49 protein-coding genes (2 of these 49 cut by a window edge) are annotated in these 56,474 nt (G+C 69.4%); 32 read left to right on the top strand and 17 right to left on the bottom strand.

Annotated features, from left to right (window positions below):
* On the bottom strand, window positions 1-606 hold the 5' portion of the coding sequence (locus tag AC07PR_RS13455; RefSeq protein ID WP_495135582.1) for an FAD-dependent oxidoreductase. 600 nt of this gene lie to the left of the window's left edge; only the first 606 of its 1,206 coding nucleotides appear in the window; it begins with the start codon at window positions 604-606; its stop codon lies beyond the left edge, outside the window.
* A gap of 1 nt (window position 607) precedes the next feature.
* Window positions 608-1,963, bottom strand: a complete 1,356-nt coding sequence (locus tag AC07PR_RS13460; RefSeq protein WP_495135583.1) for an amidase — start codon at window positions 1,961-1,963, stop codon at window positions 608-610.
* A 214-nt stretch (window positions 1,964-2,177) separates the two neighbouring features.
* On the opposite strand from AC07PR_RS13460, the gene rpsB reads away from it, so the two are divergent.
* The 16 genes from rpsB to AC07PR_RS13540 all read left to right on the top strand — a co-directional run bounded on the left by rpsB (window position 2,178) and on the right by AC07PR_RS13540 (window position 17,429).
* Window positions 2,178-2,924, top strand: coding sequence for a 30S ribosomal protein S2 (gene rpsB / locus AC07PR_RS13465; protein ID WP_377152676.1), 747 nt, complete (start codon window positions 2,178-2,180; stop codon window positions 2,922-2,924).
* Between the two features lie 118 nt (window positions 2,925-3,042).
* Window positions 3,043-3,939 carry a translation elongation factor Ts gene (gene tsf, locus AC07PR_RS13470; RefSeq protein WP_331614127.1) on the top strand — a complete coding sequence of 299 codons (897 nt, stop codon included), beginning with the start codon at window positions 3,043-3,045 and terminating at the stop codon, window positions 3,937-3,939.
* Between the two features lie 107 nt (window positions 3,940-4,046).
* Window positions 4,047-4,757, top strand: a complete 711-nt coding sequence (pyrH, locus tag AC07PR_RS13475; protein WP_377152678.1) for a UMP kinase — start codon at window positions 4,047-4,049, stop codon at window positions 4,755-4,757.
* Between the two features lie 51 nt (window positions 4,758-4,808).
* Window positions 4,809-5,369 (top strand): ribosome recycling factor, encoded by a 561-nt coding sequence (gene frr / locus AC07PR_RS13480; RefSeq protein WP_421037958.1) that lies wholly within the window; start codon window positions 4,809-4,811, stop codon window positions 5,367-5,369.
* Window positions 5,370-5,382: 13 nt separating this feature from the next.
* Complete coding sequence (uppS, locus tag AC07PR_RS13485) at window positions 5,383-6,114, top strand: polyprenyl diphosphate synthase (RefSeq protein WP_377152680.1); 732 nt, start codon at window positions 5,383-5,385, stop codon at window positions 6,112-6,114.
* 1 nt (window position 6,115) lies between these two features.
* Window positions 6,116-6,949: a phosphatidate cytidylyltransferase gene (locus tag AC07PR_RS13490; RefSeq protein ID WP_483107285.1), complete on the top strand. Its 834-nt coding sequence runs from the start codon at window positions 6,116-6,118 to the stop codon at window positions 6,947-6,949.
* 31 nt (window positions 6,950-6,980) lie between these two features.
* Window positions 6,981-8,189: a 1-deoxy-D-xylulose-5-phosphate reductoisomerase gene (gene ispC / locus AC07PR_RS13495; RefSeq protein WP_495135584.1), complete on the top strand. Its 1,209-nt coding sequence runs from the start codon at window positions 6,981-6,983 to the stop codon at window positions 8,187-8,189.
* Between the two features lie 54 nt (window positions 8,190-8,243).
* Entirely contained in the window at window positions 8,244-9,614 is a 1,371-nt protein-coding gene (gene rseP, locus AC07PR_RS13500; protein ID WP_377152686.1) for an RIP metalloprotease RseP, read from the top strand.
* A 9-nt stretch (window positions 9,615-9,623) separates the two neighbouring features.
* Complete coding sequence (gene bamA / locus AC07PR_RS13505) at window positions 9,624-11,927, top strand: outer membrane protein assembly factor BamA (protein ID WP_483107283.1); 2,304 nt, start codon at window positions 9,624-9,626, stop codon at window positions 11,925-11,927.
* On the top strand, window positions 11,927-12,436 hold the full coding sequence (locus AC07PR_RS13510; RefSeq protein ID WP_377152688.1) for an OmpH/Skp family outer membrane protein: 510 nt from the start codon (window positions 11,927-11,929) through the stop codon (window positions 12,434-12,436). The genes bamA and AC07PR_RS13510 overlap by 1 nt, the downstream gene beginning before the upstream one ends.
* Window positions 12,433-13,533 (top strand): UDP-3-O-(3-hydroxymyristoyl)glucosamine N-acyltransferase, encoded by a 1,101-nt coding sequence (gene lpxD, locus AC07PR_RS13515; protein ID WP_495135585.1) that lies wholly within the window; start codon window positions 12,433-12,435, stop codon window positions 13,531-13,533. The genes AC07PR_RS13510 and lpxD overlap by 4 nt, the downstream gene beginning before the upstream one ends.
* Window positions 13,530-13,985, top strand: a complete 456-nt coding sequence (gene fabZ / locus AC07PR_RS13520) for a 3-hydroxyacyl-ACP dehydratase FabZ (protein ID WP_377152692.1) — start codon at window positions 13,530-13,532, stop codon at window positions 13,983-13,985. Before lpxD ends, fabZ begins: the two co-directional genes overlap by 4 nt.
* 45 nt (window positions 13,986-14,030) lie before the next feature.
* Window positions 14,031-14,822, top strand: a complete 792-nt coding sequence (gene lpxA, locus AC07PR_RS13525; protein WP_377152695.1) for an acyl-ACP--UDP-N-acetylglucosamine O-acyltransferase — start codon at window positions 14,031-14,033, stop codon at window positions 14,820-14,822.
* Window positions 14,823-14,840: 18 nt separating this feature from the next.
* Complete coding sequence (lpxB, locus tag AC07PR_RS13530; RefSeq protein WP_377152697.1) at window positions 14,841-15,986, top strand: lipid-A-disaccharide synthase; 1,146 nt, start codon at window positions 14,841-14,843, stop codon at window positions 15,984-15,986.
* Complete coding sequence (gene rnhB, locus AC07PR_RS13535) at window positions 15,958-16,659, top strand: ribonuclease HII (protein ID WP_377152700.1); 702 nt, start codon at window positions 15,958-15,960, stop codon at window positions 16,657-16,659. The genes lpxB and rnhB overlap by 29 nt, the downstream gene beginning before the upstream one ends.
* Window positions 16,656-17,429, top strand: a complete 774-nt coding sequence (locus AC07PR_RS13540) for a TrmH family RNA methyltransferase (RefSeq protein ID WP_483107280.1) — start codon at window positions 16,656-16,658, stop codon at window positions 17,427-17,429. Before rnhB ends, AC07PR_RS13540 begins: the two co-directional genes overlap by 4 nt.
* A gap of 34 nt (window positions 17,430-17,463) precedes the next feature.
* Here the strand turns inward: AC07PR_RS13540 and AC07PR_RS13545 are convergent, their stop codons facing one another.
* Window positions 17,464-18,354, bottom strand: a complete 891-nt coding sequence (locus AC07PR_RS13545) for an EamA family transporter (RefSeq protein WP_495135586.1) — start codon at window positions 18,352-18,354, stop codon at window positions 17,464-17,466.
* A gap of 15 nt (window positions 18,355-18,369) precedes the next feature.
* The gene (gene ppsR / locus AC07PR_RS13550; protein ID WP_377152706.1) at window positions 18,370-19,191 is read right to left on the bottom strand and encodes a posphoenolpyruvate synthetase regulatory kinase/phosphorylase PpsR; all 822 of its coding nucleotides are present in this window, start codon (window positions 19,189-19,191) and stop codon (window positions 18,370-18,372) included.
* A 343-nt stretch (window positions 19,192-19,534) separates the two neighbouring features.
* On the opposite strand from ppsR, the gene ppsA reads away from it, so the two are divergent.
* The 9 genes from ppsA (at window position 19,535) to AC07PR_RS13595 (ending at window position 29,963) form a co-directional block, all read left to right on the top strand.
* On the top strand, window positions 19,535-21,946 hold the full coding sequence (gene ppsA / locus AC07PR_RS13555) for a phosphoenolpyruvate synthase (protein ID WP_495135587.1): 2,412 nt from the start codon (window positions 19,535-19,537) through the stop codon (window positions 21,944-21,946).
* Window positions 21,947-22,186: 240 nt separating this feature from the next.
* Window positions 22,187-24,265 (top strand): sodium:solute symporter family protein, encoded by a 2,079-nt coding sequence (locus tag AC07PR_RS13560; protein WP_495135588.1) that lies wholly within the window; start codon window positions 22,187-22,189, stop codon window positions 24,263-24,265.
* Window positions 24,266-24,502: 237 nt separating this feature from the next.
* Window positions 24,503-24,865: a 30S ribosomal protein S6 gene (rpsF, locus tag AC07PR_RS13565; protein ID WP_067062529.1), complete on the top strand. Its 363-nt coding sequence runs from the start codon at window positions 24,503-24,505 to the stop codon at window positions 24,863-24,865.
* Between the two features lie 60 nt (window positions 24,866-24,925).
* Entirely contained in the window at window positions 24,926-25,210 is a 285-nt protein-coding gene (gene priB, locus AC07PR_RS13570) for a primosomal replication protein N (RefSeq protein ID WP_377152712.1), read from the top strand.
* A gap of 57 nt (window positions 25,211-25,267) precedes the next feature.
* On the top strand, window positions 25,268-25,558 hold the full coding sequence (gene rpsR / locus AC07PR_RS13575; protein WP_067275431.1) for a 30S ribosomal protein S18: 291 nt from the start codon (window positions 25,268-25,270) through the stop codon (window positions 25,556-25,558).
* Between the two features lie 12 nt (window positions 25,559-25,570).
* Window positions 25,571-26,023: a 50S ribosomal protein L9 gene (gene rplI, locus AC07PR_RS13580; RefSeq protein WP_377152714.1), complete on the top strand. Its 453-nt coding sequence runs from the start codon at window positions 25,571-25,573 to the stop codon at window positions 26,021-26,023.
* Between the two features lie 200 nt (window positions 26,024-26,223).
* The gene (gene dnaB / locus AC07PR_RS13585) at window positions 26,224-27,645 is read left to right on the top strand and encodes a replicative DNA helicase (RefSeq protein WP_377152716.1); all 1,422 of its coding nucleotides are present in this window, start codon (window positions 26,224-26,226) and stop codon (window positions 27,643-27,645) included.
* 34 nt (window positions 27,646-27,679) lie between these two features.
* Entirely contained in the window at window positions 27,680-29,119 is a 1,440-nt protein-coding gene (locus AC07PR_RS13590; RefSeq protein WP_495135589.1) for a pyridoxal phosphate-dependent decarboxylase family protein, read from the top strand.
* A gap of 262 nt (window positions 29,120-29,381) precedes the next feature.
* A complete protein-coding gene (locus AC07PR_RS13595) occupies window positions 29,382-29,963 on the top strand; it encodes a DUF308 domain-containing protein (RefSeq protein ID WP_377152720.1) in 582 nt (193 codons plus the stop codon).
* A 67-nt stretch (window positions 29,964-30,030) separates the two neighbouring features.
* Here AC07PR_RS13595 and AC07PR_RS13600 read toward each other — a convergent pair whose 3' ends face one another.
* Genes AC07PR_RS13600 through AC07PR_RS13610 form a run of 3 tightly spaced genes read right to left on the bottom strand, consistent with a single transcriptional unit; the run spans window position 30,031 to window position 33,710 of the window.
* Window positions 30,031-31,032, bottom strand: a complete 1,002-nt coding sequence (locus AC07PR_RS13600) for an oxidoreductase (protein WP_495135590.1) — start codon at window positions 31,030-31,032, stop codon at window positions 30,031-30,033.
* Window positions 31,033-31,075: 43 nt separating this feature from the next.
* A complete protein-coding gene (locus tag AC07PR_RS13605) occupies window positions 31,076-32,761 on the bottom strand; it encodes an O-linked N-acetylglucosamine transferase, SPINDLY family protein (RefSeq protein ID WP_495135591.1) in 1,686 nt (561 codons plus the stop codon).
* A gap of 19 nt (window positions 32,762-32,780) precedes the next feature.
* Window positions 32,781-33,710, bottom strand: coding sequence for a LysR family transcriptional regulator (locus AC07PR_RS13610; protein ID WP_495135592.1), 930 nt, complete (start codon window positions 33,708-33,710; stop codon window positions 32,781-32,783).
* Window positions 33,711-33,858: 148 nt separating this feature from the next.
* Here AC07PR_RS13610 and AC07PR_RS13615 point away from each other — a divergent pair, with 148 nt between their 5' ends.
* The 5 genes from AC07PR_RS13615 to AC07PR_RS13635 all read left to right on the top strand — a co-directional run bounded on the left by AC07PR_RS13615 (window position 33,859) and on the right by AC07PR_RS13635 (window position 40,724).
* Window positions 33,859-35,184 (top strand): amidohydrolase family protein, encoded by a 1,326-nt coding sequence (locus tag AC07PR_RS13615; protein WP_495135593.1) that lies wholly within the window; start codon window positions 33,859-33,861, stop codon window positions 35,182-35,184.
* Window positions 35,181-36,392, top strand: coding sequence for an arabinose transporter (locus tag AC07PR_RS13620; protein ID WP_495135594.1), 1,212 nt, complete (start codon window positions 35,181-35,183; stop codon window positions 36,390-36,392). Before AC07PR_RS13615 ends, AC07PR_RS13620 begins: the two co-directional genes overlap by 4 nt.
* Before the next feature lie 78 nt (window positions 36,393-36,470).
* Window positions 36,471-37,589 (top strand): PA0069 family radical SAM protein, encoded by a 1,119-nt coding sequence (locus tag AC07PR_RS13625; protein ID WP_377152732.1) that lies wholly within the window; start codon window positions 36,471-36,473, stop codon window positions 37,587-37,589.
* 223 nt (window positions 37,590-37,812) lie between these two features.
* Complete coding sequence (locus tag AC07PR_RS13630) at window positions 37,813-38,310, top strand: hypothetical protein (protein WP_495135595.1); 498 nt, start codon at window positions 37,813-37,815, stop codon at window positions 38,308-38,310.
* Between the two features lie 704 nt (window positions 38,311-39,014).
* On the top strand, window positions 39,015-40,724 hold the full coding sequence (locus AC07PR_RS13635) for a B12-binding domain-containing radical SAM protein (protein WP_495135596.1): 1,710 nt from the start codon (window positions 39,015-39,017) through the stop codon (window positions 40,722-40,724).
* Here the strand turns inward: AC07PR_RS13635 and AC07PR_RS13640 are convergent.
* The gene (locus tag AC07PR_RS13640; protein WP_495135597.1) at window positions 40,650-41,672 is read right to left on the bottom strand and encodes a hypothetical protein; all 1,023 of its coding nucleotides are present in this window, start codon (window positions 41,670-41,672) and stop codon (window positions 40,650-40,652) included. The genes AC07PR_RS13635 and AC07PR_RS13640 overlap by 75 nt on opposite strands.
* Before the next feature lie 40 nt (window positions 41,673-41,712).
* On the opposite strand from AC07PR_RS13640, the gene AC07PR_RS13645 reads away from it, so the two are divergent.
* Window positions 41,713-43,029 (top strand): nucleotidyltransferase family protein, encoded by a 1,317-nt coding sequence (locus AC07PR_RS13645; protein ID WP_495135598.1) that lies wholly within the window; start codon window positions 41,713-41,715, stop codon window positions 43,027-43,029.
* A 14-nt stretch (window positions 43,030-43,043) separates the two neighbouring features.
* Here the strand turns inward: AC07PR_RS13645 and AC07PR_RS13650 are convergent, their stop codons facing one another.
* Entirely contained in the window at window positions 43,044-44,174 is a 1,131-nt protein-coding gene (locus AC07PR_RS13650) for a glycosyltransferase family 4 protein (RefSeq protein WP_495135599.1), read from the bottom strand.
* 110 nt (window positions 44,175-44,284) lie between these two features.
* Between AC07PR_RS13650 and AC07PR_RS13655 the strand changes: the two genes are divergently transcribed.
* Window positions 44,285-45,166: a class I SAM-dependent methyltransferase gene (locus AC07PR_RS13655; protein WP_495135600.1), complete on the top strand. Its 882-nt coding sequence runs from the start codon at window positions 44,285-44,287 to the stop codon at window positions 45,164-45,166.
* Here AC07PR_RS13655 and AC07PR_RS13660 read toward each other — a convergent pair.
* The 8 genes from AC07PR_RS13660 to grpE form a co-directional block, all read right to left on the bottom strand.
* The gene (locus tag AC07PR_RS13660; protein ID WP_495135601.1) at window positions 45,133-46,602 is read right to left on the bottom strand and encodes an oligosaccharide flippase family protein; all 1,470 of its coding nucleotides are present in this window, start codon (window positions 46,600-46,602) and stop codon (window positions 45,133-45,135) included. The two genes, AC07PR_RS13655 and AC07PR_RS13660, sit on opposite strands and share 34 nt — an antisense overlap.
* On the bottom strand, window positions 46,602-47,744 hold the full coding sequence (locus tag AC07PR_RS13665) for a glycosyltransferase family 4 protein (protein WP_495135602.1): 1,143 nt from the start codon (window positions 47,742-47,744) through the stop codon (window positions 46,602-46,604). The genes AC07PR_RS13660 and AC07PR_RS13665 overlap by 1 nt, the downstream gene beginning before the upstream one ends.
* Before the next feature lie 18 nt (window positions 47,745-47,762).
* On the bottom strand, window positions 47,763-48,971 hold the full coding sequence (locus AC07PR_RS13670; RefSeq protein ID WP_495135603.1) for an amidohydrolase family protein: 1,209 nt from the start codon (window positions 48,969-48,971) through the stop codon (window positions 47,763-47,765).
* A gap of 82 nt (window positions 48,972-49,053) precedes the next feature.
* Window positions 49,054-50,745, bottom strand: a complete 1,692-nt coding sequence (locus tag AC07PR_RS13675; RefSeq protein WP_495135604.1) for a phosphoethanolamine transferase — start codon at window positions 50,743-50,745, stop codon at window positions 49,054-49,056.
* A 119-nt stretch (window positions 50,746-50,864) separates the two neighbouring features.
* Window positions 50,865-52,478, bottom strand: coding sequence for a response regulator (locus AC07PR_RS13680; protein ID WP_377152756.1), 1,614 nt, complete (start codon window positions 52,476-52,478; stop codon window positions 50,865-50,867).
* Between the two features lie 225 nt (window positions 52,479-52,703).
* Window positions 52,704-53,855 carry a molecular chaperone DnaJ gene (dnaJ, locus tag AC07PR_RS13685; protein ID WP_377152758.1) on the bottom strand — a complete coding sequence of 384 codons (1,152 nt, stop codon included), beginning with the start codon at window positions 53,853-53,855 and terminating at the stop codon, window positions 52,704-52,706.
* A 120-nt stretch (window positions 53,856-53,975) separates the two neighbouring features.
* Window positions 53,976-55,955: a molecular chaperone DnaK gene (gene dnaK / locus AC07PR_RS13690; protein WP_377152760.1), complete on the bottom strand. Its 1,980-nt coding sequence runs from the start codon at window positions 55,953-55,955 to the stop codon at window positions 53,976-53,978.
* A gap of 174 nt (window positions 55,956-56,129) precedes the next feature.
* On the bottom strand, window positions 56,130-56,474 hold the 3' portion of the coding sequence (grpE, locus tag AC07PR_RS13695) for a nucleotide exchange factor GrpE (RefSeq protein WP_431104664.1). Its footprint extends 198 nt past the window's final position; 345 of the gene's 543 nt are visible here — the last part of the coding sequence; the start codon falls outside the window, past its right edge; its stop codon occupies window positions 56,130-56,132.

A 56,474-nucleotide genomic window follows, 5' to 3' on the forward strand; every position in this document is an offset into this window, starting at 1 on the left:
GTTGAAGTTCCACTGCACGCCGAGCCGCTGCGCCTCCAGCTTCAGCGCCTGGCTGAACTGGCGGGCATTGGCCGCCTCGTCCTGCGTCAGCAGGATGCCGCCGTGCAGCGCGGTCTCGGCGTTGAGGCCGGGTTCCTGCGCGCGGCAACCGTCGGCGTCGAGCTCGCGATGCGGCACCTGCCGCTCCTGCAGCCGGGCCAGCAGCGGTGCTGCGCTCTTGTAGTCCTTGGCGGTGCGCCACAGCAGCAGCACGCCGGCTTCACGCTCGACGTCCATCTTCAATTCGCGCCGCCACACCGCCATCACGGCCTGGCCGCGCAGCGCCAGCGCATGCAGCGCTTCCGGCATCGCCTGCACGCCGCGCGCGCGGCCGGCGCGCCAATGCGCGAACTTCCAGCCGAGCTGGCCCGGCTTGCCGCGCCACGCCAGCGGCGTGTCGGGCCGCGCGGCCATCAGGCCCGGCGCGATCAGCCCCGGCGGCGCGAAGCTCGCGCCGGTGGCGACGCTGGTGTCGCGTTCGAAGACATGGACCTCATGGCCCTGCAGCGCGAGTTCGTAGGCACTGGTGACGCCGGCCAGACCGGCTCCGATGATGGCGATCCGCATTTCAGCGGATCTCCGCGGCGAGGGCCGCCTCGACGCTCGACGCAGCGCTCAGCACCGCGTGATCGCGCAGCGCGGGTGCCCACAGCATCAGGCCGACCGGCAGTTCGCCGGGGTGCTCGCACGGGATCGAGATCGCGCAGCCGTCGAGCAGGTTCACGACGGCGGTGTTGCGCAGCAGGCGCGCATTGGTGGCAAGGAACAGGTCGTCGCTGTGCAGCAAGGGGGCGATCTCCGGGGCTTGGAGGGGAACGGTGGGGCTGAGGAAGGCGTCGATGCCGCCCATGGCGGCCGTCATGTCGTGGATCCAGCGGCGGCGGGCGTCGAGCAGCGCCTGGTAGGCGGCGGGAAGGATGGCCTCGCCGCGGCGGATGCGCATCGCGACGCGCGGGTCATAGCGGTCGCCGCGTTCGGCGAGGCGCGCATGGTGCCATGCCCAGGCCTCGGCCGCGGTGATGCCGCCTTGCGTTTGCAGTTCCGCCACACGGGGCAGGGCGGGCAGCGCGCGTTCCTCGATGCGGGCGCCGGCAGCGCTCAGCGTCGCGAGCGCGCGTTCGAATGCGGCGGCCACCGCGGGCTCGAGCTCGTCCTGCATGAAGTCCGGCGTGATCGCGAAACGCCATGCCGACAAGGGGCGTTCATCGAGGTCGGCCGGTGCGCCGCTCAGCACCGCGTGCAGCAGCGCGGCGTCCCTCACCGAGCGCGTGATCGCGCCAGCCGTGTCCAGCGAAGGCGACAGCGGGACACACCCGTCAAGCGGCACCAGCCGCGCCGTGCTCTTGAAGCCGACCAGTCCCTGCAGCGCGGCCGGGATGCGCAGCGACCCGCCGGTGTCCGAACCGAGTGCCGCCCACGCGGCGCCGGTGGCGACGCTGACCGCACCGCCGGAGGTCGATCCGCCGGGAATGCGCGCCAGGCCGTCGATCGCGTGTGTCACCGGATTCCGGGGCGTGCCGTGATGCGGATTGATCCCGACGCCGGAGAAGGCGAACTCACTCAGGTTGGTGTGGCCGGTCAGCGCGGCGCCTGCGGCGCGCAGCCGGGCGACGACCGGGGCATCGCGTTCGGCGGGGGCCGCATCGTCCATCGCGGCGGAGGCGGCGGTCGTCGGCTGCCCGGCGACGTCGAACAGGTCCTTGACGGACACCGCCAGACCGCCAAGCGTCGGGCGGGGACCGCCGCGAGCCACTGCGGCATCCGAGGCGTCGGCCGCCGCGCGGGCCTCCTCATCGAAGCGGCGCAGGAAGACATGCTCGCACGCGGCGGCGTCGGCAAGCGCCAGGCTCTCGTCCAGCAGGCTGCGCGCGGCGTGGCGGCCCAAACGCAGGGAGGCGAGCGCCTCGGTCAGGTCGATCGGCATGCAAAAACGGGTTATACTCGTCGGGTTTTTCCCGGATAAGCCAGCCGTTGGGGCTGGAGTCCGGTGGAGAACGCGGCAGGTGGTTGGGGCCCAGACTTGTTCAAGGCCTGTCCATCGATCGCAAATTCGCGAGTCCGGCGAATCAAGGTGTTGCAACGTACAAGCAGACGTCGCAATTCGTGCCGGATTCTAGAACCAACCTTCGGAGTTACTTATGTCCGTCACGATGCGTGAGATGCTGGAAGCCGGCGTCCATTTCGGCCACCAGACCCGCTTCTGGAATCCCAAGATGGCCCCGTATATCTACGGCCATCGCAACAAGATCCACATCATCAACCTCGAGAAGACGCTGCCCGCGTTCGAGGAAGCCCTGAAGTTCGTGCGCCAGCTGGCCTCCAAGCGCGGCACGATCCTGATGGTCGGCACCAAGCGCCAGGCCCGCGACATCGTCGCCGCCGAAGCTGAGCGCGCCGGCGTCCCGAGCGTCAACCAGCGTTGGCTGGGCGGCACGCTGACCAACTTCAAGACGGTCAAGACCTCGCTGAAGCGCCTCAAGGACATGCAGGCCCAGATCGACGCCGGCACCCAGCCCGCGATCAAGAAGGAAGCCCTGATGTTCACGCGCGACATCAACAAGCTCGAGAAGAACATCGGCGGCATCCAGGACATGGTCGCGCTGCCGGACGCCCTGTTCGTCATCGACGTCGGCTATCACAAGATCGCCGTCCTGGAAGCCAAGAAGCTGGGCATCCCGGTCATCGGCGTCGTGGACACCAACCACTCGCCCGAAGGCATCGACTACGTCATCCCGGGCAACGACGACTCGGCCAAGGCTGTCGCCCTGTACGCCAAGGCTGTCGCCGACGCCGTGCTGGAAGGCCGCGCCAACTCGTCGAACGAAGTCGTCACGGCCGTCGCCGCTGAAGGCGACGAGTTCGTCGAAGTGAACGAAGGCGCCTGATCCAGGCCCTGACCCTCGACGGGTTCTGACAAGGGGGCTGATTCAGCCCCCTTCGTCCAAGCAGATTCAGATTTCAGCGGTGCCGGGTCGTTCCGGGCCGCGACATACGGAGATTGAAATGGCAGCAATTACCGCAAGCATGGTCGCCGAGCTGCGCGCCCGCACCGACTCCCCGATGATGGAGTGCAAGAAGGCGCTGACCGAAGCCGACGGCGACATGACCCGCGCTGAAGAGATCCTGCGCGTCAAGCTGGGCAGCAAGGCCGGCAAGGCCGCCTCGCGCGTGACCGCCGAAGGCGTCGTCGCCGCGGCCGTGAAGGGCAACGCCGGCGCGCTGATCGAAGTCAACTGCGAAACCGACTTCGTGTCGAAGAACGACGCCTTCCTGGCGTTCGTGAACGCGCTGGCCGGTCTGATCGTCGACAGCAACCCCGCCGACATCGCCGCCCTGTCCGCCCTGCCGCTGTCGCAGGAAGGCTTCGGCCCGACGGTCGAGGACGTGCGCGCCGGCCTGATCGGCAAGATCGGCGAGAACATGACGATCCGCCGCTTCAAGCGCTACGAAGGCGCCAAGCTGGCCTCCTACCTGCACGGCACCCGCATCGGCGTGATGGTCGAGTTCGACGGTGACGAAGTCGCCGCCAAGGACGTCGCGATGCACGTCGCCGCGATGAAGCCGGCCGCGTTGTCGTCCGCCGAAGTCCCGGCCGAGCTGGTCGAGAAGGAACGCAAGATCGCCGCCGAGAAGGCCGCCGAGTCCGGCAAGCCGGCCGAGATCGTCGCCAAGATGGTCGAAGGCTCGGTGCAGAAGTTCCTGAAGGAAGTCTCGCTGCAGGACCAGGTCTTCGTGAAGGCCGCCGACGGCAAGCAGACCGTCGCGCAGATGCTCAAGGACAAGGCCACGACGGTGAAGTCGTTCACCCTGTACGTCGTGGGCGAAGGCATCGAGAAGAAGGTCGACGACTTCGCTGCCGAAGTGGCTGCCCAGGTGGCGGCTGCAAGCAAGCAGCAATAAGCGTCGCGACTCAAAAAGGGCGCCTCTGGCGCCCTTTACACTTGTGCGCTTGCGCCAGCAGGCCTACGCACGACACTCCCTCCATCGGCCGTACTGACGAGGTAACAATGCCCGCCCACAAACGCATCCTGCTCAAGCTTTCCGGAGAAGCCCTGATGGGCGACGACGCCTACGGCATCAACCGCGCGACCATCGTGCGCATGGTCCAGGAAATCCAGGAAGTGACGAAGCTCGGCGTCGAGGTGGCGGTCGTCATCGGCGGCGGGAACATCTTCCGCGGCGTGGCGGGCGGCGCGGTCGGCATGGACCGCGCGACGGCCGACTACATGGGCATGTTGGCGACGGTGATGAACTCGCTGGCCCTGGCCGACACGATGCGCCAGGAAGGCATGACCGCGCGCGTCATGTCGGCGATCGCGATCGAGCAGGTCGTCGAACCCTATGTGCGTCCCAAGGCGCTGCAGTACCTGGAAGAAGGCAAGGTCGTCGTCTTCGCGGCCGGCACCGGCAACCCCTTCTTCACGACCGACACGGCCGCCGCGCTGCGCGGCGCCGAGATCGGCGCCGAGATCGTGCTGAAGGCGACCAAGGTCGACGGCGTCTACACCGCCGACCCGAAGAAGGACCCGACGGCCACGCGCTACTCGCGCATCAGCTTCGACGAGGCCATCGGCAAGAACCTGCAAGTGCTGGACGCGACCGCCTTCGCGCTGTGCCGCGACCAGAAGCTGCCCATCCGGGTGTTCTCGATCTTCAAGCCGGGCGCGCTGAAGCGCGTCGTGATGGGTGAGGACGAGGGCACGCTGGTGCACGTCTGACCGGGCTGGCGCGTTAGAGACCACGCCGCCCCCCTGATCGAGGAAAAGAACATGAGCATCGCCGACATCAAGAAGAACGTCGAAGCCAAGATGGCCAAGTCCGTCGAGGCGTTCAAGAACGAACTGCAGAAGATCCGCACCGGCCGCGCCCACCCGGGCCTGCTGGACCAGGTGCATGTGGACTACTACGGCTCGATGGTCCCCATCTCGCAGGTGGCCAACGTCACGCTGCTGGACGCCCGCACGGTCAGCGTGCAGCCCTGGGAAAAGGGCATGAGCCAGAAGATCGAGAAGGCCATCCGCGAATCGGACCTGGGCCTGAACCCGTCGTCGATGGGCGACCTGATCCGCGTGCCGATGCCGCCGCTGTCGGAAGAACGCCGCCGCGACCTGGTGAAGGTCTCCAAGGGCGCCGCCGAGGATGCGAAGGTGGCCGTGCGCAACCTGCGTCGCGACGCCAACGAGCAGGCGAAGAAGATGGCCAAGGACAAGGTCATCACCGAGGACGACGAGCGCCGCAGCCAGGACGAAGTCCAGAAGCTGACGGACCGCGTCGTCTCGGACATCGACAAGCTGCTCTCGGCCAAGGAAGCCGAGATCATGGCCGTCTGATCGTCGCATCCTCGTGAGCGCCGACAGCAAGGCGGGAGTGCCCCGCCATGTGGCCATCGTCATGGATGGCAACGGTCGTTGGGCGAAGAAGCGCTTCCTCCCGCGTTTCTTCGGCCACAAGCAGGGCGTGGACGCCCTGGTGCGGGTGGTCCAGGCCTGCATCGATCGAGAGATCGAGTACCTCACCGTCTTCGCCTTCTCCAGCGAGAACTGGAAGCGTCCCAGCGACGAGGTGTCCGGCCTGATGGGCCTGGTGCTGGCGGCGGTGTCGCGCTACCTGGCCCGCATGGGCGCGATGGGCGTGCGCATCCGCATCGTCGGCGACCGCGAGGCGGTGTCCGACAAGCTGCGTGCCGCCTGGGCCGAGGCCGAGGGCTCCACCGCCCACAATTCCAAGCTGACGCTGAACGTCGCGTTCAACTACGGCGGTCGCTGGGACATCGTCCAGGCCTGTCGCAAGGCGATCGCGGCGGGCATCCCGGCGCACGAGCTGACCGAAGCCCGACTGTCCGAATTCATGGCGATGAGCTATGCGCCGGACCCGGACCTCTTCATCCGCACCGGCGGCGAACTGCGCATCAGCAACTTCATGCTGTGGCAGACCGCGTACACCGAGTTCGTGTTCTCCGACTGCCTGTGGCCCGAGTTCGGCGAGGCGCAGCTGGACGAGGCGATCGCCGCGTTCCGGGCGCGCGACCGCCGCTTCGGCGGGGTGAACGTTCCGGGCGTCGCCCAGGAGGCTTGAGATGCTGCTTCAGCGCGTGATCACGGCCCTGGTGCTGTTGGCGATCCTGCTGCCGGCGCTGTTCGCGTCGAATCCGATGTGGTTCGCGCTGCTGACGCTGGTGATGATCGCGGCGGCCGGGTGGGAGTGGTCGCGGCTGAACGGCAAGCCCGGCGCGACGGCGCTCGCATTCGGCGCCGTGCTCGCGGCGGCCTGTGCGGCGACCTTCTACGCCGTCGGTTTCAACGTGCCGGCCTGGTGCTGGTGGCTGGCCGGCGGGATCTGGGTGCTCGGCGGCGTGCGTGCGCTGGCGGCCGGCGTCGCCGGATGGCCGAAGCTGTCGCCCGTGCTCAGACTCGTGCTCGGCGCGGTGCTGCTGTGGGCCGCCTGGCTGGCGCTGATCGTCGCGCGGCAGCGCGGCATCAACTTCCTGCTGTCGGCGATGTGCCTGGTCTGGATGGCCGACATCGCCGCGTACTTCGCCGGCAAGGCCTTCGGCAAGCGCAAGCTCGCGCCGGCGATCAGCCCGGGCAAGAGCTGGGAAGGCGCGATCGGCGGCCTCGTCGGCGTGATTGTGCTGGGCTTCGTCTGGGTCCATGTGATCGACGTGCGTGTCCCCGTGGATTCGGCCTCGCTGTACACGGTGCTGGTCAAGCGCATCGGCATCGTGTCGCTGCTGGCGCTGGTCTTCCTGTCGGCGATGAGCGTCGTCGGCGATCTGTTCGAATCCCTGGTCAAGCGGGCCGCCGGCGCCAAGGACAGCAGCCAGCTGCTGCCCGGCCACGGCGGCGTCCTGGACCGTGTCGACGCGCTGCTGCCGGTGCTGCCCCTGGCCTTGGCGCTGACCTCCCTCTGATCCTCCGGATCCCTCCGCGAGACCTTCTGCGATGACCGACCACTTCCACCGCCCGCAGCAGGTCTGCGTGCTGGGTTCCACCGGATCCATCGGCACCAGCACGCTGGACGTGATCGCGCGTCATCCGGACCGTTATCGCGTCTTCGCCCTGTCGGCGATGAGCCGCGTCGACGAGCTCGCCGCGCAGTGCGTGCAATTCCAGCCGCGCTTCGCTGTCCTGCCCGATGCGGCGCTCGCCGCACAACTGCGCACGATGCTGCGCGAATCGGGCTCCCGCACCGAAGTGCTCGACAGCATGGCCGCGCTGAGCGAGGTCGCCGCGCATCCCGACGTCGACGCGGTGATGGCCGCGATCGTCGGCGCCGCCGGCCTGCCGCCGGCGATGGCCGCGGCGCGTGCGGGCAAGCGCCTGCTGCTCGCCAACAAGGAAGCGATCGTGCTCGGCGGTGCGCTGTTCATGCGTGCGGTCGCCGAGGGCGGCGCGACGCTGCTGCCGGTGGATTCGGAGCATTCTGCGATCTTCCAGTGCCTGCCCGAGGACCGCTCGACCTGGCCGCAGCGCATCGACCACATCGTGCTGACCGCGTCCGGCGGGCCGTTCCGCCAGCGCGATCCGGCCTCGCTGGCCGATGTCACGCCCGAGCAGGCCTGCGCCCACCCGAACTGGGTGATGGGCCGCAAGATCTCGGTCGACTCGGCGACGATGATGAACAAGGCGCTCGAGGTCATCGAGGCGCGCTGGCTCTTCGACCTGAAGCCCGAACAGATCAAGGTGCTGATCCACCCGCAGAGCATCGTGCATTCGATGGTGGTCTGCCGTGACCACTCGGTGCTGGCCCAGCTGGGCACGCCCGACATGCGCGTGCCCATCGCCTACGCGCTGGCCTTCCCCGAACGCATCGTCTCCGGCGCGGGTGTGCTGGACCTGCTCAAGACACCGAGCCTCGCCTTCGAAGAGGCTGACGAGCGCCGCTTCCCCGGCCTGCATCTGTCGTGGCAGGCACTGCGCGCGGCCGAAGGCAGCACCGCGGTGCTCAACGCCGCGAACGAGGAGGCGGTCGCCGCCTTCCTCGATCACCAGCTTCGCTTCGATCACATCTGCCGCGTCAACCGCGAGGTGCTTGAAACCGTGAATCCCCAGGCGGGCGAGGTCGACAGCGTCGAGGGGCTGCTGGCCCTCGACGGACGCGCCCGCCGACAGGCGAGACAGCAGATCGCGGCGCTCGCCGCGGCGGTCTGATCCTCCGGTCGACGACCGCCGCCCAGCCCCAGACCTCGATCCAGGACGCCCGCGATGCTTTCCCAAGTCCTCTATTTCCTCGTCACGCTGGGCATCCTCATCGTGATCCACGAGTGGGGCCACTACCGCGTGGCGCGCGCCTGCGGCGTCAAGGTGCTGCGTTTCTCGGTGGGCTTCGGCCGCGTGCTGCTGCGTCGGCGCAAGTCGCCGGACAGCACCGAGTTCACGCTGAGCGCGATCCCGCTCGGCGGCTACGTCCGCATGCTCGACGAGAGCGACGGCCCGGTGGCGCCCGACCAGCAATCGCAGGCCTTCAACCGCAAGACGCTGTGGCAGCGCGCGGCGATCGTCGCGGCGGGCCCGGCGGCCAACCTGATCCTGGCGGTGCTGCTGTTCGCGGTCGTCGGCTGGATCGGACGGGAAGAGCCGAAGGCGCTGCTCGGGTCCCCGACGGCGGGCGGACTGGCCGAACGCGCCGGCCTGCGTGCCGGTGACTGGGTGCAGGCCTGGTCCAACGACGGGCAGGATTGGGAAGACGTCCGATCGATGCCGGACTTCGGCTGGCAACTGGCGCAGTCCGTCGCGGACCGGCAGCCGCTGCTGCTCAGCGTCAGCGATGCGGCGGGCCACGGTCGCCGCACCGTGCGCCTCGAGACCGACACCCTGGAGAGCCGCGACTTCGACGAGAAGACGATCGGGCGCATCGGCTTGGGTGGCGTGTTCATCGAACCGGTACTGGGTCGCATGGTCGACGGCGAACCCGCGCAGGCCGCGGGCCTGCTGTCCGGCGATCGCGTGCTGCGCGTCAACGACGAGGTCGTGCCCGACGTCGCCTGGTTCATCCAGCGTGTGCGCCGCGCCATCGTCGATGGCCAGCCGGAACCGCTGCGCGTGCTCGTGCGCCGCGACGGCCAGCAGCTGGAACGCGTGGTCACGCCGCGCGTCGAGATCGTCGGCGACCAGCGCGTGGCCCGCATCGGCGCGGGCTTCGACGCCCGGCCGGCGAGCGTCAAGGTGCACTACGGTCCCATCGAATCGGTACGGCAAGGCCTGACCCGCACCTGGGAGCTCAGCGCGCTGACGGTGAAGACCTTGGGTCGGATGTTGGTCGGTGAAGCTTCGGTAAAGAACCTCAGCGGACCCATCACGATCGCCAAGGCGGCGGACCAGTCGGCGAGCCTCGGATTGACTGCTTTCCTGAGCTTCCTCGCCGCCGTCAGCGTGAGCCTCGGCGTGCTGAACCTGCTGCCGCTGCCGATGCTCGATGGCGGACACCTGATGTATTATCTTTTCGAGGGTTTGAGCGGCCGCCCTGTCTCTGAGTGGTGGCACAAGCAGCTGCAACGCGCAGGCATTGCCGTCGTGCTGCTGATGATGAGCCTGGCCCTTTTCAACGATCTGACCCGCACGCTGGGTCTGCACTGAAGCTTCCGCATGCCCCGATTCCTGCCCGACGCCTTGCGCCCCCACGTGATCCAACTGGCGGTGCTGGCCACCGCGCTGCAAGCCGGTTCCGCCTGGGCCGCCGAACCGTTCGTCCTCAAGGACATCCGTGTCGAAGGTCTGCAGCGGACTGACCCGGGCACGGTGTTCGCGGCGCTGCCGTTCCGCATCGGTGACACCTACAACGACGAGAAGGGCGCCGCCGCGCTGCGCGCGCTGTTCGCGACCGGCCTGTTCAAGGACGTCCGCATCAACCTCGACACCGATGCCGTCGTCATCGTGATCGAGGAACGTCCGATCATCGCCAACGTCGGTTTCGTCGGCCTCAAGGAGTTCGACACCGAGGCGCTGACCAAGTCGCTGAAGGACGTCGGCATCGGCGAAGGCAAGCCTTTCGACAAGGCGCTGGCCGACCGCGCCGAGCAGGAACTGAAGCGTCAATACCTGACCCGCTCGCTGTACGGCGCCGAGGTCACGACGACGATCACCCCGATCGAGCGCAACCGCGTCAACGTCAGCTTCTCGGTGACGGAAGGCGAGCCTGCCAAGATCGCCGAGATCCGCATCCTGGGCAACAAGGTCTTCAGCGAAGGCACGCTGACGGGACTGCTCGAGCAGACCACGTCGGGCTGGCTGACCTGGTACACGAAGACCGACCGCTACTCCCGCGCGAAGCTGAACGCGGACCTGGAAACGATCCGCTCGTACTACCTGAACCGCGGCTACCTCGAGTTCAACGTCGAGTCGACGCAGGTCACGATCTCGCCCGACAAGCAGAGCATCAGCATCGCGATCACGATCAACGAAGGCCAGCCGTACACGGTCAACGGGATCAAGCTCGAAGGCGACTTCATGGGTCGCGACGAGGAGTTCAAGCGCCTGATCGCGCTCAAGCCCGGCCAGCCGTACAACGGCGAGGCGGTGGCGCAGACGACGCGCAACTTCCAGGATCTCTACGGCACCTTCGGCTACGCCTTCGCGCGCGTCGAGAGCCGCCCGGAGATCGACCGCGCGACCGGCCAGGTGACGGTGACGCTGGTCGGCGAGCCGCAGCGCCGCGTCTATGTGCGTCGCGTGCTGATCTCGGGCAACACCCGCACGCGGGACGAAGTGATCCGCCGCGAGTTCCGCCAGTTCGAATCGTCCTGGTACGACGGCGCCCGCATCAAGGCCTCGCGTGACCGCGTCGAACGCCTGGGCTACTTCAAGGACGTCACGATCGACACGACCGAGGTCCCGGGTTCGCCCGACCAGGTCGACGTCACGCTGACCGTGACCGAGCGCCCGACCGGCAACATCCAGATCGGCGCCGGCTACTCCAGCGCGAGCAAGCTGTCGCTGTCGGGCTCGATCTCGCAGGAGAACGTGTTCGGCTCCGGCAACTACCTGGGCATCCAGGTGAACACCGCCAGCACCGGCCGCTCGCTGGGCGTGACGACGGTGGACCCGTACTTCACCGTCGACGGCGTGTCCCGCGCGATCGACGTGTTCTACCGGACCGTCAAGCCGATCAACAACCTCGGCGAGGAATACGAGTTCGCCTCGTACGGCGGCTCGGTCAAGTTCGGCGTGCCGTTCTCCGAGGACGACACCGTGTTCTTCGGCATCGGCTACGAAACGACGCGCATCACGACCCGCACCGGCCTGCCCAACAGCTACTGGCTGTTCCGCGAGCAGTTCGGTTCGTCGGCGATGTCGATCCCGCTGACGATCGGCTGGAAGAAGGACAACCGCGACTCCGTGATCACGCCGACCGCCGGCGCGATGAAGCGGGTGAACCTGGAGCTGAGCCCGGTCGGCGATTCGCGCTACACGATCGCCAACCTGCAGTACCAGGAGTTCTTCCCGCTGGGACGCAAGTTCTCGCTGATGGTCAACGGCGAATTCGCCTACGGCAAGGGCCTGAGCGGCCGGCCGTATCCGATCTTCAAGAACTTCTACGGCGGCGGCCTGGGTTCGGTGCGGGTGTTCGAGCCCGGCACGCTGGGCCCGGTCGACGTGACCGGCTCCTACACCGGCGGCAACCGCAAGTTCAACCTGAACACCGAGTTCTACGTGCCGGTGCCGGGTTCGGGCAACGACAAGAGCTTCCGTCTGTTCGCGTTCCTGGACGCGGGCAACGTGTGGGGCCAGGACGAGAAGCTCAAGTTCGGTGATGTGCGTGCCTCGGCTGGCGCGGGTATCAGCTGGCTGTCGCCGATGGGCCCGCTGCGGCTCAGCTACGGCTCGCCGATCCGCAAGAAGCCCACGGATAGAATCGAGCGATTCCAATTCCAGATCGGGACTGCATTCTGATGAAGAGCAAGCTGTCGCAGATCGTCGCCACCGTCCTCCTGACGGGCGCGGCGACCCTGGGCGCGCAAGCCCAGGAAGTCAAGATCGGCTACGTCAACAGCGAGCGGATCCTGCGCGAAACCAATTTGGCCAAGGCGGCGGAAACGAAGCTGCAAGCCGAGTTCAGCCGTCGCGAAAAGGCGCTGGTCGACCTGGAGACCAAGTTGCGCGCCGCGGCCGAGAAGCTCGACAAGGACAGCCCCGCGCTGGGCGAGGCCGAGCGCGGCCGCCGCCAGCGCGAGCTGATCGAACAGGACCGCGACCTGCAGCGCAAGCGCCGGGAGTTCAACGAGGACGTCTCCCAGCGCAAGAACGAAGAACTCTCCGCCGTGGTCGAGAAGGCCAACAAGGTCATCAAGCAGATCTTCGAGCAGGAAAAGTACGATCTGATCGTTCAGGACGCGATTCATGCCAGCCCCCGCGTGGACATCACGAAGAAGGTGATCGACGCGCTCAACAGTCAGAAATGACACCCGCCGTGACGCCGGAAGTGACCAAGAAGCAGGTTCTGGTCTCCGATCTGATCGCCGCCTTGGGCGGCGATCTTGTTGGTGCCTCCACCACGGCGATCCGCGCGATCGCGCCGCTGGAGGATGCGGGCGCGGACGCGATCTCCTTCCTCTCGAATCCGAAGTACGAGGCGCAGCTCGCGACCACGCAGGCCGCCTGCGTGATCGTGTCGCCGAAGCTGGCGGAAGCCGCCGCAGCCCGTCAGGGCGCCGGCACGACCGCGTGCTGCATCGTGGCGCCGGATCCCTACCTCTACTTCGCGCGCCTGACCCAGTGGTGGGCCGCGAACATGCGCAAGCCGCGCGCCATGCCGGCCATCCATCCGACCGCGACCGTCGCGGCGGACGCGGTGATCGGCCAGGACGTGGAAGTCGGCCCGCATGCGGTGATCGAGTCCGGCGCGGTGCTGGGCGACGGCGTGCGCATCGGCGCGCATACGATCGTCGAGCAGGACGCCCGCGTCGGCGCGCACACGCGGTTCGCGCCGCACGTGGTGTTCGGCCATGACTGCGTGATCGGCGAACGCTCGATGCTGCACAGCGGCGTGGTCATCGGGGCGGACGGCTTCGGCTTCGCGCCGACCAAGCGCTCGGACGGCGAGCCCGGCGTCGAGTGGGTCAAGATCGAACAGCTCGGCGCGGTGCGCATCGGCGACGGCGTCGAGATCGGCGCCAACACCTGCGTCGACCGCGGCGCGCTGGGCGACACGCTGATCGCCGACGGCGTCATCATCGACAACCTGGTCCAGATCGCGCACAACGTGAAGATCGGCAAGGGGACGGCGATCGCCGGCGCGACGGCGATCGCCGGCAGCGCGGAGATCGGCGCCAACTGCATCGTGGCCGGCGCGGCGCGCATCAACGGCCACATCCGCATCACTGACGGCGTGCAGATCGGCCCGACGGCCAACATCAGCAACAGCATCGACAAGCCCGGCGCCTACGCCGGCATGTGGCCCTTCGAGGACGCCGCATCGTGGCAGAAGAACGCCGCCGCCCTGCGCGGGCTCTATGAGCTGCGCCAGCGCGTGCGTGCCCTGGAAAAGAAGACGACATGACTGAGACCCGCATCGACATCCACGGCATCCTCGAGAAGCTGCCGCACCGTTATCCCATCCTGCTCGTGGACCGCGTCCTGGAAGTGGAGAAGGGCGTGCGCATCCGGGCGATCAAGAACGTCAGCATCAACGAGCCGTTCTTCAACGGCCACTTCCCGCACCGTCCGGTGATGCCGGGCGTGCTGATCCTGGAAGCGCTGGCGCAGGCCGCCACGCTGCTGGCGGTCGAGAGCTACAACTTCACGCTGGACGAGAACCACGTCGTCTACTTCGCCGGCATCGACAACGCGCGCTTCAAGCGGCCCGTCGAGCCGGGCGACCAACTGATCCTCGAGGTCACGCTGGACCGCGCGAAGGCCGGCATCTACAAGTTCGGCGCCAAGGCGCTGGTCGGCACCGACATCGTGGCCGAGGCTGGTCTGATGTGCACGATGCGCAAGCTCGACTGCTGAGTCGTCGTTGAACACCCGCTGAACAGCCGCTGAATCCGGACGCCCATGGCCCGCATCCATCCCACCGCGATCATCGACCCGCAGGCGCAGCTCGACGAGACCGTCCAGGTCGGCCCGTACGCGGTCATCGGCCCCGAGGTGCGCATCGGCGCGGGGACCCGCGTCGGTCCGCACACCGTGATCGAAGGCAAGACCACGATCGGCCGCGACAACGTCATCTACCAGTTCGCGTCGATCGGCGCGATGCCGCAGGACATGAGCCATGGCGGCGAGGTGACCGAGCTCGTCATCGGCGACCGCAACACGATCCGCGAGTTCTGCACCTTCAACACCGGCACGTTCAAGGAGCAGGGCGTCACGCGCGTCGGTTCCGACAACTGGATCATGGCCTACGTGCACCTGGCGCATGACGTGGTGGTCGGCGACCACTGCGTGCTGGCCAACAACGCCACGCTGGCCGGCCACGTGCATGTGGGCGACTGGGCCACGATCGGCGGCCTGACCGGCGTCCACCAGTTCGTGCACGTCGGCGCGCACGCGATGATCGGTTTCCAGGGCCATGTGGCGCAGGACGTCGCCCCGTACATGACGGTCGACGGCAATCCGCTGGGCGTGCGCGCGGTCAACCTGACCGGCCTGCGCCGCCGCGGCTTCAGCAACGACCGCATCGGCGTGATCCGCCAGATCCACAAGCTGCTGTTCCGCGACGGCACGACGCTGGAGCAATCCGTCGCGAACATCGAGGCGCTCAAGCAGGGCCAGGACGCCGAGTCGATCCGCGACATCCAGGCGATGCTGGACTTCCTGGCGGGCGCCAAGCGCGGCCTCGTCCGCTGAACGACCCGGACGATTGACATGAGCGCCACGGATCCTCGACTGGGCCTGGTGGCCGGCGAGGCCTCCGGCGATCTGCTCGCCAGCCTGCTGCTGCAAGGCCTGAAGGCGCGCTGGCCGGACTTGAGCTCGGCCGGCATCGGCGGCCCCAGGATGCAGACGCAAGGCTTCGACGCCTGGTGGCCCAGCCACAAGCTGTCGATCTTCGGCTACTGGGACGCGATCAAGAACATCCGCGAGCTGCTCGCGATCCGCCGCCAGCTCGGCGATCGCCTGATTGCCGAGCGGCCGTCGGTCTTCGTCGGGGTCGACGCGCCCGACTTCAACTTCGGCCTGGAGCAGCGCCTGCGCGAGGCCGGCATCAAGACGGTCCACTTCGTCTGCCCGTCCATCTGGGCCTGGCGCGCGGAGCGCGTGCAGACGATCAAGCGCAGTGCGGATCACGTGCTGTGCCTGTTCCCGTTCGAACCTGCGATCCTGGAGAAGGCGGGCATCCCGTCGACCTACGTCGGGCACCCGCTGGCCGACCAGATCCCGTTCGAACCGCCACGCGAGGACGCGCGCCGCGACCTGGGCCTTGCGGAGAGCGACACCATCGTCGCCATCCTGCCCGGCAGCCGTCGCAGCGAACTGGACTACATCGGCCCGCCGCTGCTGGACGCCGCGCGGCGCATGCACCAGGCGCGCCCCGCGTTGCGCTTCGTCATCCCGATCGCGCCGGGCCTGCGTCCGATGGTCGAGGCGCTGATGGCGCAGCATGGCCAGGGCCTGCCGATGACGCTGGTCGACGGTCGCGCCCAGGAGGCGCTGGCCGCCTGCGACCTGACGCTGGTCGCGAGCGGCACCGCGACGCTGGAAGCGGCGCTGCTGAAGCGGCCGATGGTGATTGCCTACAAGCTGCACTGGTTCAACGCGTGGCGGATGAAGGGCAAGGCGCTGCTGCCGTGGGTGGGGCTGCCGAACGTGCTCGCGCGCGAGACGCTGGTGCCCGAGTGCCTGCAGGACGAATGCACCGGCGAGCGCATCGCCCGCGAGGGCCTGGCCTGGCTGGACGACGCGCCGCGTCGGGAGCGGCTGCGCGAGCGTTTCCTCGAGATCCACCAACAGCTGCGCTGCAACACCGCGCAAAAGGCCGGCGATGCGATCGCGAAAATCCTCGGCGCTTGAGCCTCCGACGCAACTGGGCCTGGAATGGGTCCGCGAGGGTCTGCTGTGCGGCGTGGACGAAGCGGGCCGCGGTCCGCTGGCGGGCCCGGTGGTCGCCGCGGCGGTGATCCTGGACGATCAGAACCCGATCAAGGGGCTGAACGATTCGAAGGTGCTCAGCGAGAAGAAGCGCGAGCAGCTGTTCGACGAGATCCGCGCCAAGGCGCTGTGCTTCTGCATCGCGGAGGCGACGGTCGAGGAGATCGACCGCATCAACATCCTGCAGGCGACGATGCTGGCGATGCGCCGCGCGGTCGAGGGCCTGCGGCTCAAGCCTGCGCACGTGCAGGTCGACGGCAACCGGCTGCCGGTGCTGCGCATCCCCGCCGAGGCCATCGTCAAGGGCGATGCGCTGGTGCCGGCGATCTCGGCCGCGTCGATCCTGGCCAAGGTGCACCGCGACCGTTTCTGCCTGCAGATGCACGCGCAGCATCCGGAGTACGGCTTCGACAACCACAAGGGCTACGGCACGCGCGAGCACCTGGACGCGCTGCGCGTGCACGGCGCGAGCGTGTGGCATCGGCAGAGCTTCGCGCCGGTGCGTTCGCTGGACCTGGGTGATCCGGGCCTGGCGAACATCGCGCCCCCACGGAACGTCGATCCCGCGCTGAACGAGGAAATGAGACCCGGATGAGCTGGCAGTCGATCACCGCGCGCGACAACCCGAACCTGCAGCGACTGCGCAAGCTGGCGCAGGACGGCGGCGCCTACCGCAAGCTGGGCGGTGTCTGGCTGGAAGGCGACCACCTCGTGCGCGCGGCGGTGCAACGCGGCGTCAAACCGTCGCTCGCGCTGATCACGGACGTGGCCGCGGCGGACGAGGCGCTGCATGCGCTCGCCGACGTGGCACCGAAAGTGCTGGTCGTGTCGCCGGAGCTCTTCAAGACGGTGTCGGGCCTGGAGTCGCCGGCGCAGATCGGCTTCGAGCTGGCCCTGCCGACGCAGCCGCGCATCGAGGCGAAGGCCGATTCCGTCGTGCTGGACCGCCTGCAGGATGCGGGCAATGTCGGCACGATCCTGCGCAGCGCGGGTGCGCTGGGCTTCCGGCAGGTGCTGGCGCTCAAGGGCACTGCGGCGCTGTGGTCACCGAAGGTGCTGCGCGCCGGCATGGGCGCGCACTTCGGCCTGCATCTCGTGGAAGGTCTGAGCATCGAGGACCTCGATGCGCTGAAGGTCCCGCTGCTGGCGACCAGTTCGCATGCGGATGCCATGCTCCATCAAGCCGATCTCCCCAACCCTTGCGCCTGGGTCATGGGCCACGAAGGGCAGGGCGTCGCCGAGGCGCTGATGCAGCGCTGCGCGTTGCGCGTCGGCATTCCGCAGCCGGGCGGCGAAGAGTCCCTGAACGTGGCGAGCGCCGCGTCGATCTGCCTCTACGAATCGGCTCGTCGCAGGCTGATCTGAGCGACCGTCCCACACGCTTTGCGCGGCGATCCATTCATCGCGCCATCGCGAGCGCGGCGACTCCCAACGCAATGAACACCGCGCCCGCGATGCGCCACCCGCGCTCGCCTTCGCCGAGCAACTGTCCGCCGATCAGCGCGGCGAACAGCATCGACAGCTCCCGCGCCGGCGCGACGCGCGACAGCGGCGCGAGCTTCATCGCATAGAGCACCAGGATGTAGGCCGATGGCGCGCCGACGGCCACGACCAGCGCATGCTTCCACTGCTTGCGCAGTGCGGGCATGAAGCCGGCACGGTCGCGCAGCACGGCGGGCAGGCTCACCGGCACGCGCAGCAGGTTGCAGATGTAGTCGTAGAGGATCGGCGACAGCGCCAGCACCTTCACCGCGTAGCCGTCGATGACGCTGTAGGCGGCGATCGTCGCGCCGGTGAGCGCGCCCCAGGCGATGCCCAGCTTGCGCTTGCGGTGCAGTTCCGGATCGCGATTCGCGCCTTTCGAGAAGAACGTCGGTCCCGCCGCCATCAGCAGGATGCCGCCGACGACGCCCGCAAGTCCAAGCCCGCCTCCCACGCCAAGATGCTCGCCCAGCAGCACCACCGCGATCAGCGACGACAGCAGCGGCCCGCTGCCGCGCGCGACGGGATAGACGACCGTCATGTCGGCGGCGCGGTAGCCGGCGAGCAGCGCGTTGAAGTAGGCCAGATGGACGACCGCGCTGGCGAGCGTGGCCGTCCACGCCTGCCAGCCCCAGGCGGGCAGGTCGTCGAGTCCGACGACCACGACCACGGGCAGCCAGAGCACCGTGACGCCGACGGCGGTCATGCAGGCGAAATGATGATTGCCCTGCGCCTTCTTGGCGGCGAAGTTCCACAGCGCGTGGATCAGCGCGGCCGCGACGACCAGGGCGAGCGCGCTCGCTGGCATCGGTCGCGGGGGTCCTCAATACATCAGGCGATCGGGACGGATGTCGCGCAGGATCGTCGTGGCGATTTCCTCGATCGACTTGTGCGTCGACGACAGCCAGTTGATGCCGGCCTTCTTCATCATCGTCTCGGCCTCGCGGACCTCGTAGTGGCAGTTCATGAGGTCGGCGTACTTGCTGCCCGGGCGGCGCTCGTTGCGGACCTGCGCCAGCCGCTCCGGATCGATCGTCAGGCCGAAGCACTTCTTCTTGTGCGGGATCAGCAGCGAGGGCAGGTGGCCGCGATCGAAGTCCTCGGGGATCAGCGGGTAGTTGGCCGCCTTGATGCCGTGCTGCATCGCCAGGTACAGCGAGGTCGGCGTCTTGCCGCAACGACTGACCCCCACCAGGATCACGTCCGCCGAGTCGAGGTTGCGCGCCGACTGTCCGTCGTCGTGCGCCAGCGAGAAATTGATCGCCTCGATCCGGTCGTGGTACTCCTGGCTCTTCGCGACATCGGAGAAGCGGCCGACGCGATGGCTGGACTTGATCCGGAACTCGTCTTCCAAGGGCGCGATGAAGGTGCCGAACATGTCCATCACGAGGCCTTGACACTCCTGGCGCACCACGTTCAGCACCTCGCGATTCACCAGCGTCGCGAAGACGATGGGTCGCACGCCTTCGCGCTCGCCGGTCTCGTTGATCTCCTGGACCAGCTGGCGGGCCTTCTCGCCGCTGTCGATGAACGGGCGGCGCACGTGACGGGCCTTCACCGGGAACTGCGCCAGGATGGAGTTACCGAAGGTTTCGGCGGTGATGCCGGTGCCATCCGAGACGAAGTAGACGGTGTGCTGGGTCATGAGGGGCCTTTGAATCATGCCGGGACCGAACCGCGAGCGGCCCGGGAGCCTTCGCCGGATCGGGCATGCCGCATGCCGAAGCGGGAAGAACGGCCGTTGTCCTGCCTCGGCCCGGCCCCGAACGGGGGCTTACATCATAGATCGGCGACCCACTAGAATCGTCCGCAACTTGCCCCTGCCCATCGCATGAACGCCGCATGAACGCCGCCTCGCGCCGCCCACAAGAATCGACAACACCTGTCGTGCGCCGCGTCATGCCTGTCTCCCTCGAAGCCGCCGATGCGATCGGCCTGCTCGGGAGTGCGCGGGGAGCCCCGGTTTCTCAACATCACGGAGTTTTCCCATGTCTGATGCACGCTTCGAGGCGACCGCCCTGGTCGTACCCTTCGAGAAACTGAGGATGACCGACGTCGAGTCGGTGGGCGGCAAGAACGCCTCGCTCGGCGAAATGATCTCGCAGCTGGCCGAAACCGGCGTGCGCGTGCCCGGCGGCTTCGCCACCACGGCCCACGCCTTCCGCCAGTTCCTCAAGCATGAAGGCCTGGATGTCCGCATCCAGAATCGCCTGGCCGGCCTCAACACCGATGACGTCCGCGCGCTGGCCGTGGCCGGCGCCGAGATCCGCGGCTGGCTGGAAGCGCAGCCGTTCCCGGCCGACCTCGAAGCGGCGATCCGCGCCTCCTTCGCCGGCCTGACCGCGGACAACCCGGACGCCTCCTTCGCCGTGCGCTCGTCCGCGACGGCGGAAGACCTGCCCGACGCCTCCTTCGCCGGCCAGCAGGAGACCTTCCTGAACGTCGTCGGCATCGAGGACGTGCTGCACAAGATGAAGGAAGTCTTCGCGTCGCTCTACAACGACCGCGCGATCAGCTACCGCGTGCACAAGGGCTTCGCGCACAGCGAGGTGGCCCTGTCGGCGGGCGTGCAACGCATGGTGCGCTCCGACCTGGGCGCCGCCGGCGTGATGTTCACCATCGACACCGAGTCCGGCTTCAAGGACGTCGTCTTCATCACCTCCAGCTACGGCCTGGGCGAGACGGTGGTGCAGGGCGCCGTCAACCCCGACGAGTTCTACGTCCACAAGCCGGCGCTGCAGCGCGGCAAGTTCGCGCTGATCCGCCGCAACCTGGGGTCCAAGCTGATCCAGATGACCTTCTCCACGCCCGAGGAGAAGGCCGCCAGCGGCAAGCTGGTCAAGACCGTCGACGTCGAGGTCGAGCAGCGCAACCGCTACTCGCTGACCGACGAGGACGTCGTGCAACTGGCCAAGTACGCGGTGATCATCGAGCAGCATTACGGCCGCCCGATGGACATCGAGTGGGGCAAGGACGGCAACGACGGCCAGCTCTACATCCTGCAGGCGCGCCCGGAGACGGTGAAGAGCCAGGCCGAGGGCCAGGTCGAGCAGCGCTTCAAGCTCAAGGGCTCGGGCACGGTGGTGGCCGAAGGTCGCGCGATCGGCCAGAAGATCGGCACGGGCCCGGTGCGCCTGGTCGACAGCGTGGCCGAGATGGAACGCGTGCAGCCCGGCGACGTGCTGGTCACCGACATGACCGATCCGAACTGGGAGCCGGTCATGAAGCGCGCCAGCGCGATCGTGACCAACCGCGGCGGCCGTACCTGCCACGCGGCGATCATCGCGCGTGAGCTGGGCATCCCGGCGGTCGTCGGCTGCGGCGACGCGACGGACAAGCTCAAGGACGGTCAACTGGTGACGGTGGTCTGCTCCGAGGGCGACACCGGCTTCATCTACGACGGCCTGCTCGAGACCGAGGTCAGCGAAGTCCACCGCGGCGAGATGCCCTACAGCCCGGTGAAGATCATGATGAACGTCGGCAATCCGCAGCTGGCGTTCAACTTCGCGCAGATGCCCAACAGCGGCGTCGGTCTGGCGCGGCTCGAGTTCATCATCAACAACAACATCGGCGTCCACCCGAAGGCGATCCTGGACTATCCGAACATCGACAACGACCTGAAGAAGGCCGTCGAGTCGGTGGCGCGGGGCCATGCCTCGCCGCGCGCGTTCTACGTCGACAAGCTGGCCGAAGGCATCGCCACGATTGCCGCGGCGTTCTGGCCGCAACCGGTCATCGTGCGTCTGTCCGACTTCAAGAGCAACGAGTACCGCAAGCTGATCGGCGGCTCGCGCTACGAGCCGGACGAAGAGAACCCGATGCTGGGCTTCCGTGGCGCGTCGCGCTACATCTCGGGCGAGTTCCAGGACGCGTTCGCGATGGAATGCGAGGCGCTCAAGCGCGTGCGCAACGACATGGGCCTGACCAACGTCGAGATCATGGTGCCCTTCGTGCGCACGGTGAAGCAGGCGCAGAAGGTCGTCGAGATGCTGGGTGAGCGCGGCCTCAAGCGCGCGGCCAACGGCGGCCAGGACGGCCTGCGCGTCATCATGATGTGCGAGGTCCCGAGCAACGCCATCCTGGCCGAGCAGTTCCTGGAGCATTTCGACGGCATGTCGATCGGCTCCAACGACCTGACGCAGCTGACGCTGGGCCTGGACCGCGACTCCGGCCTGGAGCTGCTGTCGGGCGACTTCGACGAACGCGATCCGGCGGTGAAGGCCCTGATCTCGCGCGCGATCGCTGCCTGCCGCGCCACGGGCAAGTACATCGGCATCTGCGGCCAGGGCCCCAGCGACCATGCGGACTTCGCCGAATGGCTCGCTGCGGAAGGCATTGCCTCGCTGTCGCTGAACCCGGACACGGTGGTCGAGACCTGGCAGCGCCTCGCGAAGCGCTGAGCCCTCGCACCGCACCACGCAACGGCCCTTCGGGGCCGTTTCCCATTGCAGTCCTCGGCCGCAAAACCGAGGAAGGACGACAGTGGTAGGGGACGGCATGGCGTGGGGTTTCGGAGCTTGCCTCCGGGGCCCCACGCCATGGCGGCCAACGCCCAAGCCTCAGCAGGCAGGCGGTCCCCGAATGTCCCCGGGGGAAGTTGTGGATGCGCCCGCACGGCAAGAGGGTGATGATCCGCCCCCATGTCGACTCCCCCGCCAGACGCCGCGTTCCGCCGCCGGCTCCATCGCATCTACGGTGCCTACACGATCGGCTTCGTCTTGCTGGTGGGGCTGCTGGGCGTGCTGGAGCGGATGGGGATGCCCAAGCAATGGCTGGGGTTCTCGTTCCTGCTGCTGACGGTGCTGATCTACGCCGGCATCGGCGTGTTCAGCCGCACCACCGACCCGGTCGAGTACTACGTTGCCGGTCGCCGCGTCCCGGCGTTCTACAACGGCATGGCCGCGGGTGCCGACTGGATGAGCGCGGCGAGTTTCCTCGGCATGGCGGGGAGCTTGTACCTCGCGGGCTACGGCGGGTTGGCCTTCGTGCTCGGCTGGACCGGCGGCTTCTGTCTCGTGGCCTTGCTGCTCGCCCCGTACCTGCGCCGCTTCGGCGGCTTCACGGTGCCGGACTTCCTCGGCGCCCGCTTCGAGAGCCGCGGCCTGCGCGTGATGGGCGCCGCGGCGGCGGTGCTGGTGTCCTTCATCTACCTCGTCGCGCAGATCTACGCGATCGGCCTGATCACGACGCGGCTGACGGGGCTGACCTTCGAGATCGGCCTGTTCGTCGGACTCGGCGGCGTGCTGGTGTGCTCCTTCCTCGGCGGCATGCGGGCCGTGACCTGGACCCAGGTGGCGCAGTACATCATCATGATCGTGGCCTACGTGGTGCCGGTGATGTGGCTGTCGACGCTGCAGACCGGTTCGCCGCTGCCGCAGTTCACCGCGGGCACCGAGATCCGCGAGATCACCGCCCGCGAGCAGCAGCTGCTGCACGATCCGAAGGAACTGCAGGTCCGTGGCCTCTATGAGCAGCGCGCCAAGGATTTCGAGCACCTGCTCGCCGGCCTGCCGCACTCGCTCGACGCGGAGCGCCAGCGCGTCTCGCAGGTGATCGCGCAGTTGAAGTTCGAGGATGCGCCGCTCGCGCAGATCCAGGCGGCGGAGAAGGTCCGCGCCGCGCTGCCGCGCACCGAGGCGGAGGCCCGCGAGCTCTGGTTGCGCGCCGTCGCCGCCAATCGACAGCGCGCCGAACCGCTCGCCGGGATGCCGCTGCACGCGCAGCCCTTCGCCGGCGATCCCGAGGGCACCCCGGCCGAGCAGGAGGCCTACACGCTGGCGCGCCGCAACTTCCTGGCGCTGGTGCTTGTGCTGATGGTGGGCACCGCCGGGCTGCCGCACATCCTGACCCGCTATTACACGGTGCCGACGGCGGCGGAGGCGCGCACCTCGGTCGCGTGGACGCTGTTCTTCATCGCGCTGCTCTACCTGTTCGCGCCGGCGCTGGCGGTGATGCTCAAGCATGAGGTGCTGCATCACCTGGTCGGCTCGCCGATCGCGGAGCTGCCCGGGTGGATGAAGCAGTGGATGCGCGTCGATCCCAGCCTGCTGAACATCCAGGACATCAACCAGGACGGCATCCTGCAGCTCGGCGAACTGCGCCTGGGCGGCGACATCGTCATGCTGATGACGCCCGAGCTCGCCGGTCTGCCGTACGTGCTCTCCGCGATGGTGGCCGCCGGTGCGTTGGCGGCGGCGCTGTCGACGGCGGACGGGCTGCTGCTGACGATCTCCAGCGCGCTCTCGCACGACGTCTACTACCGCGTCATGAACCCACGCGCCTCGATGACGCAGCGGGTGACGATCTCCAAGGCGCTGCTGCTGGCGACCGCGCTCACCGCCGCCGCCGTGGCCGCGCAGAAACCGGCGGACATCCTGCTGCTGGTGTCGGCGGCGTTCTCGCTGTCGGGATCCACGCTGGTGCCGGCGCTGGTCGCGGGCATCTTCTGGAAACGCGCCAACAAGCAGGGCGCCGCCGCCGGCATGCTCGCGGGGCTGGGCATGACGCTGTACTACATGGTCGGCGCCCACGCCGGCCTGCGCCAGGCGCTCGGGATCGGCGGCGCCCCGCAGCTGTGGTGGGGCATCCAGCCGATGGCGGCGGCGCTGTTCGGACTGCCGGCGGGCATCGCCGCGCTGGTCGTGGTGAGCCTGCTGACGCCGCCGCCGTCGCCGGCGGCGCGCGCGCTGCAGGCTCGGGTCACGGGCGCCGCCCCCTGAGCGCCTTGAACGCCTTGAGCGCCTTGAGCGCCTTGAGCCCCTGGGAATGGGGCGGCTCTTCGCGCCTCTCGGCCGGCCAGTGGACGGCAAGGGCCAAAGTCGTCTAGAATCCGCGATTCCCCTTGCCGGGCCCAGGAGTAGACGCTGGGGTCCGGCTTTCAGGCCAAGGGCAGAACATCACCCGATGTTGATGTTGATGTTGGTGCCGGCGGTCGTTGAAACCCACAAGGAGTACACATGCGTCACTATGAGATCGTTCTGCTGATCCATCCGGATCAAAGCGAACAAGTTCCGGCGATGCTGGAGCGCTACAAGGGCCTGGTCACCAACGGTGGTGGCAAGGTGCATCGCGTGGAAGACTGGGGCCGCCGTCAGCTGGCCTACATGATCCAGAAGCTGGCCAAGGCGCATTACCTGTGCCTGAACATCGAGTGCAGCAAGGAAATCCTGGCTGAAATCGAGACCGGTTTCCGCTTCAACGACGCCGTGCTGCGTCACCTGACCGTCGTCAAGGACAAGGCCGAGACGAACCCGTCGGTGATGATGAAGGCCGTCGAGCGCGAAGAAGCCCGCAAGGCCCCGCAAGAAGCGTCCGCCTGAGCTGACAAGCGCGATCCCTGACGTTCCCGAATTCCTGACCCGCACAGCATCCGCGCCCGCATGAACCGACTGGTACTGCAGGCACAGATCCTCGAAACCGCGGCGATCCGATACACCCCCGCCGGGCTCCCGGCCCTGGACCTGATGCTCAAGCATGAGTCCGTGGTCGACGAAGCCGGTGCTCCGCGCAAGGTCGCGCTGGAGATCAAGGCGGTGGCCATCGGTGATGTCGTGAAGCGGGTCCAGGCGCTGGACCTGACGGAGAAGACGGTGTTCACCGGATTTCTCTCGGCACAGCGACAGGGGCGAGGCACGGTGTTTCACATCACCGGCTTCGCGGACTGAACGGGACGGACAGGTCGCGCAGATCGTTTAAATCTGGATAGATAGCAGGAGTTCACTATGCCCCCGCCACGTGGTAAAGGTCGGTTCTCGAAGGACCGCAAGCCCAAGCGCAATCAACAATCGCTGCTGTTCCGTCGCAAGCGTTTCTGCCGCTTCACCGTCGCCGGTGTCGAGCAGATCGACTACAAGGACGTCGACGTCCTGCGCGACTTCGTCGGCGAAAACGGCAAGATCGTGCCCGCCCGCCTGACCGGCACGCGCGCCTTCTTCCAGCGTCAGCTGTCGGTGTGCATCAAGCGCGCCCGCTTCCTGGCCCTGCTGCCGTACAGCGACCAGCACAAGGTCTAAGGAGTCCACCCCATGCAAGTCATCCTGCTGGAAAAAGTGGCCAACCTGGGTAACCTCGGCGACGTCGTCAAGGTCAAGGACGGCTACGCCCGCAACTTCCTGATCCCGACCCGCCAGGCGCGCCGCGCCACGGAATCGGCGATCAAGGAATTCGAAGCCAAGCGCGCCGAACTGGAAAAGATCGCCGCCGAGAAGCTGTCCGCTGCGCAAGCCCTGGGCGAGAAGATCAACGGCAACACCGTGACGATCTCGCAGAAGGCTGGCGTCGACGGCCGTCTGTTCGGTTCCGTGACCAACGCCGACATCGCTGAAGCGCTGACCAAGGCCGGCACGGCCATCGTCAAGTCGCAAGTGCGTCTGCCCAACGGTCCGCTGAAGACCGTCGGCGAATTCCCGATCAACGTCGCTCCGCACACCGACGTGGTGGTGGAAGTGACCGTGAAGGTCGTCGCCGAAGTCGAGTAATTGCTCGACACACCCGTTGGGCGCTTCGCGCGCCCTTCGGGCATGCCCCGACTTGCGAAGGCCGACTGGTCCAGCAAAGATCGGGGCAGAACAAAAGAAAGCCGACAGCTGCGAAGCCGTCGGCTTTCTGCTTTTCCGGGGGTTGAGTTATCCCGCTCGCTCCACAAGCTATCAAAAGCTCATCCACAGGCTTGTCCACAATGTCCGCGATCTTCACCACGCCCGGGTCAGGTGCCAGCGACAGCGAAATCGCGCGACTGCGCGTGCCGCCCAATTCGGTGGAAGCCGAGCAGAGCGTGCTCGGCGGCCTGCTGATCGACAACACCGCCTGGGACAAGGCGGCGGACACGCTCAGCGACTCCGACTTCTACCGCTACGAGCACAAGCAGGTCTACGCCGCGATCGGCAAGCTGATCAACGGCGGCAAGCCGGCGGACGTGGTGACGGTGTTCGAGGAACTGACCTCGGTCGGCAAGGCCGAGGAGTGCGGCGGTCTGGCCTACCTGAACGCGCTGGCGCAGGGCGTGCCCAGCGCCGCCAACCTGCGCCGCTATGCCGAGATCGTTCGCGAGCGCGCGATCCTGCGCAAGCTGGTGGCGACCTCGGACGAGATCGCGACCGCCGCGCTGAATCCCGCCGGCCGCGCGGTCAACGAGATCCTGGACGAGGCCGAAGGCAAGATCTTCCGCATCAACGAGGAAGGCTCGCGCGGCGGCACCGGATTCCAGAGCATGGACCGGCTGATGGTCGAGCTGATGGACCGCGTCAACGAGCTGGCGGAGCAGGGCGCCGAGGACGTCACTGGCGTGCGCACCGGCTTCTACGACCTGGACCGCATGACCGCGGGCCTGCAGCGCGGCGACCTGATCATCCTGGCGGCGCGGCCGTCGATGGGCAAGACCGCGTTCGCGATCAACATCGGCGAAGCCGTGGCGATCAACGAGGGCCTGCCGGTCATCATCTACTCGATGGAAATGGGCGCGGCGCAGCTGGCGCTGCGGATGGTCGGCTCCATCGGCCGCATCGACCAGAGCAACCTGCGCACCGGACGCCTGAAGGACGACGAGTGGGGGCGGCTGGCCGAGGCCGTCGACAAGCTCGGCAACGCGCCGATCTACATCGACGAGAGCCCGGGCCTCTCGCCCAGCGAAGTGCGCTCCAGAGCCCGACGCCAGGCGCGCATCTCGGGCCAGATCGGCCTGATCATCATCGACTACCTGCAGCTGATGAGCGGCAACGGCGGTGGCAGCGAGGAGAACCGCGCGACCGTGGTCGGCGAGATCTCGCGGGGCCTGAAGGCGCTGGCCAAGGAGCTGCGCTGCCCGGTGATCGCGCTGTCGCAGCTGAACCGTTCGGTGGAGACACGGCCGGACAAGCGGCCGATGATGTCCGACCTGCGCGAGTCGGGCGCCATCGAGCAGGACGCGGACATCATCATGTTCATCTACCGCGACGAGTACTACACCAAGGACGAGTGCAAGGAACCCGGCGTGGCGGAGATCATCATCGCCAAGCAGCGGAACGGCCCGGTGGGCACGGTGAAGCTGGCCTTCGCGCGGCAGAACACGAAGTTCGAGAATCTGGCGCCGGGTTACGTCAGCCCGGGCGGCGACGAGTATTGACCGACGGGGCCGGGCAGGCTCCGGGAGAAGCACCATGCCTGACCACCGTCCACTCCTACACCAGACCGCGGAGCTGGCCGCCCGCTACCTCGAGGGCATCGAGCGACGGCACGTCGGCGGCCTGGCCACGCGCGAAGGACTGCTGACCGCCTTGGGCGGGGCGCTGCCCCGGCAAGGACTGACCCCCGACCAGGTGATCGAGGACCTGGCCCGCTTCGCGGACCCGGGCGTCGTCGCGAGTGCCGGCCCGCGCTACTTCGGGTTCGTGACCGGCGGCGCATTGCCTGCCGCGCTCGCGGCGGACTGGCTGGCGAGCGCCTGGGACCAGAACGCGTTCTCGTGGGTGATGTCGCCGGCCGCCGCCGTCGTGGAAGAGGTGGCCGCCGGCTGGATCCTCGATCTGCTCGGACTGCCGGCGTCGTCCTCGGTCGGATTCACGTCCGGCGCCACGATGGCCACCTTCACCGGCATCCTGGCGGGGCGCCACCGCGTGCTGTCGCGCGCGGGCTGGGATGTCCAGCGCGACGGCCTGATCGGCGCGCCGCCGCTGACGGTCGTGCTGGGCACCGAGACGCATGCCACGGTGCTGTCCGCCCTGCAGATGGCAGGCCTGGGCAGCGGCCGGGCCCGGCGCGTGGACAGCGATGAACAAGGACGCATGAAGCCCGGCGCGCTGCGCAGCCTGCTTGCGGAACTCGGAGACCGTCCGGTGCTGGTGTCGGCCCAGGCGGGCAACGTCAATTCCGGCGCATTCGACCCGCTGCCGGAGATCGTCGACGCCGTCCGCGCACACCCGAATGCCTGGCTGCATGTGGATGGCGCGTTCGGGCTGTGGGCGGCGGCTTCCGACGCGCTTCGATCGCATGTCGACGGGGTGGCCGGCGCCGACTCCTGGACGACTGATGCGCACAAGTGGCTCAACGTGCCCTACGACTGCGGCGTGGTCATCGTGCGCGATGCCGACGCACATCGGGCCGCGGTCAACTTCGGTGCCGCCTATTACGTGGTGGGCGACGGTGGCGTCCGGGAGCCGGGATCCTGGGTGCCGGACTCGTCGCGGCGGGCGCGCGGCTTCGCGGTCTATGCGGCCTTGCGCCAACTGGGCCGGGCGGGCGTCGCCGATCTGGTGGACCGTTGCTGCGCGCTGGCCCGGCGGCTGGCCGACGGGCTGCGCGATGCGCCCGGTGTGGCGATCCTCAATGACGTGGTGCTGAACCAGGTGCTCGTGCGTTTCGCTCCGACGGCGCGGCCGGGCGACGGCCCCGACGTCGACGCTGACGTCGACGCTGACGCGGTCGATGCCTTCACGCGCCGGGTGATCGCCGCGGTCCAGCAGGACGGCACCTGCTGGGCCGGTGGCACGACCTGGCACGGCATGGCCGCGATGCGGGTCTCGGTCTCGAACTGGGCCACCCGCGAAGCCGACGTGGACGCCTCCGTCGAGGCCATCCGCCGGTGCGCCGCCTCCGCGTGAGGGTGCGGGCACTGCAACGATGAATCAACGCGCCACGCGCACCGATTCCGGCACGAGCCGATAGCCGCTGGTCGCCAGGGCTGAACTGAGGGGCGGACCTCGAGCGTGCCGGTGCGTCGAACGACCACCCGCTCACCCACGTGAAAACCGACGGCCATTCAGGCCTGCCTAAGTTTCGGCATTGAAGTCTACCAACTAGTAGGTAAACTGTGAATCACATCAAACGGCAGACCTCTGCGCAGCAACTGGAATTCACTTCATCATGTCCCATCACGTCGAATCCTCCGTCCTCAAGCAGGACCATTGGCTCAAGCGCTACTACCTCACCCGCGCGCTGTTCTCCATCGTCTGGGTCGCCGCCGCGATCGTCATCGGCAGCCGGTCGCCGGTGATCGCCGCGGTGCTGCTGGTCCTCTATCCGGTCTGGGACGCCGCCGCGAACTGGGTGGACGCCAACGCCAGCGGCGGCCTGCAGGCCAACCGCACGCAGCGCATCAACGTGTGGGCGAGCGGCATCACGACGCTCGCCGTCTGCCTGGCGCTGACCGCGGGCATGAACGCCGTGCTCGGCGTCTTCGGGGCCTGGGCGATCGCGTCGGGTCTCATGCAGCTCGGCACGGCGCTGCGCCGCTGGAAGTCGCAGGGCGGGCAATGGGTCATGGTGCTGAGCGGCGCCCAGTCCGCGCTGGCGGGCGGTTTCTTCATCGCGCAGGCGCAGAAGGCCGACGTTCCCTCGATCGTGAATGTCGCGGGCTACGCCGGCGTCGGCGCGCTGTACTTCCTCATCTCCGGCATCTGGCTGACTGTCAGCCTCTCGCGTCGGGCGAAGAAGGCATCCGCCTGAGCGCTGCGCGACGAAGGAAGCCCTGGAGCCGCATGGGCTCATGCGGTTCGAGGGCGATGCGGCGGGGTCAGGTGTTGAGCGTCACGCCCGTCAGCCGCTCGCTGAGCGTCCACAGCCGCTCGGCCTGCGTCGGGTCGATCGCCCAGGGCCGCACGCCGCCGTCGAACACCTCGCCGTCGGCCACGACGCGCGCGATATCGCAGTTCTCGCAATAGAGGCCACCGAGGCCGTCCAGTTGGCGGTTGGTCGCGCACCAGAGCGTGGTGGCCGCCCCCTGCGAGAGGTTCTTGTATCGCCCGCCTTCCTCGACCGACATGCCCGCTGGGGCAACGCCATGGGCGTTGTCCGGAGAGAGGCCGAAGGCGGCGTAGTCCTCGGCGGTGAGATCGCGTGTCAGGTCCGTGAGGATGGCGCCCGGATGCACGGCGAAGCCGCGCACGCCGTGGGCCGCGCCTCGGCGATCGAGGCCGACGGCGAAGAGCGCGTTGGCGGATTTGGACTGGCCGTAGGCCTGCCATTTGTCGTAGGGGCGTTGCGCGAAATCCGGATCGTCGAAGTCGACCGGCGCGAAGCGGTGACCGAGCGAGGTCAGCACGACGACACGCGCGGCGCCCGCGCGCAACAGCGCGGGCCACAGCCGCAGCGTCAGCTCGAAATGACCGAGGTGGTTGGCGGCGAACTGGCTTTCGTGACCCCGCGCGTCGCGACGTAAGGGCGTCGCCATGATGCCGGCGTTGAGGATCAGCAGATCGAGCGCGTCACCGCGGCCCACGAGCTCGTCCGCGAAACGCGCGATCGAGGCCGGGTCCAGCAGGTCCATCTCGGCCTGCTCGACGTTCGGGAGTCCTTGGAGGGCCACCCGCGCCTTGTCAGGACTGCGCGCCGGCACGACGACCCGCGCGCCCGCCGCGGCGAGCCCTCGCACGGTTTCCAGGCCGAGGCCCGCATAACCGCCGGTCACGACGACGCGCTTACCGGTGAGGTCGACGTCGCGCAGGACGTCCGTCGCCGTGGTCGTGGTGGCGAGGCCGGAGGGCAGGGGATGCTGGTGGGTGTTCATGCTGGACATGATCTGCCACCGGGCCGCGGACGGCCATGCCGTCCGATCCGGATCAATTGCCTGATCGTCCGGCCTGCAGGGCTTCCGGCGGCAGGCCCGCCTCGGCACGGGTCCACATGCGCTCGTAGAGCGCCTCCAGGTCGCGCGCGAAGGCCGTTGAATCGATCCATGCAGGGATCGCCGGGGTCGCCCGGGCGGCTTGATCCGCCTGATCTGCCTGAACCGCTCGGCTGGCGAGTGCGCAGACCTTGTCGACATACGCCTCGGGCGTATCGCAGACCAGCCCGAACAATCCGGCCTGAACGAGGAGGCTCTCCGCCACGCGTGACGCGAACCCATCACCGCGCAGCGTCACCACCGGCACGCCGGCCGCGAGCGCATCGCTGGTCGTCGTGTGCCCGTTGCAGGGCCAGGTGTCGAGGGCCACATCCGCCGCGGCGAGCCGGTTCCAGTGCTCGGCCATGCCCACCGGCGGCATGAACACGATCCGCTCCGGCGCGATGCCGCGCGACGCGGCCTCGGCGCGCAGCTGCGCATCGGCCTGCTCGCCGCCGCTGAGCTGCCACAGCAGCGCCTGCGGCAGGCGATGCAGGATCGTCATCCATGCGTCGAAGACGGTGGGCGTGATCTTCAGCACCACGTTCGCCGAGAGCAGCACGAGCGCATCGTCCGGCAGATCGAGTTCAGCGCGCGGCGTCGGCACGATGCGTCGCGTCGCGTCGCCGGGCTGGTAGCAGCGCGGCAACTGCGCGATGCGTTCAGCGTAGAACGGCGCATCGCCGAGCGGCGTCACGATCGCGTCGCCGATGACGTAGTCGATGAAGTCCGCGCCGCAGGTGCCCGGGAAGCCGAGCCACGCGACCTGCACCGGCGCCGGTCGCGCGGCCAGCGCGATGAAGCGGCTGCCGGCGGTGTGGCCCTTCAGGTCGACGGCGATGTCGACACCCTCGGCGCGCATGCGCGCGGCGATGCCGGCGGGATCGAGATCGCCGACATCGATGAAGCGCTCGCAGGCGGCGCGGAGGCGCTGCTGCAGCGGCGATCCGTCGTCGGGCCCGTGCGAGAACAGCAGCACCTCGAAGCGCTCGCGATCGCGGCACTCCAGGACCTCGACCATCAACGCGGCGGTCGCGTGGGCATGGAAGTCGGAAGACAGATACCCGATGCGCAGCTTCGGTTTCGCGATGGCTGTCACCGGCGGCAAGGCCGCGATGCCGCGGCTCAGGAATCGCGTGCTCAGCCGCGCGACCTTCAGCAGATCCGCCGCCGCGTGCGGCAGCGTGGCCAGCGCGAAGGGCACGCCGAATTCATCGTCGGCGTCGTCGGGCTTCGCACGGATGACCGCGTGCAGCGCGCGCAGGTTCTCGTCGAAGTCCAACCAGCGCGCGCATTGCTGGTCGCCATGGGCCTGGTAGGCCTGCGCCATGACGCTGTCGGGTCGCAGCGCGGCGACGGTGCGGAAGCACTCGGCCGCCTCCGCCTTCATCTGCAGCGACTGCAGCGCGAAGGCCAGCTGCAGGTAGGCGTCGACGTCGTCGATCTTCAGCGCGAGCGCCTGCATCAGCGGGCCGATCGCGTCCTGCACGCGCCCGCTGCGCCGCAGCGATTCGCCGAGGTAGCGCTGGAGCTCGCTGGACGCGACCTGCGCGTGCGGCTCGAGCAGCGCGACGGCCTCGGCGTAGCGGCCGCGGCCCATCTCGTGGAGCGCGTTGCGCAGCAGGTCTTTGAGGGCATCCATGGGGGACGATTATGGAAGCTCAGGCCACCGTGCCCGACGGCGCGCAGAGCTCGATGCAGAACGCCATGAACGCCTCCACCGAGGCCGGCGGCAGCCGCCGCGACGGCCGCACGATGTGGAGCGGGAAGGTCTCGCCCGGCCAGTCCGGGAACAGCTCCACCAGCGTGCCGTCCGCGATCAGGTGCTCGACGCTGAGCGCCAGCACCTGCGCCACGCCGGCGCCCGCCACGCAGGCCTGCACCATCGCGTCGGCGTCGGTCATCGTCAGCGAGCCCGAGGTGGCCACCGTCAGCTGTTCCTTCGCGCGGCCCTTGCCGCGGACGAAGATCCATTCGAACGGCCGGCCGCGCTGCGGATCGATGTACTGGAGGCAGTCGTGCTTCGCCAGCTCGGCGGGCTTGCGCGGGCGTCCGCGCCGGTCGAGGTAGGACGGCGCCGCCACCGTCAGCACGCGGTTCTCCAGCAGCTTGCGCGAGGTCATCGTCGACGCCGGCTGCGGCCCGAAGCGCACGGCCACGTCGACGCCCTCCGCGACCAGGTCGCCGCTGCCCGGGAACTGCACCATCGTCAGCGTCAGGTCCGGGTAGAGCGCCTGCAGCCGGGGCAGGGCGGGCGCCAGCACGTAGCGCGCGAACAGTGGATTCAGGCTCACCCGCAGCGCGCCGCGCACGCTGACCGCCGCGCCGGAGACCACGTTGGCCGCCTCCTCGATGCCTTCCAGGTGCGGCACCGCGTGCTCGTACAGTCGCGCGCCTTCGCCGGTGAGGTGCAGCGAGCGCGTCGTGCGGTCGAGCAGCCGCACGCCCAGCCGCTCCTCCAGCCGCGACACCGCCCGGCTCACGCCCGAGGCCGACATCCCCAGCACCTCGCCGGCCTTGCTGAAGCTGCCCGACTCCACCACCGCGGCCAGCACGCTCATGCCGGCCAGCAGACGTCCGTCGATGCTCATCTTTGAATTTCCGCAAAGATCATTTGAGCGACTCTACCTTTATCAAAGATCGCCCGCTTCGCATCATTCGGTCCGTTGCCTCAATCCCGAGTCGACTCCCCCCCGAGTCCTCAACGAATCCCCAGCGATTCCCCCAACGGAGTTCCCCATGACCGATCGCGACATCCTCTTCAAGGCCGGCACCGTCATCACGATGGATCCCGCGCTGCCCAACCTGGCCGTCGGCGACGTGCTGGTGCGCGACGGCCGCATCGCCGCCGTCGGCGCGGCCCTGCCGGCCGGCGACGCCGAGGTCATCGACGCCGCCGGTTGCATCGTGATGCCCGGCCTGGTCGACGCCCACCACCACGCCTGGCTGGGCGTGATGCGCCGGCTGATGCCCGACGTCGACGACCTCTTCGCCTACATCGACGTGGTCGCCGAGCGGCTCGGCGCGCACGTCCGCCCGCAGGACATGTTCACCAGCACGATGCTGACGGCGGCCGCCTCGCTGGACGCCGGCATCACGACGATCGTCGACGCCTGCCACAGCGCGCGCAGTCCCGAGCACACCGATGCCGCGCTCGACGCGCTGGATGCCTCGGGGATCCGCGCGCTGCACATGGTCGGCCCCGCGATGGACAAGGGGGCGTCGTCGGCGCATCTGCCGGGCGATCTGGCGCGCCTCGCCACGCGCTGGAACGCGAGCGGCAGCCGCGTGAAGGTCGGCCTCTTCGGCCAGTTGAAGCTGGACTGGTGGGAGGTCGCGCGCGGCCTGGACATGCGCATCCTGACCGAGTTCATCGGCGACCTCGCGCAGCTCGGCCCCGAGTTCGCGAAGCCCGGCGTGCTGGGTCCGCACAACCTCTTCAACCATTGCACGCGCGTCCCGGCGGCGACGTGGCGGCTGTTCGCCGACGCCGGCGTCAACATCACCGTGAATCCGCGCTCGGACGCGCTGTTCGGCTTCGACGACGAGACCTTCGCCTACCAGGTGGCCGTCGACCACGGCCTGGCGCCGGCGCTGGGCATCGACCTCGACACCGCCTTCGGCAGCGACCTGTTCGGCGAGATGCATGCGCTGTTCCACCAGCAGCGCGCGGCGATGCGCTATCGCCGTTTCCGCGGCGAGGCGGACGTGCCCGCGCCGATCGGCGTCGAGGCGGTGCTGCGCGCCGCCACCGTCAACGGCGCGCGGGCGGCGGGCCTCGAGGATCGTGTCGGCATGCTGACGCCGGGCAAGGCGGCCGACCTCATCATGGTCCGCACGCAGGGCGCGGCCGTGTTCCCGGTGACGAACGCGATCGCCACGATCGTGCAGGCGGTGGAACGCGCCGACGTCGATACCGTCGCGGTCGGCGGGCGCCTGCGCAAGCGCGGCGGGCGGCTGGTCGATGTCGATCTGGCGAAGCTCGCCGCCGACGCGGCCGCGTCGCGCGACTTCCTGCTCAGCGCCAGCGGGCATCGCGTCGATCTGTTCAAGAGTGCGGCATGAACGCGCCGACCTTCACCGCCGCCCAGGCCGCCACGCCGACCTTGAACCGTCCCGCGCCCGGCGTCATCGCGGCGCTGTTCTGCGGCTACCTGGCCGTCGGCCTGCCGCTGCCGGTGCTGCCGCTGTTCATCCATGAGCAGTTGGGCTTCGGCACGCTGACCGTCGGGCTGGTCATCGGTCTGCAGTTTCTCGCCACGGTCGTCACGCGGGGCTATGCGGGTCGCCTCGTCGACGGGCAGGGCGGGCGGCGCTCCGCGCTGCAGGGTGCGCTCGGCTGCGCGGTGGCGGGCCTGCTCTACCTGGTCGCGGCACTGCCCGGCTGGTCGTCCGCGACGGCGCTGGCGATCGTCGTCGCCGGGCGGCTGGTGGCCGGCTTCGGAGAAAGCCAGTTCGTCACCGGCTGCGTGTCCTGGTCCATCGCGTCGGTGGGGCCGCAGCGCGCGGGAATGTCGATGTCGTGGACCGGCATCGCGATGTTCGGCGCGCTCTCCATCGGCGCGCCGATGGGGATGTGGCTGTATCGCGGCCACGGCGGCGGCCATGACGGCGCCCACGGCCTGGTCCCCGTGATGGCCGCCTGCATTGCGGCGCCGCTGGTCGCCTGGGTCATCGCGCTGGCGACGCCGGCCTGGCGCATGGCCGGTGGCCCGCGGCTGCCGTTCCGGCGCGTCGTGGGCCAGATCTGGCGGCAGGGACTCGGCCTGACGCTGCAGGGCGTCGGTCTCGCCGGCCTGACCGCCTTCGCGTCGCTCTACTTCGCGGCGCGCGGATGGTCGCAGGCCGGCATCGTGATGACTTGCTTCGGCGTTGGCTTCATCGCCGTGCGGCTGCTGCTCGGGCATCTGCCCGACAGGATCGGCGGCCGGCGCGTGGCGTTGTGGTCGCTGGTTGTCGAGGCGATCGGGCAGGGCCTCGTCTGGGGCGCGCCGCAACAGGCCGTCGCGCTGGCCGGCGCCTTCGTGTCCGGCCTGGGCTGCGCGCTGATCTACCCGGCGCTGGGCGTCGAGGCGCTCAAGCGCGTGCCGCCCGCCAGCCGCGGCAGCGCGATCGGCGCGTTCGCTGCTTTCCTCGACATCGCCTATGGCCTGGCCGGCCCGGCGGCGGGGCTGGTGGCCGGCCGTTTCGGATACGCGGCGGTGTATGCGCTGGGGGCGGTGGCCGCGCTGCTCGGTGCGGTGCTGGTCGTCACCGACGGTCAGAAGGCATGAGCCCGACGGATGCCGATGGGTGCCGACGGATGCCGATGGGCACTGGCATTTGTCGGCGATACTGTATAAATTGACAGTATGCCGCAAGACACCAGGATCGCTCCCCCGCCGCTGTACATCCAGGCCGACGCGCTGAAGGGCCGGGGCAGCGCCTGGGCGATGCCGCACCGCTTCGAATCGCGCGAGCGCGAGCAGTACGACGACGGCTGGGGCACGCTGGACCAGGAGGCGCTCGAGGAACACATCGCGCCCAGGACGCAGATCATCGAGGAGCACGCGAAGAAGATCGTCAGCGGCAACCAGTCGCCGGACATCGGCTTCGACCTGTCGATCAATCCGTACCGGGGCTGCGAGCACGGCTGCATCTACTGCTTCGCGCGGCCGACGCACAGCTACCTGAACCTGTCGCCGGGCCTGGACTTCGAGACCAAGATCATCGCGAAGGTCAACGCCGCGGAGCGGCTGCGAGAGACGCTGGCTTCGTCCGCGTACAGGCCCGCGCCGCTGGTGCTGGGCACGGCGACCGATGCCTACCAGCCGATCGAACGCAAGCTGGGCATCACGCGCGCCGTCGTGGAGGTGCTGACGGAGGCGCGGCATCCGTTCTCGGTGGTGACGAAGTCCAGCGGCATCGAGCGCGACCTGGACCTGATCGTGCCGATGGCGCTGCGGCGGCAGGTGTCGGTCTATCTGTCGGTGACCTCGCTGGACCCGGCGCTGTCGCGGATCCTGGAGCCGCGCGCGGCCTCGCCGCAGCGGCGGCTGCAGACGATCAGGACACTGGCGGAGGCGGGCGTGCCGGTCGGCGTCAGCGTGTCCCCGGTGATCCCTTTCCTCAACGAGCCGGAGCTGGAGCGCATCCTCGAAGCCGCCGCGGAAGCGGGGGCGACAAAGGCCTTCAGCATCCCGCTGCGGCTGCCGTGGGAGGTGGCGCCGCTGTTCCACGACTGGCTGCGGCTGCATCAGCCCGACAAGGCGGCGCGCATCATGGCGCGGCTGCACGACATGCGCGGCGGCAAGGACAACGATCCGCGTTTCGGCACGCGCTTCACCGGCGAGGGGATCTGGGCCGAGCTGCTCCAGCAGCGACTGCGCAAGGCCTCGAAGCGCCTGGGCCTGGGTCGCGAGCGGCACCAGTTCGACTTCAGCGAGTTCCGTCCGCCCGCCAAGGTGGTGGGACAGCAGTCGTTGTTCTGAAGACATCGCCTGGCCACGTCGCGGGGCAGGCAAGACCTGTCCCCGATTCGTCGGCGAGATTGGCTCGTCGACGACGCAATGACCTTCCTCAGTATGCGCAGGGGGAGTGACCTACCGAGATCAATACCCCCCGTTGAAACGCTCTTCGGAGGGAATGTTTTCCGGGTGCATCACGCAGAGACTGGTTGCCATTGAGTCGAGGACTCGCAATGCAGGAAGTGCGATGACAGTGCAGATCAACTACGTGAATCCGTTCAGCTCGCCGGACGGTCTGGTCACGATCATGGTGCGTCCGATCCCCACCCCACCGGAGTTGTCCGAGGGTGATGCCGTGATCGAGCTTCTGAAGGGACCGTCGCTGATCTTTGGTTCTCCGCATCCGCGGAGTGCGACCGACGCACGGTGCCGACGCTCCAGTTGGGAAACGCTTGACGACGCGTTCGATCAATTGAAGCGGAGGCACGTCTCGGTGACGCACCTGCGGCACCTGTTACATCTGGCCGCGCATTTCATGGCAAGGCATGGACTCCGTCGTGGCGGGTCTGCCGTGTTGACGCGCTTCGACCACGACAAGGTCGTCAGCATCCAGTATGAGATGCCGATCCAGGTCTCGCACGACGAAGCTCAGGCGTGGACGATGGCGTTCTGGGGCGAGCTTTCTTACATCGACATGCTCCAGTCGGGCTTCATCTTCTCTTTCATCGACGAACCTGCGGCTTGAGCCGATTCGGAGGCGCAGATGGCCATCGGGAGCAGTGAGTTGTTTGTCTTCGCGCAGACTTTGAGCCGTGATGGATCGGAGGTGGCGACGCGTGATGCCATCAGCCGCGCGTATTACGCGGCCTTCCATCGCTGCCGGGGGTGGGAGCAATCGCTCCCGGCACTCGGTGACAACGTAGGACCTGGCGGCGGATCGCATCAGGAGTTGATCAATCGACTGAAGAACCCTTCAAGGAAATGTGGCGAAGTCTTAGGGCACCGTTCGCGGACCAATGGCACCCAGTTGGAGGTGCAACGTGATCGACGCCAAATGGCGGACTACGACTTGGAGGAGGACGTGAGGCCTGCGGTCATGCATGACCAACTGAGTCAGGTCCGACAACTGCTCCGGCGTTGCGATGAACCGTTCCCGGTCCTCGCGGTAGTCGGACCTCCTTCACGCCGCTGAGGCTCTGCACCGAGTGAGAGGGCCTGGCCCCCTGGGAGAGGGGGCCGCTGCTCCACGACGCTCCTCGGCCGCATCGACGGCGGGGATGTGTGCGTCGTCCCGCTAGGTGCAAACCCTGATTTGCATCGCGCCTCGCAACCTTCGACCCGCTTCCCGAGCACCCATGAATCAGCCGGCGGTCCCTGTCAGGGGTCGCGCCGGTGGCAACGCCGTCGCTCCCAGCGAAGGTTTCGTGGGTTCTCTTTCGCGGGAGCGCGATGCTGTCCATCCTGATCGGCCATTCCTACTTCCTCCGCTTCGATCCCAAGCAATTCGAGCGCGCCAAGCCCTATCCGCCACTGGCGACGCTGCAGGTCGCCGCGCAGGTGCGCAACGCCGGCCATGAGGTGGCGCTGTTCGACGCGATGCTGGCCGACGGCACCGCCGACTTCGAGGCCCGGCTGCGGACCCACGCGCCGCAGGTGGTCGTGCTCTACGAGGACAACTACAACTACCTGAGCAAGATGTGCCTGGGCCGGATGCGGGCCGCGGCCTGCGAGATGACGGCCGCCGCGCGCCGCCAGGGCGCCCGGGTCCTCATCGCCGGCTCCGATCCGAGCGACGATCCCGATCCCTACCTCGACGCCGGCGCCGACGTCGTGTTGCTCGGCGAGGGCCTCGAGGCCTTGCGCCTGCTGCTCGCGCGGCTGGACCGTCATCCGCGCGAGTCCGTCGCCGCGCTGTGCGCGGGCTTGTCCGGCATCGCCGCCCGCATCGACGGACGGACGGTCCGGCGCCAGGACGAGTCCTACTCTCCGTCCCCCTCTGCGCCGCCCTCCCAGCACAACTCCGAGCACAACGCCGAGCCTGCCTCCGAGCCCGCGCCGGCGGCTTCCGCCTCGTCCTTCTCCGCGCCGCCCCCGCCCGTCATGACACCCGCAGCGACGCCCACCATCGACCGCCCCGTCGTCTGGTTGGGCGGCGACGTCGCCGATGCGCGGACACCCTCGCTCACGCCGGTCGGCGACATCGCCTGGGACCTGGTCGACATCGACCACTATCGCGCCGTGTGGCGCCGCGCGCACGGCCGTTTCAGCCTGAACATGGCCGGCTCCAAGGGCTGCTCGTTCCGCTGCGCCTGGTGCGCCAAGCCGATCTGGGGCAACCGCTACCAGCCACGCGCGCCGGAGGCGGTCGCCGCCGAGATGCTCTGGCTGCGGCAACACCTGGCCCCCGATCACGTCTGGTTCGCCGACGACATCTTCGGTTTCCGCGCTGACTGGGTGCGCCGTTTCGCCGCGACGCTGGCGGAGGGCGGCGGCGGTCTGCCGTTCACGATCCAGACGCGCGCCGACCTGATCACCGAGGCGATGGCCGATGCGCTGCGGGACGCCGGCTGCCAGGAGGCCTGGATCGGCGCGGAAAGCGGCAGCCAGCGCGTGCTGGACGCGATGCACAAGGGCACGACGGTCGAGGAGCTGCACGTCGCGCGGCGCCGCCTCGGCGCGCGAGGCATTCGCGTCGGCTTCTTCATCCAGCTCGGCTACCTCGGCGAGGAGATCGAGGACCTGCGCGCCACGCGCGCGCTGATCGAGGACGCGCGGCCCGACGACATCGGCGTCAGCGTGTCGTATCCGCTGCCGGGCACGCCCTTTCACGAGCAGGTCAAGGCGCAGCTCGGCGCCAAGACCCATTGGGACGACAGCGCCGACCTGGCCATGATGTTCAAGGGCCGCTACACCAGCGAGTTCTATCGCGCGATGCGCCACCTGCTGCATCGGCAGGTGAGTCTCGATCAGGCGCACTGGCCGGCGGACTGGACGGCGGACCGGGGGCGCGCCGCCCGCGACCGGCTGCGGCGCGAGTGGCAGGTGTTGCTGGGCCGCGAGGACCGCTACCGCACGGCCGTGCCGTCAGCCGCCGCCGGCACCGCCCAGGAGCCGCCGCAGGTCCGCGGCGGTCTCGCGCGGGTGGCGGCCGCGAGCTAGCTCGAAGGCCGGCAGATGCGCACAGCGCTCGACGGTCTCTTGCCAGCCGGGACGCCAGGCCGCATAGGGCTGCGTCGTGGCCAGCCGCGCCGCGACCTCGGCCGGCGCCAGCGGCCGCCAGGGATCGGCACCCGGGGCGGGCGTCGGCGACAGGAACACCAGCAGGCCGAGCACCGGCGGCGTGGCGGCCAGCGGCAGCCAGCCGCCGCGCAGGTCGAGCTCGAACTTCTCGGCGCCGCTGCGGCGTCGGATCACCGGCGACGCCGCCAGTCGCGCCCGCGTCGCCGCATCGTCGACGCGGTCGAGGCTGTCGGTGCGCAGATGCACGAAGTTCGGCACGCCGGTGACGCGCAGCGAGACCGGGTCGAGGAAGGCGCCGTCCTCGGTCACGCCCGCCAGGCCCTGCAGCATCGCGTGCAGCGTCAGCGTGGACTTGCCCGCGCCGCTGTGACCGATCAGCAGGGCGCCGCGGCCGTCCAGCGCGACGGCGCCGGCATGCAGCGCGTGCAGGCCCTGCGCCCGGGCAGCGAGCTGGTAGACGGCGCACTCGACCAGTTCCATGCGGGCGTCGAGGGGCCGGTCCAGCAGCTCGGGCGACAGCGTCACCAGCGCGCGGCCGAGCTCGGGCATCACCAGCGTCATGTTGACGGCGTCGAGCGCGACGCCGAAGACGCCGGCGCCGCTCAGGTGGCGCGCGGCGGGCGGACGGTACAGGCCGGGCGGCCAGCCGGCCGTCTCGCCGCGACGCAGCCGGACCTGCAGCGCCGGGCCTTCGCCCAGGCGCTGCGGCGGCACGCCGGCGTAGGCCGCGTCGACCGGCGCGAGCAGCGGCTCGTCGTCGGCGAGGAATTCAAAGGTGGCGCCCAGCAGGTCCGCGCGGCGGCGCAGGAGCGGGCGTTGTTGTTCGTCGAACGGGTCGACGGGATCGCCGAGAGGTGTCATTCGCATGGCAGTCATCGAAGGCAAGAGCTCAAAGGAGTGGGAAGACATGAAGGACATTGACGGCGACGGACGCGAGCGCCACGGCGGAGGCGCTCCGGCGCTGCCCCCGGCGCCCGAACTGGCCCTGCTGCTGCGCGAGGCCACCGAGCGGCTGGCGCGCGAACTGGCGCAGCCATCGGCGCAGGCGCCGGACTGGAGTCCGATCGGCTGGCGCGTGGCCATGGCGGCGGCGGTGATCCACGGCATCGCGGGCCTGCTCGACGAGCGGCTGCGCTGGCGCGGTCCGCCGGTGTGGCAGGCCTTCCTGACCGGTCAGCGCCAGCACCTGCGGCTGCGCGAGGAGCGCATCCGCGACACGCTGCGGCGCATCGATGCCGAGGCCCTGCGCGACGGCCTGCCGGTGATCGGGCTCAAGGGCTCGGCGTTGCTCGGTCTGCGGGCATACGCGCCGGGACTGCGGCCGATGGCCGACATCGACCTGCTCGTGCGTCCCGAGGATCGGCTGCCCGCGCTGCGGATGCTGGCGCGCCTGGGCTACCGCCCGGAGGTCGACTCCGGCCGCCACCTGACGCTGCTGCCCGCGTCGTACGTTCCGGGCTCGGCCGTCCATTTCGGCGAGCACGCCGATCAGGTGATCAAGATCGAACTGCACAGCCGCGTGGCCGAGCCGCTGCCGGTGCGCGCCGTCGACATCACGGCACGGATCCTGACGCCGTCGGCGGCGCCCGGCCTGCGCCCCTACCCGGACCTCGTGGCGCTGATGCGGCATCTGGTCCTGCACACGGCCGGCAACATGCGGACCCACACGCTGCGGCTGGTGCAGCTGCACGACCTGGCGCTGATGGCCGAACGGCTCACGGAGCGGGACTGGCAGGCGCTGGCCGGTGGCGAAGGCGAGGGCGAAGGCGAAGGCGAAGGCGACGGCGACGGCGAACAGGGAGATCCGGCCTGGTGGGCGCTGCCGCCGCTGCGTCTGGCGCAGCGCCAGTTCCCGGTGGGCGCGATCAGCGAGCACCGCCTGCATGCCTTCGAGCGCGGCTGTCCGCCGTGGTTGCGGCGGCACGCGCAACGGACTGCGGTGACCGATCTGTCGCTTGCGCGCCTGTTCATTCCGGCGCTGCCGGGCCTGGTCTGGTCGCGTCATCCGGTGGACGCGTTGCGACTGATGCGCGACCGCGCGTGGCCGGGGCGCGTGGCCCTCGATCGGATGCGCAGCGTGCGTGACTCTCAGTCCTGGTTGCGCGACGACGCCTGGAGTCAGCGGTCCCGTGTCGGGCGCATGGCGAGCTGGCTGATCGATACCCCACCCAGCCCGGCGGCACGGTTCTCGGTGCGGCAGGCGCTGGCCTACCGCGAACCATGATGCGCGGCCTCGGTTCATGGGCGCCCCCGCCGCGCCAGCAACTCCGCATGCAAGGCCTCGAAGGCGGCGGCGGTGTGATCGGCGTCTTCCGCGCAAGCCAATGCCTGCGCGCGGCGCGCGAGGGCCAACCGCAGCGGCTCGTCGCCGCCGAGCCGCAGGATCGCCCCGGCCAGCGCCGCGGGGTCGCCGACGGGCACCGCGAGGGCGGCGTCCTGTGCGCCCCATTCGGCGATGTGCCCGACGGCGGTGCCGGCGCACGGCACGCCGGCGACGGCCGCTTCCAGCGCCACCAGCGGCCCCGCCTCGTGGCGGGACGCCATCAGCAGCACGTCGGCCTGTTCCACCCAGGGCCGGCAGTCCCGCTGCGGCTGGAAACCGTGGAAGCGCACCAGGCGCTCGTCCAGGCCCAGCGCGCGGGCCCGCGCCTGGACCGCGCCGTCGAGCGTGTCGATGCCGACCATGTCCAGGCGCAGCGGCAGGCCGGCGGCGGCCGCGCGTGCCACGGCGTTCAGCAGCGTGGTCTGGTCCTTGACCCGGTTCAGGCTCGCCAGATGCAGCAGCCGCAGCGGCTCTCCGGCAGCGCGCGGACGCGGGGCGCGGGGCGGCCAGGTGGCGAGGTCGACGCCCAGCGGCAGCCGGCGCGCTGGCACGCCCTGTTCCCCGATCAGCGCCAGCATCGGCGTGCTGGCCGCGGTGACCGCGTTCGCCCGGCGCAGCAGCCAGCGCTCGCGCAGGCGGCCGCGGCGGGTCAGCAGGCCGCCGTAGCCGATGTCGCGCAGGGCGACCACTTCCCCGCCGGCGACGTGCACGGCGCTGGGCAGGGACAGCAGCCGCGCTGCCATCACCGCGCTCAGGCCGCAGGGCCCCGCCCACAGCGATTGCACGAGTGCGAACGGCGCGCGCCGATGCTCGGCCAGGATCGCCGCCAGCGCGCGCCAGTGGGCCGTTCTGGCCGAACCCCCGACTGCGTGCACCTGCGCGCCGCGCAACGGCCATCGCGCGGCGTCGCGTTGCTGGTACAGCGCGAAGACATGCAGCTCGCGCCGCGCCGCGAGCCGCTCCACCAGCGCCAGCACCGCCGGGATCACGTCGTGCGTCCCGGAGGGATGCACGCCGCCCGGCACGACCATCGCCAGCTTCGTCATGCCGCGCTCCCCGGGGCAGTCATGCCTGTCCGACGCCGCAGGTCCGTCTTCACCGCCGTCCTCATGGCCGTCGCCTCTCCCGCCTTCACCTTCACACCTTGCTCCTTGACATGACTCCCTTGCCCGACCTCCAGACCCGGCTGCGCGAGACGCAGGCCGCCTTCGACAGCGTCGCCGCCGACTACGACGGACCGCGTGGCAACAACGCCGCGATCCAGGACATGCGCGCCGAGATGTGGCGCTGGCTCGACCTGAACTTCGCGCCGGGCAGCCGCCTGATCGACCTGGGCTGCGGCACGGGCCTGGACGCGGTGCATCTGGCCGAGGCCGGTCACCACGTGCTGGCGACCGACTGGTCGCCGCGCATGGTGGCGCGCACGCGCGAGCGGGCCGAGCTCGCCGGCGTCGCGGGCCGTGTGCAGGCGCTGGCCGTCGGCGCCCACGAACTGCATCGGCTCTCGGGCCGCGAACTCGACGCGCCGGACGGCGGGATCGCCGCCGGCCCCGCCGACGCGCCCGCGGGCGGTTTCGACGGCGTGTACTCCAACCTCGGTCCGCTGAACTGCGTCCCGGACCTGCGCGACGTGTCGCGCGAATGCGCGCGTCTGCTGCGGCCCGGCGGCACGCTGGTCTTCACCGTCATCGGTCGTCACTGCCCGTGGGAGGTGCTGCACTACGCGCGTCAGCGCCGGTGGGCGCGTGCCATGGTCCGTTATGCGAGCGGCACCGTGCCGGTGGGCATGAATCGCCAGACGATCTGGACGCGCTACTTCACACCGGGCGAGTTCCGTCGCGACTTCATGCCCGAGTTCGAACTCGTGCATGTGCGCGGGGTCTGCGTCTTCGCGCCGCCGCCCTACCTGGCCGACTTCAAGCAGCGCCATCCGGCCTGGCACGAACGCCTGTGGCGGCTGGACCGGCGGGTGGCGGGCTGGCCCGGCGTGCGTCGGTTCGGCGATCATTTCCTGATCGTCCTGCGCAAGCGCGCCTGAGCGCGCGGGCGCGGGCGCGGCGCGGTCGAGGTGCCGCGCGCGGCGATCGCGCGGCACCGGACGGCCAGCCACCAGGCCGGCAGCGCGGCGGCGAGGCCGGCCGCCACCACGGCGGGCGCCGGGACCCCGGCCGGCGCGGCGACGGCGCCGAGCCAGGCCGCGGCGCCCGCGGTGAGCGCGACGGCGGCGTTCGGGGCCAGCGCGCGCAGCAGCAGCGCCGGGCTCACGCCGAGCCAGCGCCCGTACAGCCACAGCTGGCAGGGCAGCGCCGCGGCGCCGCCGATCAGCAGCCATTGCGCGAAGCGATGCGCGCCAGCCGCGCCGCTTGGCAGCGCGAAGCCGGCCGCGAGTCCCAGCCACGCGGCGAGCGTCACGGCCTGCGGCAGCGTCGCCCAGGCCTGTCGTCCGATGGCCGTCAACGCCGGGCCGGCGCCGTTGAACACGGCCGCCAGCGCGGCCAGCAGCGCCAGCGGGGCCACGGCGGGCGCGGCGTCGCGCCAGGCCGGGCCGAACAGCGTCACCACCAGCGGCTCGGCCAGCGCCGCCGCCACGGCCAGCAGCGGCCAGGTGAGGCCGGTGAGGCGGCGCGTGGCCGCGGCCACGGCCGGTCCGAGCGCGCGGCCGCGATGATGGCGCCGCGCCCAGCGTCCCAGCATGCCGAACTGCAGCGCCATGCCGGCCATGCCCGGCAGCAAGGCCGCCAGCGACTGGGCGCGGCCGAGCAGGCCCACCTGCGCGGCGCCGCCCCACTGGCCGAGCAGCAGCGACGGCGCGGCGCCCTGGATCGCCGCCAGCGCGGTGCCGAACACGGTGCTCCGACCGACCCGCAGGATGGGCGTCCAGCCGTGCAGCCGCGGCCAGCCCCACAGGGCGCGCGGCCGCAGCGGCCAGACCGCGAGGCTGCATGCTCCCATGTTGACGACCTGACCCCAGGCCGGCGCGGCGGCACCGGCGCCGGCCACGGCCAGCGCGATGGACACCGCCGCCTGGCTGCCGTTGCCCCAGGCCGTGGTCCGCGCCAGTTGGGCCGCGTCGCCGCTGCGCAGCGCCAGCGCCGTCATGACGGCGCCGATCGGGACGAGGACCAGTCCCAGCGACAGCGTGCGCAGCAGCGCGGCGAGTTCCGGCTCGCCGAAGGCCGCGGCGACCACTGGGGCGAGCAGCGTCAGGGCGACGGCCAGCATCGCGCCCGCGGCGCACGACAGCCCGAGCGCCGCGCGCAGCCGGGCCGCGTCGAGCGAGGGCTCGCGCTGCAGATAGGCCGACACGCCGAGGTCGCGTGCGCCGTGCGCGGCGCCGACCAGCGCGGAAGCGATCGCGAAGAGGCCCAGCTCGTGCGGCGTCAGCAGCCGGACCAGCACCAGCGACACGCCGAACTGCATCGCCTGCGTCGACGCGAGCGAGCCGGCGTGAATGAGCACGGCGCGGCGGCGCATCAGCCGCTCCGCCGCGCCGCGGCGTAGGCGTCCGCCAGCGCGCGGCCCAGCGCCGCGTGGGACAGGTGGTGCTCGAAATGGGCGCGCACCGCGTCGCGCTGCCGCGCCTGCACGGGGCCGTCGTCATGCCACAGTGCCGGCAGGGCCTGGGCGAGCGCCGCGGCATCGCCGGCCGGCCACAGGCGGCCGACGGCGCCGCGTCCGGTCAGCATCCGGTGCGACGGGATGTCGGTGACGATCGGGACGAGGCCGCAGGCCAGCGCCTCGATCAACGCATAACCGGAGCCTTCCCGATGGCTGCCGCTGACGAAGAGGTCGGCCGCGGACATCCATTCCGCGATCCCCGCGTGCGGCACCGGGCCGACCAGATGGACGCGCCCAGTCAGGCGCGGATCGCGCCGCACGCGGTCGCGCACGGCATCGAGCAGCGGCGCGTCGCGGAAGCAGCACCAGAGCCGCAGGCCGGGCAGCGCCGCGGTCGCACGCGCGACGCCCTCGAGCACGGTCAGCGGGTCCTTGTTGGCGTCCAGGTGCGCGACCCAGAGCAGCGCCGGCGTGCCGTACAGCCCGAGCCGCGCGCGGGCGGCGCGGTGGTCCACCGGCGTGAGGTCGGTGCTCGATTCGGCGACCTCGATCACCGGGACGCCGCGCGGCAGGAGGCCGCGGCGTCGCCACGGCGCGGCCTGCTCCGCGGCACAGAACAGCGTGCCCGCCGCGCCCGCCAGCGCCCGTCGCTGCCGCCACCAGCGGATCGATCGCCAGACGTTCGGCGGACGGTCCGCGTGGTCCTGCAGCAGCAAGGGCACGTCCGGCAAGAGGCGGCGCAGTCGGATCGCCTCCTCGGGCGCGCCCAGGCTGTGCAGATGCAGCACCTCCGGGCGCAGGCGCCTCAAGGCCTCCGCCAGCGCGCTGTCGGCCGCCGGACCGCCGCCGCGGTCCCACGGACCGAAGTGATAGGGGATGCCGTCGCGGACCCGGGTGTCGTGATGGGCGCTGGTCTGGAGGACGTCGACCTGCGAGCCGGCCCGGGCCGCCGCCTCGGCGATCAAGGTCAAGGTCCGCCAGGCGCGCAGCAACTCGTCCGGCGGCCGGCCGGCGGGGTCGCGCAGCAGGCAGAGCTGCACCACGCGGGCGGCGGTCATGGGGTGCTCATGGGGTGATCATGCGGCGGCCTCGCCGGACAGCCCGGAGCCCGTCAGTTTGAGCCCGGGTTCCTCGACACCGAGTGCGCGCAGTCGCCGCACCAGCCGCTGCGCGAGGCGCTTCGGCCGGCCGTCGACGCGGACCGGGAGCAGGTCGGGCGCCGTCGCGCCGAAGGCTTCGGCGACGTCCGGGTCCGCGAGCAGCAGCTCGCCGCCCACCATCACCAGCCGCAGGTCCGCGCGTGCGGCCCGTGAGAGCGGCAGGCCGGCGGGCAGCGCCAGCAGGTCGGCGCGCGCGCCAGCGGCGAGGTGGCCGCGGTCGGGCAGGGCGAGAAGCTCCGCGGCGCGCGTCGTCACGAGCGCCTGCGCCTCGCTCTCGCTCAGGCCCTGGAGTTCACGGGCGAGCGCGAGCTCCTCCAGCAGATCGCGCCGTCCGCTCGCGCGCGAATCGCTGCCCAGCGCGACGCGCCCGTGCGCGAGCAGCACGCCGACCTCGGCGGTGCGACCGAACAGGTGCAGGTTGGAGCCGGGACACCAGATCAGCGCCGCGCCGCGCGCGATCAGCCGGTCGCGCTGTGGCGCGCTCAGGCCGACGCCGTGGACCAGGCGCGCGTTCGGCGTGATGCAGCCCAGCCGCTCGAGCGTGTTGAACTCGGCCCCGGCGGCGGCATCGATCCCCTCGGCTGCGTGGACCATCCACGGCACGCCGGACGGCGTGTCCCGGTGCGAGCGCCGCAGCGCCTCCTCCCCATCCAGGCCCAGGGCGTTGCGCCAGGCCGGGTGGACCAGGACGCGGACGGGGAAGTCCGCGGCGCACAGCGCAGGATCGAGGGGATCGTGGTGGGCGACGGTGGTGACGCCGCTGAGCAGGTTCTTGATCGCGCCGTGCCACAGGCGCTGCTCGCGCGGGCGGGCGGCGTCGGCGAGCAGGACCGGATCGGTCGTGCGCCGGGGGGTGATGTCGGCGATCCAGTCCGCGATGTTGCGGTGGCGCGCGCGGTACTGCAGCCGCGGCAGCGAGTTGCGGTGCAGATGCTCGTGCGCGTTGATGAGCCCGGGCAGCAGGCGGTCGCCGCGCAGCGCGATGTCCGGACCGGCCGGACCCGGCGCGCCGGGCGCGACGACGAGCCCGCCGGCCAGTCGCAAGGGCGGCCGCGGGCCGGCGTCATGCAGCACCAGCGGCGGGGGAGGGGCGGAGGGCGTCGCGGCGGCGGCGCAGGGGCTCATGGACGGGGGCGTGCGGGCGGGTCGATGTCATGGGTACCCATCCGCGCCGCAAAGGTTGCGGCCACCCCCTGAGGTCAGGACGTCACGGCCGCCGGCAGGCGCCCACCCAGTCCCAGTCCTTGCGGTAGACCGAGGTCTCCACGCCGCTGAGACTCAGCACCGTGTGATACAGCCCGTCGTGCGACATCGGCGTGTCGCGACGCTGCGTCAGGCAGGCGCTGTCGAGCTTCTGCGACTGCCGCGTCTGCTCCGGCAGCCACAGGATCAGCGGCACGTGCTTCTGCTGCTTGGGCGCCAGCGCGTAAGGCATGCCGTGCAGGAACAGGTTGTTCTCGCCCAGCGACTCGCCGTGGTCCGACACGTAGAGCAGGCTCGGGTCGAAACGCTGCTCCTGCGTGCCCAGCCAGTCGATCGCCTTCGCCAGCACGTGGTCGGTGTAGGCGATCGTGTTGTCGTAGGCGCGACGGACCTGGTCCAGCTCGCACTGCTGCAGCGCGTTGCTGCGGCACTCGGGCTGGAAGGGCTTGCGGTCGTCGGGCGTGCGCAGGTAGTAGGCCGGGCCGTGGCTGCCCATCTGATGCAGCACCAGCACGACGCCGCGCGCAACGCGCTGCGGATCCAGCGCGGCGATGCGCGCGTCCAGGTCGTGCAGCATCACCTCGTCGAGGCACTCGCCGTCCGCGCGGCACAGGCCCGCGGGAATCGGGTGATCGGGCCGGGCGGGATTGATGGCCTGCGCATTGGGCACGCGGTCGCAGATGCCTTTGCAGCCCGCCTGGTTGTCCAGCCACAGCACCGCCAGCCCGGCGCGCTGCAGCACGTCCAGCAGCGTCTGCTGGTTGCCGGGATGGTCGACATACACCTCGCGGCCCAGCTGCGAGAACATGCACGGCAGCGACGCCGCCGTCGACGTGCCGCAGGAGGCGACCTCGCGGTAGCTCAGCACCGGCTTCGTCGACAGCTCCGGATTGGTCGGCCGGTCGTAGCCGTTGAGCTGGAAGTTGTCGGAGCGCGCCGTCTCGCCGACCACCAGCAGGACCAGCGGCGGCCGCGCGCCCGCGGCACGCGGCGTGAGTCTGGCATCGGCGGCGACGACCTCGAGCGGTCCCCGGGGCTTCTTCTGCTTCTGCGCGGCCAACGCGGCGCTGGCCCAGATCGCGTTGATCGGGCTGACCATCTTGGTCAGCGTCTTGTTGTTGCGCAGCGTGGAGGCCAGGTCGGCCGTCCGCGTCGCCGCCAGGCCGACACCGAGCGCCAGCGCCAGGGCCACGCTCGCCAGGTTCCATCCCAGCCGCTTGAACCAGCGCGTGTCGCTCAGGCGCTGCCGCCAGATCCAGACCAAGGGGATCAGCGCGATCACCGCGACATGCGCCGCCAGTCCCCAGCCGATCAGGTCGCGCGTCTCGCGCACGTCGGTCTGCAGCGCGTTGGTGATCATCGTGCTGTCGATGATCACGCCGTAGCTGCCGATGAAGTAGGCCAGCGGCGCCGTCATCAGCAGCATCAGCGTCAGCAGCGGCTTCACCGCCACGCGCCAGGCCAGCAGGCTGAAGGCGGCGGCCAGCACCATGATCACGATGCCGGCGAAGACGATGACGAACAGCTTGCCTGACGCGCCGGCGTAGTCCGGCATGCCCCACATCCGCTGCCACAGCGGCCAGTTGCCGAGCACGCCGACCCACAGTGCGGTCAGCCACGTCAAGACCAGCGGCGAACGAGCGCGCGCGGTGCCGGCCTCGCGAGCCCGCGAGGTCGAAGAATCGGAAAACGGCATCGTGTTGTGTCAGGCCGGCAAAAAGAAACCGGCCCTTGTAGTTGTCGTACCTGAAGCTCCCCTGAAGCCCCCTTGGCGCATGCTCGAGCTTCGCGGCAGCTTAGGCCCGGGAGCCCCCTTTATCCTCTCAAGGCCATGCCGCCGCCTCGGGCTGCCTTCAGCCCATGGCCGCCGGTCTGCACATACCGGCGCTGCAGGTCCTCGATCCGTGGCTCCAGCGCCCCCGGATCGCTCATCCGGTCCCGGTAGCGCTTGAGCACCAGCGCGGCCATGTCGATCAGCTTGGCGTTCAGCGTCAGCGTCCCTTGCTCGACCAGCAGCTGCACGCCGGTCTGCGCGTCGCCGCGCATCGCATGGCGCATGGCCGTCTCGGAGATCGCGAACACCCGCGCATTCGCGTCGCGCAGCAACTGCGTGCTGGGTTCGTGGCCTTCGGCCATGCTGATCATCACCTCGGTCGCCGACTTCGAACTGCAGAAGCGCAGGCCGAGCTGGCTCATGAGCGTCTCCATCTCGCTGAGCTCGATGTCCTGCCGCGCCATGCGCACCCACAGCGCGACCAGCAGGCTGGCGGCCTCGAGGTCGAAGTCCTCGTCGGCGGCGCGTCGCGCGAACCGGCGCGCGAGGAGCAGGGCGTCGGCCAGCTTGCGTTCCATCAGCAGCCGCAGGCCCTGCATCAGCACGTCGAAGCCCTGCAGGCGCTGGTCGCGCGGTGCGCGATCCATGCCTTGCGTCAGCGCGTCCATCGCGTATTTCAGTCCCTTGCCGTCCTTCGCATCGAAACGCATCAGCGCGATCAGGGCCAGGCTGTGCGCATCGAACAGCTTGGAGCGCAGGCCCTGCGCCACGCTGCGCTCGAGCATCTTGAGCGCCTCGTCGCGCTGCCCCGCATAGAAGGCCAGCGTGCCGCAGTGCTGCTGCCGCAGCAGACAGCCCGGCGTCAGCGTCGCGGCGGTGCGGTAGGTCGCAAGCGCGGCGTCGATCTCGCCCTGTTCCATCTGCACCCGGCCCATCAGGTCGTAGCTGTCGGCCTGGTCGGGCATGTCGCCGATCAGCGTCTCCAGCGTGCGGCGCGCGGCGCTGAGGTTGCCGCTGGCGACCTCGGTGCGCGCCACGCCCAGCCGCGCCCAGGGCACGGTGCGCGCGGCGATGATGGCCTCGTAGAGTTCACGCGCCTCGGTGTGGCGCTCCAGGCGCAGCAGCAGTTCGGCGCCGATGCGGGCGGCGTATAGCCAGTAGGTCGCCTTGCGCTGGAAGCGCTCGAGGCAGAGGTCCGCGGCGCGGTTGAAGTCCCGCGCGTCGATGGCGTCGAAGATGCCCTTCAGCTCCAGCTTGCGATGCCGCGCATTGGCCAGCCGGTCGGCCAGCGCGGCGCTCGTGTAGGGCTTGACGAGGTAGGCGTCCAGCGCCGCCTCGGCGGCCTCGGCGACCTTCGCGTACGAAGCCTCGCCCGTGACCATCACGAAGACGGTGGAGTAGGGCAGCAGCTGCTCGCGCCGCAGCTCGTCGAGCAGGTCCTGGCCGGACAGCTCGGAGCCGTCGAAGTAGTAGTCGCACAGGACGATGTCGTAGGGCTGCGTCTCCAGGATCACGCGGGCGTCGCGCACGCGGGTGGCCTGGCGCACGTGGCCGACGCCGAGCTCGCGCAACTGCGCCGTCATCAGGCTGCGCGAGTTCGCGTTGCCGTCGATGACCAGCGCCTGCGTCTTGCCCAGCGGGCTGGCGAGCGTCATGGCCGCCGCCCCGCGGCGCCGCGCCACCCGTGCCGGGCGGGCGCCCATGTGAAAAAGCCCGCCTCCGAAGAGAGCGGGCCGGCAGCACCCCAACGATTTGTGCGAATGTCGTCAACCACGGACCGATTGTCTGCCCGGCGACTGGCGCCGGTCCCCCGGGTTTGCGTGGGTGGACCGGCCTGATTCGTGAATCGTGGCGAGGGTTTGCGTGTCGCTGTTGGCGACTTACTTGAAGAGATCCTTGACCCGGTCGGTCCAGCTCTTCGCGTTGGGCGAGTGACGCTCGCCGCCGTCGCGCAGGCTCTTGTCGAGTTCCTTCAGCAGCTTGCGCTGGTGCTCGGTCAGCTTCACCGGCGTCTCGATGCTGATGTGGCAGTACAGGTCGCCCGGATAACTCGAGCGCACGCCCTTGATGCCCTTGCCGCGCAGCCGGAAGGTCTTGCCGTGCTGCGTGCCCTCGGGCAGCTCGATCTCGGCCTTGCCGCCCAGCGTCGGCACCTCGATCGTGCCGCCCAGCGCCGAGGTCGTGATCGACACCGGCATCGTGCAGTGCAGGTCGTCGCCGTCGCGCTCGAAGATGTCGTGCTGCTTGATGCGGATCTCGATGTAGAGATCGCCCGACGGACCGCCGTTGACGCCCGGCTCGCCGTTGCCGGCCGAGCGGATGCGCATGCCTTCGTTGATGCCGGCCGGGATCTTGACTTCCAGCGTCTTGGTCTTCTTGATCTTGCCGGCGCCGTTGCAGGTCGTGCAGGGCTCCGGAATGATCTTGCCGGTGCCGTGGCAGTGCGGGCAGGTCTGCTGGATGCTGAAGAAGCCCTGGCGCATGTGCACCGTGCCGCTGCCGCCGCAGGAGCCGCAGGTCTTGGCGCTGGTGCCGGGTTTTGCGCCGCTGCCGTGGCAGGTCTCGCAGCCTTCCCACGACGGGATGCGGATCTGCGTCTCCTTGCCGCGCGCGGCTTCCTCCAGCGTGATCTCCATCGCGTAGCTCAGGTCGCTGCCGCGGTAGACCTGCTGGCCGCCGCCCTGGCGCCGGCCACCGCCGCCGCCCTGCTGGCCGAAGAGGTCGCCGAAGATGTCGCCGAAGGCCTCCGCGAAGCCGCCGAAGCCTTCCCCGCCCTGGCCGCCGCGGAAGCCCTGGTTCGGATCCACGCCCGCGTGGCCGTACTGGTCGTAGGCGGCCCGCTTCTGCCCGTCCGAGAGCATCTCGTAGGCTTCCTTGGTCTCCTTGAACTTGTCCTCGGCTTCCTTGGCACCGTCGCCCTGATTGCGGTCAGGGTGGTACTTCATCGCGAGCTTGCGATACGCCTTCTTGATGTCCTCTTCGCTGGCGTTCTTCGCGACGCCCAGGACTTCGTAATAGTCACGCTTTGCCATGGATCTTCCTGCGGGCCTCAAACCAAAACGCCGCGCGAGGCTGGCGGCCTCGCGCGGCGGCTGTCAATCGACAGCGATTGCCGTGCGCGATGCCGACGTGAGGGTCGGCATGCACGACGCTTACTTCGAGTCCTTGACTTCCTTGAACTCGGCGTCGACGACGTTGTCGTCGGCCGGCTTGGCCGAGGCCTGCGCACCCGCCGCTTCCGCGTGCTCGGCTCCGGTCGCGCCGGCGGCGCCACCCGCCGCGCCGGCCGCCGCCTGGGCGGCCTGCGCCTCGGCGTACACCTTCTCGCCCAGCTTCTGGCTGGCGGTCATCAGCGCTTCGGTCTTGGCGTCGATGTCGGCCTTGTCCTCGCCCTTGATGGCTTCTTCCAGGTCCTTGATCGATGCCTCGATCTTTTCCTTCTCGCCGGCTTCCAGCTTGTCGCCGTGCTCGGTCAGCGACTTCTGCACCGAGTGGATCAGGCCGTCGGCCTGGTTCTTGGCCTGGACCAGCTCGACCTTCTTCTTGTCCTCGGTCGCGTTGGCCTCGGCGTCCTTGACCATCTTCTCGATCTCGGCCTCGGACAGGCCGGAGTTCGCCTTGATGGTGATCTTGTTTTCCTTGCCGGTGCCCTTGTCCTTGGCGCCGACGTGCAGGATGCCGTTGGCGTCGATGTCGAAGCTGACCTCGATCTGCGGCAGGCCGCGCGGCGCCGGCGGGATGCCTTCGAGGTTGAACTCGCCCAGGCTCTTGTTGGCCTGCGCCAGTTCGCGCTCGCCCTGGTAGACCTTGATGGTCACGGCGGGCTGGCTGTCCTCGGCGGTCGAGAAGGTCTGGCTGAACTTGGTCGGGATGGTCGTGTTCTTCTTGATCATCTTCGTCATCACGCCGCCCAGGGTCTCGATGCCCAGGCTCAGCGGGGTGACGTCCAGCAGCAGCACGTCGGTGCGTTCGCCGCCCAGGACCTGGCCCTGGATCGCGGCGCCGACGGCCACGGCCTCATCGGGGTTCACGTCCTTGCGCGGGTCCTTGCCGAAGAACTCCTTGACCTTCTCCTGCACCTTGGGCATGCGCGACATGCCGCCGACCAGGATCACGTCGTCGATCTCGCCCACCGACACGCCGGCGTCCTTGATCGCGGTGCGGCAGGGGGCGATCGTGCGCTCGATCAGCTCGTCCACCAGCGATTCCAGCTTGGCGCGGGTCAGCTTGATGTTCAGGTGCTTCGGACCGGTGGCGTCGGCCGTGATGTACGGCAGGTTGACGTCGGTCTGCGACGAGTTGGACAGCTCGATCTTGGCCTTCTCGGCCGCTTCCTTCAGGCGCTGCAGGGCCAGCACGTCCTTGGTCAGGTCGACGCCCTGTTCCTTTTTGAACTCGCCGATGATGTAGTCGATGATGCGCTGGTCGAAGTCCTCGCCGCCCAGGAAGGTGTCGCCGTTGGTCGACAGCACTTCGAACTGCTTCTCGCCGTCCACGTCCGCGATCTCGATGATCGAGATGTCGAAGGTGCCGCCGCCCAGGTCGAAGACCGCGATCTTGCGGTCACCCGCGCCGTGCTTGTCCAGGCCGAAGGCCAGGGCCGCGGCGGTGGGCTCGTTGATGATGCGCTTGACGTCCAGGCCGGCGATGCGGCCGGCGTCCTTGGTCGCCTGGCGCTGCGCGTCGTTGAAGTAGGCCGGCACCGTGATGACGGCCTCGGTCACTTCCTCGCCGAGGTAGTCCTCGGCCGTCTTCTTCATCTTGCGCAGGACTTCAGCGGAGACCTGCGGGGGCGCCAGCTTCTTGCCGCGCACTTCCACCCACGCGTCGCCGTTGTCGGCGGCGGCGATGGTGTAGGGCATCAGGTCGATGTCCTTCTGGACTTCCTTTTCCTGGAACTTGCGGCCGATCAGGCGCTTCACCGCGTACAGCGTGTTGCGCGGGTTGGTCACGGCCTGGCGCTTGGCCGAGGCGCCGACCAGCACTTCGCCGTCTTCCTGGTACGCAATGATGGATGGGGTGGTGCGGGCGCCTTCCGCGTTCTCGATGACGCGGGTGGTGTTGCCTTCCATGACCGCCACGCACGAGTTGGTCGTGCCCAGGTCGATGCCGATGATCTTCTTCTTAGCCATGTGGTGCTCCTGAATTTGAAAACGGGGGGAACGGTCAGCGGGGAGGCCTTTCAGGCGGTCCCTGTGCGGCTCATCGGATGAGCGGCTGAAACAACGTTCCGGGATGCTTCTGATCTGTGGATAACTTGCCGGGGTTCAAGGGCCCGGTCACCTTTTTGTGCGAGATCGGTGCGTTTATTTGGGCGCGGTCACGGTGACCAGCGCCGGACGCAGCACGCGGTCGGCGATCAGGAAACCCTTCTGCAGCACGGTCACGACGGTGTTCGGGTCCTGCTCGGCCGGCACCACGGAAATGGCCTGGTGCTGGTGCGGGTCGAATTTCGTGCCGGCGGCCGGGTTGATCTCGACCACCTTGTTGCGCTCCAGCGCGGACTGCAGCTGGCGCAACGTGGCATGGACGCCCTGGAGGACCTGCTCGACGCTGGCGTCGGGCAGGGCGATGGCGGCCGAGAGGCTGTCCAGCACCGGCAGCATCGCCTCGGCGAAGCCTTCGACGGCGAACTTGCGGGCCTTGGTCGT

The organism is Roseateles sp. GW821-FHT09H11 (genome assembly GCF_059415845.1).

What these genes read in the sequence shown, in the direction of transcription:
- AC07PR_RS13460 (WP_495135583.1), bottom strand. Translation starts at nt 1,963, where the DNA reads ATGCCGATCGACCTGACCGAGGCGCTCGCCTCCCTGCGTTTGGGCCGC.
- rpsB (WP_377152676.1), top strand. Translation starts at nt 2,178, where the DNA reads ATGTCCGTCACGATGCGTGAGATGCTGGAAGCCGGCGTCCATTTCGGC.
- tsf (WP_331614127.1), top strand. Translation starts at nt 3,043, where the DNA reads ATGGCAGCAATTACCGCAAGCATGGTCGCCGAGCTGCGCGCCCGCACC.
- pyrH (WP_377152678.1), top strand. Translation starts at nt 4,047, where the DNA reads ATGCCCGCCCACAAACGCATCCTGCTCAAGCTTTCCGGAGAAGCCCTG.
- frr (WP_421037958.1), top strand. Translation starts at nt 4,809, where the DNA reads ATGAGCATCGCCGACATCAAGAAGAACGTCGAAGCCAAGATGGCCAAG.
- AC07PR_RS13490 (WP_483107285.1), top strand. Translation starts at nt 6,116, where the DNA reads ATGCTGCTTCAGCGCGTGATCACGGCCCTGGTGCTGTTGGCGATCCTG.
- ispC (WP_495135584.1), top strand. Translation starts at nt 6,981, where the DNA reads ATGACCGACCACTTCCACCGCCCGCAGCAGGTCTGCGTGCTGGGTTCC.
- rseP (WP_377152686.1), top strand. Translation starts at nt 8,244, where the DNA reads ATGCTTTCCCAAGTCCTCTATTTCCTCGTCACGCTGGGCATCCTCATC.
- bamA (WP_483107283.1), top strand. Translation starts at nt 9,624, where the DNA reads ATGCCCCGATTCCTGCCCGACGCCTTGCGCCCCCACGTGATCCAACTG.
- AC07PR_RS13510 (WP_377152688.1), top strand. Translation starts at nt 11,927, where the DNA reads ATGAAGAGCAAGCTGTCGCAGATCGTCGCCACCGTCCTCCTGACGGGC.
- lpxD (WP_495135585.1), top strand. Translation starts at nt 12,433, where the DNA reads ATGACACCCGCCGTGACGCCGGAAGTGACCAAGAAGCAGGTTCTGGTC.
- fabZ (WP_377152692.1), top strand. Translation starts at nt 13,530, where the DNA reads ATGACTGAGACCCGCATCGACATCCACGGCATCCTCGAGAAGCTGCCG.
- lpxA (WP_377152695.1), top strand. Translation starts at nt 14,031, where the DNA reads ATGGCCCGCATCCATCCCACCGCGATCATCGACCCGCAGGCGCAGCTC.
- lpxB (WP_377152697.1), top strand. Translation starts at nt 14,841, where the DNA reads ATGAGCGCCACGGATCCTCGACTGGGCCTGGTGGCCGGCGAGGCCTCC.
- rnhB (WP_377152700.1), top strand. Translation starts at nt 15,958, where the DNA reads ATGCGATCGCGAAAATCCTCGGCGCTTGAGCCTCCGACGCAACTGGGC.
- AC07PR_RS13540 (WP_483107280.1), top strand. Translation starts at nt 16,656, where the DNA reads ATGAGCTGGCAGTCGATCACCGCGCGCGACAACCCGAACCTGCAGCGA.
- AC07PR_RS13545 (WP_495135586.1), bottom strand. Translation starts at nt 18,354, where the DNA reads ATGCCAGCGAGCGCGCTCGCCCTGGTCGTCGCGGCCGCGCTGATCCAC.
- ppsR (WP_377152706.1), bottom strand. Translation starts at nt 19,191, where the DNA reads ATGACCCAGCACACCGTCTACTTCGTCTCGGATGGCACCGGCATCACC.
- ppsA (WP_495135587.1), top strand. Translation starts at nt 19,535, where the DNA reads ATGTCTGATGCACGCTTCGAGGCGACCGCCCTGGTCGTACCCTTCGAG.
- AC07PR_RS13560 (WP_495135588.1), top strand. Translation starts at nt 22,187, where the DNA reads ATGTCGACTCCCCCGCCAGACGCCGCGTTCCGCCGCCGGCTCCATCGC.
- rpsF (WP_067062529.1), top strand. Translation starts at nt 24,503, where the DNA reads ATGCGTCACTATGAGATCGTTCTGCTGATCCATCCGGATCAAAGCGAA.
- priB (WP_377152712.1), top strand. Translation starts at nt 24,926, where the DNA reads ATGAACCGACTGGTACTGCAGGCACAGATCCTCGAAACCGCGGCGATC.
- rpsR (WP_067275431.1), top strand. Translation starts at nt 25,268, where the DNA reads ATGCCCCCGCCACGTGGTAAAGGTCGGTTCTCGAAGGACCGCAAGCCC.
- rplI (WP_377152714.1), top strand. Translation starts at nt 25,571, where the DNA reads ATGCAAGTCATCCTGCTGGAAAAAGTGGCCAACCTGGGTAACCTCGGC.
- dnaB (WP_377152716.1), top strand. Translation starts at nt 26,224, where the DNA reads ATGTCCGCGATCTTCACCACGCCCGGGTCAGGTGCCAGCGACAGCGAA.
- AC07PR_RS13590 (WP_495135589.1), top strand. Translation starts at nt 27,680, where the DNA reads ATGCCTGACCACCGTCCACTCCTACACCAGACCGCGGAGCTGGCCGCC.
- AC07PR_RS13595 (WP_377152720.1), top strand. Translation starts at nt 29,382, where the DNA reads ATGTCCCATCACGTCGAATCCTCCGTCCTCAAGCAGGACCATTGGCTC.
- AC07PR_RS13600 (WP_495135590.1), bottom strand. Translation starts at nt 31,032, where the DNA reads ATGTCCAGCATGAACACCCACCAGCATCCCCTGCCCTCCGGCCTCGCC.
- AC07PR_RS13605 (WP_495135591.1), bottom strand. Translation starts at nt 32,761, where the DNA reads ATGGATGCCCTCAAAGACCTGCTGCGCAACGCGCTCCACGAGATGGGC.
- AC07PR_RS13610 (WP_495135592.1), bottom strand. Translation starts at nt 33,710, where the DNA reads ATGAGCATCGACGGACGTCTGCTGGCCGGCATGAGCGTGCTGGCCGCG.
- AC07PR_RS13615 (WP_495135593.1), top strand. Translation starts at nt 33,859, where the DNA reads ATGACCGATCGCGACATCCTCTTCAAGGCCGGCACCGTCATCACGATG.
- AC07PR_RS13620 (WP_495135594.1), top strand. Translation starts at nt 35,181, where the DNA reads ATGAACGCGCCGACCTTCACCGCCGCCCAGGCCGCCACGCCGACCTTG.
- AC07PR_RS13625 (WP_377152732.1), top strand. Translation starts at nt 36,471, where the DNA reads ATGCCGCAAGACACCAGGATCGCTCCCCCGCCGCTGTACATCCAGGCC.
- AC07PR_RS13630 (WP_495135595.1), top strand. Translation starts at nt 37,813, where the DNA reads ATGACAGTGCAGATCAACTACGTGAATCCGTTCAGCTCGCCGGACGGT.
- AC07PR_RS13635 (WP_495135596.1), top strand. Translation starts at nt 39,015, where the DNA reads ATGCTGTCCATCCTGATCGGCCATTCCTACTTCCTCCGCTTCGATCCC.
- AC07PR_RS13640 (WP_495135597.1), bottom strand. Translation starts at nt 41,672, where the DNA reads ATGCGAATGACACCTCTCGGCGATCCCGTCGACCCGTTCGACGAACAA.
- AC07PR_RS13645 (WP_495135598.1), top strand. Translation starts at nt 41,713, where the DNA reads ATGAAGGACATTGACGGCGACGGACGCGAGCGCCACGGCGGAGGCGCT.
- AC07PR_RS13650 (WP_495135599.1), bottom strand. Translation starts at nt 44,174, where the DNA reads ATGACGAAGCTGGCGATGGTCGTGCCGGGCGGCGTGCATCCCTCCGGG.
- AC07PR_RS13655 (WP_495135600.1), top strand. Translation starts at nt 44,285, where the DNA reads ATGACTCCCTTGCCCGACCTCCAGACCCGGCTGCGCGAGACGCAGGCC.
- AC07PR_RS13660 (WP_495135601.1), bottom strand. Translation starts at nt 46,602, where the DNA reads ATGCGCCGCCGCGCCGTGCTCATTCACGCCGGCTCGCTCGCGTCGACG.
- AC07PR_RS13665 (WP_495135602.1), bottom strand. Translation starts at nt 47,744, where the DNA reads ATGACCGCCGCCCGCGTGGTGCAGCTCTGCCTGCTGCGCGACCCCGCC.
- AC07PR_RS13670 (WP_495135603.1), bottom strand. Translation starts at nt 48,971, where the DNA reads ATGAGCCCCTGCGCCGCCGCCGCGACGCCCTCCGCCCCTCCCCCGCCG.
- AC07PR_RS13675 (WP_495135604.1), bottom strand. Translation starts at nt 50,745, where the DNA reads ATGCCGTTTTCCGATTCTTCGACCTCGCGGGCTCGCGAGGCCGGCACC.
- AC07PR_RS13680 (WP_377152756.1), bottom strand. Translation starts at nt 52,478, where the DNA reads ATGACGCTCGCCAGCCCGCTGGGCAAGACGCAGGCGCTGGTCATCGAC.
- dnaJ (WP_377152758.1), bottom strand. Translation starts at nt 53,855, where the DNA reads ATGGCAAAGCGTGACTATTACGAAGTCCTGGGCGTCGCGAAGAACGCC.
- dnaK (WP_377152760.1), bottom strand. Translation starts at nt 55,955, where the DNA reads ATGGCTAAGAAGAAGATCATCGGCATCGACCTGGGCACGACCAACTCG.